Annotated in this window: 43 protein-coding genes and 2 tRNA genes (2 of these 45 only partly in view); 26 read left to right on the top strand and 19 right to left on the bottom strand. The window is 41.2% G+C overall.

What is annotated here, in order from left to right:
• Positions 1 to 608, top strand: partial view of a hypothetical protein gene (locus tag SIO70_RS23060; protein ID WP_320574711.1) — the final stretch only. Its footprint begins 646 nt before the window's first position; the window shows 608 of its 1,254 coding nt (coding positions 647-1,254); its start codon lies beyond the left edge, outside the window; the stop codon is at positions 606 to 608.
• 697 nt (positions 609 to 1,305) lie between these two features.
• On the opposite strand, the gene SIO70_RS23055 is transcribed toward SIO70_RS23060, so the two are convergent.
• From SIO70_RS23055 to SIO70_RS23040, 4 genes are all read right to left on the bottom strand, one after another.
• Positions 1,306 to 2,381 (bottom strand): IS3 family transposase gene (locus SIO70_RS23055; protein ID WP_320574710.1). Its coding sequence is split into 2 segments (ribosomal slippage): positions 1,306 to 2,117 and positions 2,117 to 2,381, totalling 1,077 coding nucleotides; the frame shifts between segments, so codons are not numbered across the junction.
• Between the two features lie 383 nt (positions 2,382 to 2,764).
• The gene (locus SIO70_RS23050) at positions 2,765 to 4,360 is read right to left on the bottom strand and encodes an SCO family protein (protein ID WP_320574708.1); all 1,596 of its coding nucleotides are present in this window, start codon (positions 4,358 to 4,360) and stop codon (positions 2,765 to 2,767) included.
• 13 nt (positions 4,361 to 4,373) lie between these two features.
• Entirely contained in the window at positions 4,374 to 6,635 is a 2,262-nt protein-coding gene (locus tag SIO70_RS23045; protein ID WP_320574706.1) for a tyrosinase family protein, read from the bottom strand.
• 130 nt (positions 6,636 to 6,765) lie between these two features.
• Positions 6,766 to 7,068, bottom strand: coding sequence for a hypothetical protein (locus tag SIO70_RS23040; RefSeq protein ID WP_320574704.1), 303 nt, complete (start codon positions 7,066 to 7,068; stop codon positions 6,766 to 6,768).
• Between the two features lie 404 nt (positions 7,069 to 7,472).
• On the opposite strand from SIO70_RS23040, the gene SIO70_RS33470 reads away from it, so the two are divergent.
• The 5 genes from SIO70_RS33470 (at position 7,473) to tnpC (ending at position 10,826) form a co-directional block, all read left to right on the top strand.
• Positions 7,473 to 7,658: a hypothetical protein gene (locus SIO70_RS33470; RefSeq protein WP_414017936.1), complete on the top strand. Its 186-nt coding sequence runs from the start codon at positions 7,473 to 7,475 to the stop codon at positions 7,656 to 7,658.
• A gap of 182 nt (positions 7,659 to 7,840) precedes the next feature.
• The gene (locus SIO70_RS33465; protein ID WP_414017935.1) at positions 7,841 to 7,936 is read left to right on the top strand and encodes a hypothetical protein; all 96 of its coding nucleotides are present in this window, start codon (positions 7,841 to 7,843) and stop codon (positions 7,934 to 7,936) included.
• Positions 7,937 to 8,306: 370 nt separating this feature from the next.
• Positions 8,307 to 8,630 carry an IS66 family insertion sequence element accessory protein TnpA gene (tnpA, locus tag SIO70_RS23035; protein ID WP_320574702.1) on the top strand — a complete coding sequence of 108 codons (324 nt, stop codon included), beginning with the start codon at positions 8,307 to 8,309 and terminating at the stop codon, positions 8,628 to 8,630.
• 1 nt (position 8,631) lies between these two features.
• Positions 8,632 to 8,991, top strand: coding sequence for an IS66 family insertion sequence element accessory protein TnpB (tnpB, locus tag SIO70_RS23030; RefSeq protein WP_320574700.1), 360 nt, complete (start codon positions 8,632 to 8,634; stop codon positions 8,989 to 8,991).
• 68 nt (positions 8,992 to 9,059) lie between these two features.
• Positions 9,060 to 10,826, top strand: coding sequence for an IS66 family transposase (gene tnpC, locus SIO70_RS23025; protein WP_320574698.1), 1,767 nt, complete (start codon positions 9,060 to 9,062; stop codon positions 10,824 to 10,826).
• 376 nt (positions 10,827 to 11,202) lie between these two features.
• Here the strand turns inward: tnpC and SIO70_RS23020 are convergent, their stop codons facing one another.
• From SIO70_RS23020 to istA, 3 genes are all read right to left on the bottom strand, one after another.
• The gene (locus SIO70_RS23020) at positions 11,203 to 11,820 is read right to left on the bottom strand and encodes an ATP-binding protein (protein ID WP_320574696.1); all 618 of its coding nucleotides are present in this window, start codon (positions 11,818 to 11,820) and stop codon (positions 11,203 to 11,205) included.
• A 74-nt stretch (positions 11,821 to 11,894) separates the two neighbouring features.
• Positions 11,895 to 12,098, bottom strand: a complete 204-nt coding sequence (locus SIO70_RS23015; protein ID WP_320574694.1) for a hypothetical protein — start codon at positions 12,096 to 12,098, stop codon at positions 11,895 to 11,897.
• A 29-nt stretch (positions 12,099 to 12,127) separates the two neighbouring features.
• The gene (gene istA / locus SIO70_RS23010; RefSeq protein WP_320574692.1) at positions 12,128 to 13,663 is read right to left on the bottom strand and encodes an IS21 family transposase; all 1,536 of its coding nucleotides are present in this window, start codon (positions 13,661 to 13,663) and stop codon (positions 12,128 to 12,130) included.
• Between the two features lie 281 nt (positions 13,664 to 13,944).
• Here istA and SIO70_RS23005 point away from each other — a divergent pair, with 281 nt between their 5' ends.
• Positions 13,945 to 14,826 carry a DUF2726 domain-containing protein gene (locus SIO70_RS23005; protein WP_320574690.1) on the top strand — a complete coding sequence of 294 codons (882 nt, stop codon included), beginning with the start codon at positions 13,945 to 13,947 and terminating at the stop codon, positions 14,824 to 14,826.
• Positions 14,827 to 15,305: 479 nt separating this feature from the next.
• On the opposite strand, the gene SIO70_RS23000 is transcribed toward SIO70_RS23005, so the two are convergent.
• Both SIO70_RS23000 and SIO70_RS22995 read right to left on the bottom strand, forming a co-directional pair.
• Positions 15,306 to 15,992: a hypothetical protein gene (locus SIO70_RS23000; RefSeq protein WP_320574688.1), complete on the bottom strand. Its 687-nt coding sequence runs from the start codon at positions 15,990 to 15,992 to the stop codon at positions 15,306 to 15,308.
• A gap of 90 nt (positions 15,993 to 16,082) precedes the next feature.
• Entirely contained in the window at positions 16,083 to 16,463 is a 381-nt protein-coding gene (locus SIO70_RS22995; RefSeq protein WP_320574686.1) for a hypothetical protein, read from the bottom strand.
• A 629-nt stretch (positions 16,464 to 17,092) separates the two neighbouring features.
• Here SIO70_RS22995 and radC point away from each other — a divergent pair.
• Both radC and SIO70_RS22985 read left to right on the top strand, forming a co-directional pair.
• On the top strand, positions 17,093 to 17,839 hold the full coding sequence (gene radC / locus SIO70_RS22990; RefSeq protein WP_320574685.1) for a RadC family protein: 747 nt from the start codon (positions 17,093 to 17,095) through the stop codon (positions 17,837 to 17,839).
• 144 nt (positions 17,840 to 17,983) lie between these two features.
• Positions 17,984 to 18,223 (top strand): hypothetical protein, encoded by a 240-nt coding sequence (locus tag SIO70_RS22985; RefSeq protein ID WP_320574683.1) that lies wholly within the window; start codon positions 17,984 to 17,986, stop codon positions 18,221 to 18,223.
• Between the two features lie 56 nt (positions 18,224 to 18,279).
• On the opposite strand, the gene SIO70_RS22980 is transcribed toward SIO70_RS22985, so the two are convergent.
• The 4 genes from SIO70_RS22980 to SIO70_RS22965 form a co-directional block, all read right to left on the bottom strand.
• A complete protein-coding gene (locus tag SIO70_RS22980; protein ID WP_320574681.1) occupies positions 18,280 to 19,404 on the bottom strand; it encodes a site-specific integrase in 1,125 nt (374 codons plus the stop codon).
• Positions 19,405 to 19,830: 426 nt separating this feature from the next.
• Positions 19,831 to 19,914, bottom strand: a tRNA-Leu gene (locus tag SIO70_RS22975).
• A gap of 94 nt (positions 19,915 to 20,008) precedes the next feature.
• The gene (locus SIO70_RS22970; protein WP_320574680.1) at positions 20,009 to 21,064 is read right to left on the bottom strand and encodes a 6-bladed beta-propeller; all 1,056 of its coding nucleotides are present in this window, start codon (positions 21,062 to 21,064) and stop codon (positions 20,009 to 20,011) included.
• The gene (locus SIO70_RS22965; protein ID WP_320574678.1) at positions 21,045 to 22,073 is read right to left on the bottom strand and encodes a sterol desaturase family protein; all 1,029 of its coding nucleotides are present in this window, start codon (positions 22,071 to 22,073) and stop codon (positions 21,045 to 21,047) included. Before SIO70_RS22965 ends, SIO70_RS22970 begins: the two co-directional genes overlap by 20 nt.
• A 353-nt stretch (positions 22,074 to 22,426) precedes the next feature.
• On the opposite strand from SIO70_RS22965, the gene SIO70_RS22960 reads away from it, so the two are divergent.
• Complete coding sequence (locus SIO70_RS22960; protein WP_320574676.1) at positions 22,427 to 23,644, top strand: hypothetical protein; 1,218 nt, start codon at positions 22,427 to 22,429, stop codon at positions 23,642 to 23,644.
• A 92-nt stretch (positions 23,645 to 23,736) separates the two neighbouring features.
• On the opposite strand, the gene SIO70_RS22955 is transcribed toward SIO70_RS22960, so the two are convergent.
• A complete protein-coding gene (locus SIO70_RS22955) occupies positions 23,737 to 24,213 on the bottom strand; it encodes a nitroreductase family protein (RefSeq protein WP_320574675.1) in 477 nt (158 codons plus the stop codon).
• Between the two features lie 171 nt (positions 24,214 to 24,384).
• Positions 24,385 to 25,485, bottom strand: a complete 1,101-nt coding sequence (locus SIO70_RS22950; protein WP_320574673.1) for an NADH:flavin oxidoreductase — start codon at positions 25,483 to 25,485, stop codon at positions 24,385 to 24,387.
• A 136-nt stretch (positions 25,486 to 25,621) separates the two neighbouring features.
• Between SIO70_RS22950 and SIO70_RS22945 the strand changes: the two genes are divergently transcribed.
• Positions 25,622 to 25,705: transfer RNA gene (locus SIO70_RS22945), tRNA-Leu, on the top strand.
• 482 nt (positions 25,706 to 26,187) lie between these two features.
• On the opposite strand, the gene SIO70_RS22940 is transcribed toward SIO70_RS22945, so the two are convergent.
• Together SIO70_RS22940 and SIO70_RS22935 are read right to left on the bottom strand one after the other, a co-directional pair.
• On the bottom strand, positions 26,188 to 26,847 hold the full coding sequence (locus tag SIO70_RS22940) for a hypothetical protein (RefSeq protein WP_320574671.1): 660 nt from the start codon (positions 26,845 to 26,847) through the stop codon (positions 26,188 to 26,190).
• Between the two features lie 428 nt (positions 26,848 to 27,275).
• Positions 27,276 to 27,662: a winged helix-turn-helix transcriptional regulator gene (locus SIO70_RS22935; protein WP_089809758.1), complete on the bottom strand. Its 387-nt coding sequence runs from the start codon at positions 27,660 to 27,662 to the stop codon at positions 27,276 to 27,278.
• Between the two features lie 125 nt (positions 27,663 to 27,787).
• Between SIO70_RS22935 and SIO70_RS22930 the strand changes: the two genes are divergently transcribed.
• Positions 27,788 to 28,582, top strand: coding sequence for an SDR family oxidoreductase (locus SIO70_RS22930; RefSeq protein ID WP_320574667.1), 795 nt, complete (start codon positions 27,788 to 27,790; stop codon positions 28,580 to 28,582).
• Positions 28,583 to 28,601: 19 nt separating this feature from the next.
• Complete coding sequence (locus tag SIO70_RS22925; RefSeq protein ID WP_320574665.1) at positions 28,602 to 28,925, top strand: nuclear transport factor 2 family protein; 324 nt, start codon at positions 28,602 to 28,604, stop codon at positions 28,923 to 28,925.
• Between the two features lie 479 nt (positions 28,926 to 29,404).
• Here the strand turns inward: SIO70_RS22925 and SIO70_RS22920 are convergent, their stop codons facing one another.
• Together SIO70_RS22920 and SIO70_RS22915 are read right to left on the bottom strand one after the other, a co-directional pair.
• Positions 29,405 to 29,539, bottom strand: coding sequence for a hypothetical protein (locus tag SIO70_RS22920; protein ID WP_320574663.1), 135 nt, complete (start codon positions 29,537 to 29,539; stop codon positions 29,405 to 29,407).
• A gap of 63 nt (positions 29,540 to 29,602) precedes the next feature.
• Positions 29,603 to 30,454, bottom strand: coding sequence for an SH3 domain-containing protein (locus SIO70_RS22915; RefSeq protein WP_320574661.1), 852 nt, complete (start codon positions 30,452 to 30,454; stop codon positions 29,603 to 29,605).
• A 480-nt stretch (positions 30,455 to 30,934) separates the two neighbouring features.
• Here SIO70_RS22915 and SIO70_RS22910 point away from each other — a divergent pair, with 480 nt between their 5' ends.
• The 13 genes from SIO70_RS22910 to SIO70_RS22850 form a co-directional block, all read left to right on the top strand.
• On the top strand, positions 30,935 to 35,032 hold the full coding sequence (locus tag SIO70_RS22910) for a two-component regulator propeller domain-containing protein (protein WP_320574659.1): 4,098 nt from the start codon (positions 30,935 to 30,937) through the stop codon (positions 35,030 to 35,032).
• 433 nt (positions 35,033 to 35,465) lie between these two features.
• A complete protein-coding gene (locus tag SIO70_RS22905; protein WP_320574657.1) occupies positions 35,466 to 38,621 on the top strand; it encodes a TonB-dependent receptor in 3,156 nt (1,051 codons plus the stop codon).
• A gap of 25 nt (positions 38,622 to 38,646) precedes the next feature.
• Entirely contained in the window at positions 38,647 to 40,224 is a 1,578-nt protein-coding gene (locus SIO70_RS22900; RefSeq protein WP_320574656.1) for a RagB/SusD family nutrient uptake outer membrane protein, read from the top strand.
• Positions 40,225 to 40,245: 21 nt separating this feature from the next.
• On the top strand, positions 40,246 to 41,463 hold the full coding sequence (locus SIO70_RS22895; RefSeq protein ID WP_320574654.1) for a glycan-binding surface protein: 1,218 nt from the start codon (positions 40,246 to 40,248) through the stop codon (positions 41,461 to 41,463).
• Positions 41,464 to 41,493: 30 nt separating this feature from the next.
• On the top strand, positions 41,494 to 42,945 hold the full coding sequence (locus SIO70_RS22890) for a cellulase family glycosylhydrolase (protein ID WP_320574652.1): 1,452 nt from the start codon (positions 41,494 to 41,496) through the stop codon (positions 42,943 to 42,945).
• An 11-nt stretch (positions 42,946 to 42,956) separates the two neighbouring features.
• Positions 42,957 to 45,044 (top strand): beta-galactosidase, encoded by a 2,088-nt coding sequence (locus tag SIO70_RS22885; RefSeq protein ID WP_320574650.1) that lies wholly within the window; start codon positions 42,957 to 42,959, stop codon positions 45,042 to 45,044.
• Between the two features lie 27 nt (positions 45,045 to 45,071).
• Positions 45,072 to 46,664, top strand: a complete 1,593-nt coding sequence (locus SIO70_RS22880) for a GH39 family glycosyl hydrolase (protein WP_320574648.1) — start codon at positions 45,072 to 45,074, stop codon at positions 46,662 to 46,664.
• A 96-nt stretch (positions 46,665 to 46,760) separates the two neighbouring features.
• The gene (locus SIO70_RS22875; RefSeq protein ID WP_320574646.1) at positions 46,761 to 49,079 is read left to right on the top strand and encodes an RICIN domain-containing protein; all 2,319 of its coding nucleotides are present in this window, start codon (positions 46,761 to 46,763) and stop codon (positions 49,077 to 49,079) included.
• Positions 49,080 to 49,096: 17 nt separating this feature from the next.
• Positions 49,097 to 51,187 (top strand): discoidin domain-containing protein, encoded by a 2,091-nt coding sequence (locus tag SIO70_RS22870; protein WP_320574644.1) that lies wholly within the window; start codon positions 49,097 to 49,099, stop codon positions 51,185 to 51,187.
• A gap of 60 nt (positions 51,188 to 51,247) precedes the next feature.
• A complete protein-coding gene (locus SIO70_RS22865) occupies positions 51,248 to 51,925 on the top strand; it encodes a sugar-binding domain-containing protein (RefSeq protein ID WP_320574642.1) in 678 nt (225 codons plus the stop codon).
• A 110-nt stretch (positions 51,926 to 52,035) separates the two neighbouring features.
• Entirely contained in the window at positions 52,036 to 54,492 is a 2,457-nt protein-coding gene (galA, locus tag SIO70_RS22860; protein WP_320574640.1) for a beta-galactosidase GalA, read from the top strand.
• A gap of 39 nt (positions 54,493 to 54,531) precedes the next feature.
• Entirely contained in the window at positions 54,532 to 56,910 is a 2,379-nt protein-coding gene (locus SIO70_RS22855) for a right-handed parallel beta-helix repeat-containing protein (protein ID WP_320574638.1), read from the top strand.
• 645 nt (positions 56,911 to 57,555) lie between these two features.
• Positions 57,556 to 57,671: the start of a Gfo/Idh/MocA family oxidoreductase gene (locus tag SIO70_RS22850; RefSeq protein WP_320574637.1), read on the top strand. Its footprint extends 970 nt past the window's final position; 116 of the gene's 1,086 nt are visible here — the first part of the coding sequence; the start codon lies at positions 57,556 to 57,558; its stop codon lies beyond the right edge, outside the window.

The following is a 57,671-nucleotide window of genomic DNA, read 5'->3' as shown; positions in this document are numbered from 1 at the left end:
CTGCCATAGTGAACAAGAATAAACTGCAGATTTTCCAACGAGCTTTACCAAATGAGGATATTACAGGAAACATCGTAATTGAATTGACAATGCGTTCAAAGCTTTCCAAGCAAATCGAAGTTTATGAATTCACGGGTTTATATGATGGATCTATGCCCATAAAAGAGCAGGAAAAGGTAGTATTGAACAAATCAATTTTAGTTGAGCCCAATTTCGGGGTTTTGTCCGCTGATGTTCCGGCAGATATCACTTATGATTTTCGCTATCGGAAGGTGAGCAAAGGCTGCAAAACCGAACCTGAATATGACGATCATATTACTTATCTTGATGGAAACATTACCGAAAGCGGAAAGTTCATTTTGTTTACCAAAGAAGATCTGGATCAGTCAAAAACCTGGTCAATTTCAGATAATATCAATTCATTGAAAATTAAAAAGAACGGCATAATTACTGGAGACTTAAACTTTGACGGTATTGATAAAGCTAACCAATTCTTAGGCTGGCTCATACAAACCCAAAACTTGAAGGCTTCAGATTATGATTTGTTATTAGGCCTTATTCCTCTTCAGAAATCCGATATTAAAAATTTAAAAGTGATTCTGAATTAGAGCATGTTTATTAATAAAATTGCGGGAAATTAGCTAAAAACGAATCGATCAATTAGTTTGGATTTACCACAAAAAAATATGGGACCGAAGTACACATTATTGACCGATTCGCAATGGAAAAGTATAGACGTATTATTAATAGACAAAAGGAAACTTCCCGTAGCCAAATGGCATGATTACTTAAACGATCCTACCTTAGCAGCTAAGCAAATGCTATCCTGGACAGACTGACAGCAAGAGTGGTACCTTGTAGGAATGCTGGGAGATGGTCAATCTGTAATCAATGCAATATATAACCCAAGGTTATCAACTACCGCGATTTTTGATATTGCGTATCTAGACAAAGAGGAGGTTAATAGAATTAGAGAACGAATGCAAACTGAGATTTGGGTAAAATTAAATTATATAAGCAAAAGAATCATGTTACTGATTCAATTCAATGAAGACACTAAGATGAGACGCTAATCTATTTCATAATTTTGTTAAGTGGGTAGTCATCGACAAGTACCATTTCAACGCCATTACCATCGAATTGCAATGAATCTAAGTTGTACATACAAGATCACTAAATGGCAGACGAATAGTATAACCAGTTCCGGAATAGAAGCTGGAGAATTTGGCTAATTTACTGGACATATGTAAGCTTACCTATATTTTGATCCAGCCAGGATTAGAGGTTTAAATAATTTTTCCTATACTAATATTTATTGCAGAACTCCAGCGGAGGAACAAATCCAAGCGCCTGATGAGGTCTGGATCTGTTATAATCATCTCTCCACTCTTCTGCCATTATCCGTACTTCTGCTAGTGTAAAAAAATAATATGCATCCAGCAGCTCCCTTCTTATTGAGCCATTATTACGTTCAATAAAGGCATTTTGCACCGGTTTACCCGGCTGTATAAACTGTAACTGAATGTTTCGCTCCCGACACCACTTTTGCAACTGATCACTGACAAACTCAGGGCCGTTATCAACTCTTATTTTTTGTGGTTTACCTCTCATTTCAACTATCTTTTCCAGTACCCGGATTACTCTAAGGCTTGGTAATGATGTATCTATTTCAATCCACAATGACTCCCGGTTATAATCATCAATAACATTTAGTAGCCGAAAACGCCTTCCATCAACCAGGCTATCGCTCATAAAATCCATGCTCCAGGATTGATTAATCGCCTCAGGAACTGCTAGGGGCTGTTTTACTCGTTCAGGGAGTCTACGTTTGATCTTACGCCTGATATTTAATTTTAACAACTTATAGACCCTATAAAGTCGCTTATGGTTCCATGGATGACCTTTTCTTCTCAAACGGTGGTAGCATTTCCAGAACCCGATAGAAGGATGTTTCTTTATAAGCTCTTCCAGGGCTACCATTAACGCGCTGTCATTCTTAATTTTCCGATTATAACGGAAAGAGGATCGAGGTACGCCTAACAGCTTACAGGCCTGCCGCTCACTCACTTTCTCCTGCACCAATAACTCAATTACTTGTCGTTTGTCGTCAGGCCGCCGAACTTCTTTTCCAGAACATTTCGGACTGCATCATTCTCGAGTGTCAGGTTGGCTACAATGCGCTTCAGCCAGGCATTCTCTTCTTCAAGTTCCTTCATTCGTTTCAACTCATTAGCTTCCATACCACCATACTTCGCTTTCCAATTGTACACGGTGGATTCGCTGACACCATTTTCCCTGGCCAGATCTTTAATAGAGATGCCTGATTCCTGTTTCTTCAGGATGGAGATAATTTGGTTCTTGGTGAATCGTACTTTTTTCATAATTGTATTTAAGTTAGAGATTTTTCTCTAACCTCACCGGACCATTTTCGGGGAATCTTACATCGCCACCTGAGAAAGTCCGACAATTAATTTAAGAGCAACAATTGGACTGGACTCATATTGTTAACAATGATAGTATCAGTTTACTTTACCAGGTCATGGGTTATCCCGAAATTTACCTAATTAACACTAACGGGAATATTAAATATAAAAAAAGCAGTTATCCAGCTATTAATTTAGAGAATTTAAACAAAGCATTAGACATCGATTAAGTCCTTATTATTATTACTTCAACGATCAAGAGCGCTAAGTATTTGCTACCACTTTAAAATGGTTGTCCACTATTCTGGATCATTGTCCACAATATTAATAATCCTGCATATTCAAGTTTTCTTTCGCTTTATTATAAGTTTGTAATTGGAATAAAATCGAAAGGGTAAGCCGTTCAAAATAATCCCTGCAAATAGGAAAAAAAATCCAGCATAGCATCCCAATCGACTTAACCATAAATATCGGAAAAGAATAACTGCAGCTGTGCCGACTAAACTAAGGTGAAGTGGTAGGAAGTTATTTCTTTTTACCCCCATTTTATATAAAGCAAAAAGGTTAACCGACATTACCACCAGCATCAACGGCAGGATCAATTTGAAGTAAGGACTTATCTGCATACCAGTTATGCCTAAAATGCTTAAATAAGCTGCCAAGCAAAAAGGGCATTTGGGTAGCAACACAAACAATATAGGAACTATGGACAGGCATCCGCTTCTGGCCAGCATTTTAAATTTATAAAATAAAGATGCCTTCTCCTTATCTTGTTTATCCAGTAAGTCTTTAATCTGAGTGATAATACTTTTATTATCCATCTGTGCCCTTTGGAATCGGTTTAATATATTTCCTGAGCGATCTACTACGTATAATTCGATAATATGCCTGTTAACTATCTCCCCAGTGAAGTTCACCCCTAAATTGAAATAGGAACTTAATTCCTGAAAATCAGATTTGACCCGTAGTAGTTTTGCTCCGCTTTCTGGCATTAAACCTCTTGCTTCTCCATATACCTTCAGGATTTCCGGCTTGTCATAAAAACTATCATAGCTGACTGCTGCGATTTTAACTTTCTCGGCTATGCCGCTTTCTTCTAAATCGGATTGTATGACTGCTAGGTTTGAAATTGTCAGAGAACACTTCAGTGGGTTATCACAACGGGTGTAAAAAAAAGCAAGTAGGGTTAAATTATTAGCTAATAGTTTATCCAGGTAGATCTGATCTCCATTCTGATCTTCAAGTAAGATTCTTTTTAATACCCTTTTTTTAGATACCTGTCGCTGCAATTGCGAATCAGCAATGATGCCAAAAGGGTTACTGTTACAGCAGTCTTCAATTACTACTTCACCGGCGGTTTTGATTTGTTTGATAACATCACTAATCAGGGAAACAGTATCATTGTTTATTCTTCTTTTCCTATTTGCGGCCAAAATCTCAAGGGCAGGCAAATTCGCCTTTGCAACCACCCCAAGCCAGGCGAATGCCTTTAAAATTTCGGCAGTTGCTGTCGTCCGGTTTTGCAAAGGCCAGGATTGATAATAGGCGTTGAACGAAAAATAAATATCATGTGGAAGGATATTCAAAAGCGCTTTCATTAGCATTTTGCCCATATGGCTGCTTTTGTGTTCAGCATTACGTAGCGCTAAAGCGGCAGCAGCTATAGCATAAGGATCATTACCGGATTCCAATTCCTCATAAATGTAAGGTAGTGCCTCGTCAGGTGTACGGGTCAGTGAAAATGAATAATAGACATAGCCGCGCATCCGGTTAACAGCTGTAGAGCTTTTACCTAAATAGAAATAGTTTTGTTCCTGTAAAAACGGAATCAGACCATAACCAGATTTATCCAATGCCCTTGTTTTTGTGACTAGAGTTTCAAATTTGGATTCATCAATTGGACCATCGGGAAGAAAAGTACATTGCTCTAACATCATTCAGCATTATAATCTACTTGAGGTCGCCGGCACTTTGATTTTTTAAGAATGATTTTATACCTGTGGCCAAGTTTTCAGGTAATTTAGTTTGTTCTAACTTTCTCAGATCATTTAAAAAATCATTGCCAGTATTTAACGATTGCAATGTCTTTTGGTCAATTAAATTGATTGTTACCGCCCTGATATTCTCGTTTTCGTTATGATCATTGATGATTTGTCTAGCAAGTTCAATGAAGTGCGACGGATCTAATTGCTTTAAAGACAAAAGACTGTTTTTACGAATATTGAACCTTTCTTTTTTATTGTTGAATACTTCAGACAAAAGTCCTTTCGCATCAGGGTCGCCGCCGAGCAGATAAACGGCTTCAGACCTGCTGTTATTATTGCTGGATTTTCTAACGATCTCCCTTAATATAGGGTAAATACCGGCATGCATATCATAACCTAAAAGATGTACAGCCAATTCTTCTGATACCAGTGCTTCTTCTGGTTTTATAAGCCCTTTTATCAACTCCTGTTGCACAAATCCATTTTTTGACTGTGCCAGATGGCTGATCGCGGCCTGCCTGATCTGAGGATTGTTATCCCTGATCAATCCGGTCAAAACATCCGTCAGCTGCGGGTTAAGCGCCGAAATAATCGGAGAGCTAAAACTGATAGTTTCTAGGGTACGGAGCGCTTCAATCCGTAAATCTGTCGGTGTAATAGAATTGGCAAGAAGGTCTATAATGTATAGTATCAGCGATTCATCAGATGACACAGCTCCCACCAATTTAGACAGGGCAAGCACCCGGCTTCCGGTATCTGCCTGTTGATCTTTTAAGATCAATATGGCTTTGTCAGTACTCTGTTTATCGGTCAACATATTTAATTGACTTAATGATTGGACTTTGTCGACGTGCTCAATGGCCAATTTAAATGTGTTTAAAGAGTCTGCCATTAGGGCATCGCTTTTGAGAATTTTAGCCTTTAAATTTGAAGCTGCTGAATTATTGAAAGGTACAGTAAAATAATCGAAATATAGTGACTTACCGGTAAGTCGGCCTTGGTAATCAATAGTATCCAAAACCGTAGGTTTCTCACCTGGGAAAGCTGAAAATTTTGATGGGATCAGCGGGCCACTGGGGGCTGTGATCGTTGGTCTTGGATTTGCCTCAGTGCCATCGCCTTTAATCCCATTCCAAGGCCACATGGTATCGTTGATAAAATCGCCAGTTCTGGGTATAATCGGTGGAACGTCAAAAATAGTGTGAAGTTGGGTTTGAGGGTTATAGGCTTTTAACTTGGTACCATCAAAAAGTAAATTCGTTGTGTCTGTCATTTGCCATTCCGCCCATAGCCGGTCGACATTGGCATGGAGCATAAAGAATAAGGGGTCTTGCGGGGCGGTTCCTGGCCTTCTTAATGGTGATGGTGCAATAAAAGAGGTATGTGCATACCCATGTGGGTCCCCCTCCATCAAACAAAACATATCAAAACCCGGCCCCCGGCCCAAAGTTTGTTCTTTATCTTCTACCAACGCTTTGTCATGCGCGGTGTCGAATCGCGGATGCGGAACTCTAGCTAATTTAGGTAAAGTTCCAATCCGCCATTCATTTAATGGGTTGAGGTCGCCAAACTGTAATTGCCCTACTGTACCATGATCCGATATACCCATAAAGTCAGGATGAAATACGTTTTCTGCCTTTTTTTGGAAATCCCAATAGGGTAACGTTACCGCAGGGTTGATTTCCTGTAAGCTCCTTTCTAAATCAAGAAGGAACATCCTATGCCAGGGGAGAAAGGAGGCCCTTCCGTGAATCTCACCATCCGCCGCTTCGCCGTGCATGTCTAAAAATCTGCCGTATTTTCCCGATTTTACAAAATCTACAAATGTCCTAAGAAACAGGTCTCGTTCCTCCGGATTGAGTTCATTGGCATTCTTTCTTACCCGGACCATTAAGTTGATAGTATCTATTACTTGCCCGTTAAGCGAAAATGTGATAGCGGCATCTCCGTCAACGTTGCTTGCTTTTTTAAACTTTCCACCAATATAAAAAGTGGCTTTGCGTTCATCATCAGCTACAGAAAGGGTGAGCGTATCTTGCTCTGGAGCTGTTCTGTCTTTATAAAAGACCAACTGTCCGCCTTGGGTAACATCTAGGTTACTTAACACTAGGGTGACTGGATTTGGGCCAGCCTTTTCATCAATAATCTTTATAGCACATTGAACAGGTGCGTAACCAACGTAATATCGTCCATTGGTGACTTTGTTGAGGCTAAATTGCAATTGCATAATTAAACAAGGGGTTACGATAATTTAAGTAACAATTGATAATAGTATTTATTACAATTATTAACTATAAACAAGGTTATAGGAATACTGAATAGAGGAGTTAATGGCCTAAGGGGCTTTCCTGGAGACACTACTCAATAGTGACTTCAATACTTTCTATTATTTGATCTTCACTAAAGATTTCTACTAGCGTATAGGTATCTATCTCCGCTATTTTTTCATTGTACTGCACATCTTTCAGATTTTCAGGTATTGCGTCAATGGCATGGAGAAGATCTAATTGGAGGATTGTTGGATTAAATCCCTGTGGTACCCTTTTTTCCAATGATGGTATAACATCCAGTTTACCAGTGTTTGCCTTACCTTTTACAATAATCTCGTTACCCGCAATACCTTTGATAACGATGGCTGACCAGTCTTTTGATATAGGCATGATAAAATGTTTATGGTTTTATACGGTATTAAATATATTTATGATTATAATTTCCCTTTCCAGTATCTCTGACCAGTATATATATACCGAAATATGCTTGACTAAGGGAAGCAATAGATTTTCAACTGATTGATCCGGTCATCGACGTTCAGTAGGGCAACTTATTGTATATGAGAAGTAAAGGTCCATAAACAGATTGGAAATAACAATACCAACTAGTTTGTATTTTATATCTGTGTGCATGCCCTAATTTGACGGACGCGATGTTAAGATAGAAAAATCTTAATTTAGTAAATATCTGAAAGAGAAAGACTTACAGTAAAGAGTTCAAGGAAGAAGCTCTTTGATTAGCCTCCAAGTCCAGCATTACTCAGGTGGCGCAGGATTTAGGAGTTCATCCTAACATGCTGTTTGTGTGGAAAAGGCAGCAGGAGCAACACACAGAGAAAGCTTTTCCTGGGCAGGGTAACCCAGCTGATCCGGAGATGACCAGGTTGCAAAAAGAAAATGCTCGATTGAAAGAAGAAGTTGAGATCTTAAAAAAAGCCGCCGGTATCTTTTTAGACCGCTCCGGGAGAGATACTATGTGATCATACAGTTATCGGAGAAATATAGTATCCGAACATTGTGCAGAGTGCTGGAATGTAGTATTAGTGCATACTATAGCTGGAAGAAGGTTGAATCCAGGAAAAGGGAACATCATAAGCGTCGTCTTACAGCTTTAGTATGAACTACCTACTTTGGATTTCTCAAAACGTATGGCAGTCCTCAGATTTACAAAGCACTTAAGGCTGAATCCATCAGTTGCAACCGATCTCTCATTATCAAAATCATGCAGCAGCAGCGATTAGTGGGAATTCATATTTAGTGTTCTCATAAATTTCCATAACACGTCAGTAGTTAATTAATGCATTAGCTTCGTTAAAATCTGAAGTATTTGGTTCGAAAACGCTCCGCTACTGGGCACAAAATGGCTCTGTAATCAATTGATTTACAGGGCCATTTCTAATTTATGCTTGTCAATAAATCACAGGTTTTAACGCATTCTACCACTATTATTGACAAGCAATTGACAAGCAGCATGACAAGCAGAAATTGTCCTACTACTCACACCTTTTCCTGGTGGAATTGGCAAAAACAAAACTCCTGGAATTCTTCTAAGCGGTAAGCATACGACGCGGAGCGTTCCCCAACGATAATGATTAGCTTTTAACTTTGCGTTCGAAAGAATAGCAAACATGAAACGAAAAAAATCTTCCGTGGCAGGTCGCCATCATTTCAGTGATCAGGAGATCATATCAGCTCTTGAACAATTTACCCGGGCAGGTAATATTAGTGTGAAGGAGTTTACCACTGCCTTTCAAATATCCCCCGCTACTTTCTACAATTGGCGCAAGCGATTTGGCAGTCAATCATCAGAAGTAAATGTACCTGTAGGATTCGTTGATGTAGACTTATCATCGGTTCAACAAGAACTTGCACCAGGAGGTGTCTTTGCAGAATATCGCGGTATCATTTTTTACCAGCGGGTAGAACCTTCATATTTAAAAGCCCTTTTATAATATGTTATCACTAACTGGTTATCGTCTCGTATTATGGAACGGTGCTACAGATATGCGCTTAAGCTTTAATGGTCTGTCAGGTCTGGTTGTAAATGAAATGAAAGAAGATCCATTCCAATATGGGACGCTCTATGCATTTTTCAATCAACGTCGCACACAGGTCAAGATTCTGGGCTGGGATGTAGACGGCTTGGGTATCTTTTACAAAAGATTGTCAAAAGGTACTTTTGGTACACCAGTCTATAATAATGAGACCAGGATGATGGTATTAAATAAGAAAGATCTTTTACTGATATTGGAAGGCGTGGAAGTGCGATTCCGTAAACGTTATGAAAGATCCGTAGTACATCGTAAGAGTTGATAAGAATTTTATCAGGATAATTCATAAATGTTTGTGTTTGAAGGCCCGCGATAGTACCTTTGCGCTCAGTGAAACCTGAGATCACATATAACTTATCTGAAGCACTGGAACAGGTGAATGCGCTGCAATTGCAGAAAGCAGATCTGTCTAATGCACTCACTCAGGAAAGACATGTGTTCAGTCGTATTATTCAGGAACTCACAACAGAAAATACTACACTGAAGGAAGACAAAGATCAGCTGAAACGTTGGTTGTCCAACGAGCAGGAACGAGGGATTGATAAAGACAGGATGATTGCCTCTCTGGAACAAACTATTGCTGAATTACAGTCCACTCTTGCCAGCAAAACAGACGAAGCCCTGCGTAAAGACTGGCAGTTAAAAGAGCTGCAGGAAATATTATTTGGGCAGCGCAGCGAAAAGTTTATTCCGGATCAGGCAGCTACACAGACAGCTATTCAGCAGACCCTGGGAAAAGAATTTGATAAAGCTGAAGTAGAAGCTATTATTGAACAAGCTATAGCATCTTCAGTTACTAATACACAAACGGGTATTAGTTCCAGATCCAGCAGGAAGAAAAAGCATCACAAAGCACATAAAGGAAGAAGACCTATCCCAACTCATCTTGAGACAGAGACCATTGTCTATGATCTTCCTGGAGATAAAACAGGCATGAAGCCCATGGGGAAGAAGGTATCTGTTTACTATGAGATTATTCCCGGAAAACTCATCAGAAAAGAAGAGCATCACCTTCAATATAAATCAGTAGACGGAAAAATACACTGCACACCTGTTCAGCCCAGGATGATAGAACGGGGAATTGTAAGTAACAGGTTATTGGCTCATCTGCATAGTGAGCGCTTCGTCTATTACATGCCGTATTATCGTCAGCAACAGCGGTTCGAACGCCTGACAGGTGTTTGTTTTGCAGCATCAACAATCGACCACTGGGAGGAAGTTTGTTATAAGAAACTGAAGCGTTTGTTAAAGTTGCTTAAGAAAACACTACAGACGGCCAGTTATATCAAGGCTGAAGAGACCAGTTTGAAATACCTTCACGACGAAGGTGTGGGCAAAGCTACCAATGGATGGATGTGGGTCTTCCACGCACCCGAACACAAACTTCTCCTCTTTGAATTCCATCCTGGCAGAGCTCACGATGTACCAAAGGAAATCCTGAAAGACTTTGCGGGTACATTACAAACAGACGCTTTATCCTCCTACACTGCTGCTTTTAAGGACAACAGCAAAGTTACGTTGATGAGCTGCCTTGCGCACATCCGCAGAGGATTTAAGAAAGCTCAGCGTCAAAATAAAGAACTGGCCGATCAGGTACTGGTATACTTTAATATCATATACCGCATAGAAGCCTACGCTAAACGTAAACATTTTACCCCTGACCAAAGGCTCGCGTTACGACAGAAATATAGTAAGCCATTTTTTGATAAGATGCGTGGCTGGCTGGATGAACAAACAGATAAACATGTGCCTGATAGCCTGTTGGCTAAAGCTGTCAACTATGCAAATAATCAGTGGGATAAGCTGAATATACTTTTTACTAACGGAAGAATAGACGTCGACAATAACTCGACTGAAAACGCTATACGTCCAATAACTTTATTTAGAAAGAACTCTCTTTTTGCCAGTAATGAACATGGCGGAGAAAGGGCTGCTCTGTTTTATTCACTCGTAGAAAGTTGCAAGCTGAATGGGATTGATCCATTCGAATACTTGGCTGATGTATATGATCGACTCCATGACTGTACTGCCAGTGAACTGATACACTTACTACCTTCAAACTGGAAGCCAACAAAACCAAGAAAGACCGCTAGTTAGTTTGATCCAGAATAATCAAAGAACTTAATCATGTAAGATTTATCGATGCAAATGTAGCATCTAATAAATAGATTAGGAAGATGCTGAGTATTTCACATAAATCCAGCCACCGTCTCACACTTCAACCATCCAATTATTTCGCGTGAAACCCAGCCAGGTGAGCTAAAATAATTAGCAAATTATTCGTGGATTTCATTTTTCAATCCTGCCCTGGATTCACTTTATCCCCTAGCTATTTAAAGAGTTATATAGCATCTCAACGATCATCCTAAAGGCATAACAATCTTATAAAGAACTGATTTGCACGGTCAAATTTAACTAAATTAACCTTTTCTCAAAGATCCGCCTTTTAGATCGATTTTATGTGAATTTGCAGTTAGGCGATCCATAAGGCATCTGCATGTGTAGCCTCGTCAAACAGTTCATACCATTTGTCCACTGGCAGTTGAGAGGTTACAATCACGGCTCCTCTTTTGTATCTATCGTCCAATATTTCTATAAGAGCCAGACTACTATTTAAGTCTAACGTTTTTAATCCCAGATCATCGAGTACAATTAGTGGTGTCCTTTCAATCTTCTTCAATACTTTTCGGTATGATCCATCCAGTCTGGCGGCTGCCAGTTCATCCATCAGCCTGTTAACCGGGAAAAAACTGCAAGGGTATCCATGATCGCAGGCGAGTCTACCCAGAGAGCAAGCCAAAAATGATTTTCCACAACCCGTCGACCCTGATATCAGTATGTTTTGCCCTTTTTTAATATAGCTATTGTCACATAATTTCAGGAAGGCTTCTTTACTTAACCCACGATCTATAGAGCAATTGACTTGTTCTATGACTGCATCATATCTTAAACGTGATTGCCTGAGATATCGGTCACTTCGGTTTTGAACCCGATACTCTTCCTCCGCTTCTGTCAATAATGCAAGTAGACTATGCATTTCGGGTTGTTGGTGGATCGGGGCGTCCATTATGGCTTTGTATCGACCTGCCATGCCATGTAATTTTAGTGAGATCAATTTCTCGTAAGTGTGCTGTGTATTCATGTGTTTGATTTTAAGAAGCTGTTTTAAATGTGATTTTTGATGTAGTCATTTAATAAAATGAAAAACTCCTGTATGCTTGATGGTGCGCAAGCTGCAGCGGATTCAATATGGTTAAACATTTCCTCATGCAGATCGTTATCAGTGTCAAAATTTGCCACTAATGTGACGCTTTGAGGGTTGCTACTGCTGCCTGGGATGTTAATACGAATGACTTTATTTTGTTCCATGTATTTTGTTTTTAGAGTGATAAAACGAACTATTTGTATTCCTCCGGACCTCTGAGATTTTTGTGCGAAGGCAGTTTGGATTTTACTCCCGACTCTTCTTTTTCCATGTTATTGGCTAGCATATTTTTTATTGTCCGGTACGATACAATACCTGCATTTAACGCACGAAGGCAGGCATTCTCTAACCTTTGCGGACCAATTTGCTTCTTAGACGCTAAACTCAGCAACCCCCTGCATGCATTATATGCCTGCTGTTCCTGCGGCCTGGACTTTAATAATGCCTCCATATAGGCATGTACATGAGAGCCAATTTTGCCTGCTTCCTGTAAAAAATAGGTACTGTCCCATCCTTTCTGCTTTTTAAAAGCCTGGTGATTAGATGGCATGTGTGAGGTTTCTGTAGTGTATCCCTCTGCAACAGGACTCCTGCTGTGCGTAGCAACTCTCTCCGATCCATTATAGATTTCGACAGTTGTTGTGTCATAAATAGCAGTCAGCTTAAATCCTACAAGCCGGTATGGTACACTGTAGTAATGATTATCTTCAGTTAGATGAAAGTGGTAATTGTGGGCAACAAGTTTTTGTTGTCTATGCTTTATTACAAAAGGGAATTGTGGTAAGGGTGCCAGCTTAGATTTTTCGCCGTCGATAAACCGTTCATACCGTGTAAATCTCTTTTTCTGAAAAGGTTCATGATTGTGATTTTCCAGCTCACGCCAGATCGCTTCATTGAGTTCATTCAGGCTAAGAAACACCTCATTGCGCAACGGTGCAAAAATGCGTTGATAGGAAAGATGTACTCCCTGTTCAACATGCGGTTTATCTTTTGGCTTTCTCACTCTCGCTGTAAGCAGGGCAGTACCGTTATAAACTGACCATTGTTCTAATATTTCATTCAGTGTCGGTTCATAGAGGCAGGATTTTATGACCGCCTGCTTCATGTTATCGCATTTAATGTAAACACTTACACCACTAAAATATAGCAGACAATTATTCAATGCCTTCACTAACTGTGGCAATGTCGCATCTGCAAGAGCCATTACATAGGTATACCCGCTAAATGGTAAGACAGCTACAAATATCACGCACTCGATTATCTCCCCTGTTTCAGGTTCTACATAAGACATCTTATCACCAGCAAAATCAATTTGAATAATCTCTCCTGCTTTGTGTTCATGATGCATGCTAACACCTTTAAGGGCTAGCTGTTCATCCAGTAAACCACAAAACCTGGTATAACCATAGCAATCCGGATATATTTTCCTGTATTCCTTCAAAAGCAACTTCCTGGTAACACCTCTCTTGCCTAATTCATTTAGAAAATATTCCTTCCGGGCCATAAAATCAGTAAGTCTCGGATCTTCTTCCGAAGCTTGCCTGGGTTGAAGAACAGCAGCTAATTCTTCATCATTCAATTCTAGTAATTCATCGTGATTTTTGCCTGTGGCCTTAATTCTTTTATCATAAACAGATACTGTTTCCCTGTTCAATTCAAGCTCAATGGCAATGTTTCGCATTGAGAATTCCCTTTGTAATAACTGAATCAGCCTTCTTACTATTAGCATGTTGATGAATTTGTTAGGCATATCACTCGTTGACAATAAATTAATAATCAACGAATTAATATATCGGATAAGTAATATTCCAATAATCAATCTTTACAGATTGTTATGCCCTCATTATCAACTCCATAAAACTTTGGCTGGATACTATATGAAAAAATTGGCTGGTTTTGCCGTGAAATATTTGGCTGGTTAACAAATGAAAACTTTGGCTGGGTTTAAAATGAAAAGGAGAATATTGCTAATTATTTTAGGAATAATTGGCTGGGTTTCACGCGGAATAATTGGCTGGTTTATGTGAATTAAGTGGCTGGATTTGGTGCGAAATACTCAGTGAGGCAGAAAAGGAGTTATTTCAGCGCCTAGATAGTACTGTCTGGAAACGTTTTGTTAATGTATATCCTCAATTGCCGTTACGTAATATTTTTGGGTATGACGAATTAATGAAACTTGAAGAAACAACAAGGGCAAAAGAATTCCTTCTAAAAACTGCTATCGATTTTGTTGTGTGTGAACCCAAGAACGACGAACCCATTTTGCTAATTGAATTTGATGGTATCGGCAAAGGGTTCTCAAGAGAGGGAAGGTATATCCAGAAAAATGCTGTAGAAGATCCATACCGTTCATTAAAATTGGACCTCAAATTAAAAGTAAGCAAACTGTTTTCTATTCCTATGGTGGTAATATCATTCGAGGAAAATGAGCTACTTCAAGAAGCCGAAGAGTTAATAAATGTGCTGGATCTTTTTATTGGAGATGCGATCGAAAAGCGGGCAATGAAAGAAAATTATAATGATTACTTACAAATGATATCAGAAGCATTTGAATGGGGTGGTCAGGAAGCAGCAGACGCAGCAATGAACGAAATTGATTTTATTCAAGAACAGCATAATCCAATCCACCGAAAGCTGCATGAATTGAGAAAGTTGACTCGCTCCGGAAATCAATTTCATTTTACGAAGCCTGATGCTGATGGTTACTTGACCGAAGTATTTCACTATGGAATTGATTCTTGGGACGAAAGTGAGGTAATTACTAAAGATTCGTTGGCTGTAAAAGTGCGTATGCGGCCGATTGAGTCACTTGATAATGAAGACATTTTTTTGTTTAACCTACTTGGAGAATATTGTCTTAACGTAAAATTGAAAAGAATCTGGAACCTATAAACCTGTCAAAACAAATCCCTTGATACAGCCTTCCAGGAAGAAATTAAAAGTGTTCAGCACCCTAATTTGATGGCAACAGGGATCGTTACCAGATGATCTAAGTTTATATTCTTTCGGCTTCTTTGATAGTGTCAGCACCTTGGGGCTTAAACCCAGGGATTTGGCAGCTCTAATGGATAAATATCCAGATAAATCTTTCATATTTATTTTCCAGGTTATTAGGCAGGGGAATTTTAGAGGCGAAAATGCCTTTCAACATGTTGTTGATATTGTTATAGATGTTAACGCGCCTTATCTAGTTGGAGATATACGGACGTTTGCTTGAGGGGAAAAGGTTTTAAAATCATTATTTGGAACCCCGCTGGGATGGGGGGACAGTGCGGCGTTAGCGCCTTCCCCGATTTTAGTAGTTTTTACCTTATAGGTTAGCAGCGTACAGACAATAACATTTACAATTACTCTTTACAATCTCCTGTTACCTATTGTAAAAACGTGGGCCAGATTTTTCTGATTAACTCAATAGTTTGATCTTTGCCTTGGATAATCGTTACAACTCCGCTTAAAAAGGCGATTAATCCGCCAAATCCTGTTAGGATTACAAAAAATGCATTTGCGGTTATTTTGAGAATTGATTTGTCACTTAGAATACCAAACCAATTTAGGATATATAATGGCAAACTGAATAACTCTTGAAAACCTTGCTTCAGCCAAATGATTGGATTTTTTAAACTTGGTTGAACCTTTTTAATACCATTCTCCATACTTCCTAAATATCTTAGAAGGCAATCGTCTGTGTAATGGACATCAAATGCCTCTATAGTCCCAGCTCGAAATTTAGGAAGTGTGTTTAAAACAACCTGGTAGTTAGGAACTTCATACCTTTGAAAAGGACCGATGTAATGAAGTATTCCAATTCTTCCCAGAATTGACTGAATTTTATTTGCGTTCATCATTAGCCACGTATACAGTGTGCTATCTAATTCTCCTCTTTGATAAATCCCGTCAGCATGTTCAAAATATTTATTTGCGAACTCATTAAACTTATTTCGGAATTCGTAAGCAAAATCATAGTCTGTATTTAGTGAACGGAGCCGTTTAAAAATTTTTGTAAAACCAAGTATAAATACAAAAGAAAAGGATAATATAATTATTATTGTTATCGACATAAAAATAAACACACCTTTTTAGAATGATATTTTATTAATAAACATAGGAAGCTTTGGAGAGTGTCTCCAAAACTTCCTAATATTGTGTAATTACACGCCTTGTTTTTTTAGAGGAAACTTCTGAATACTTGTAACTTTTTCTAACTCTACGGTATCAAAAGCACTGTCGTTCAAAATAGGCTGATTAGATCCCCAATGGATACAATAGCAAGGTTCTCCTGCGTAAGTCCCCCAGCCGTCATCCCCTTTTCCTGTAAAAATGGCGACATACTGCCCTTTTTCCAATACTATATTGGGAAGCGCAAAAACGTGAGGAAAGATATTAGTTTGCTTGCCTAACTTAAAGGTCCTATCCTTAACCTGATATGAATTAAGGTTCACTTTTCCATTAGCTTTCAAAATTATGTGCTCTTTTTGAGCCACATTTGCATTGTATACTGCAAAAATCTCCAATTCTAAATTTATTGCCATTAAAATTTATTTTTTGTTTGTCAATTAAAAAAGCCTACGGACTGTGTCCTTACGTTTATAGGCGTATCCGAGAATTGACTGTGCAACAAAAAATATTTTTTAATTAAAATTTATTTTTGTTAGTTTTACACTGTCTGATGTAAATATTGTACAGTCTTAAAGGTGAACAGCCTTCGGGTAGCTTATTCCACATGCTATTGTTCCCTTAGTATATTGTTCCGCGATCGTTTTGGTTCCTACGAGCTGTGCAATAATCGTGCCCTCTTTTTTATGACATTTCTCTTACTCTTACTTTAATTATTAGCTTACATTTCTAAGACATTTTGTCGTTTTTTGCAATTTTGACGCTTAAGATGCCGCCTTAGATTGCCAATTGTCATTATGTCAGATTGGTAACTCGCTGAAAATGAGTAAATCTTGTAATAATCGGTTCGATGCCTGTTGTTCTCTCGGTACTGGGAAGGGATTAATATCCAAATGGTTTAAGGGCATCGAGAAATCGATGTTTTTTTATTAGCTGCTACTTCACCTGACAGTATGAAAACAGCTTCTTTCATATAATATTCCCCATATAATTAAAATTGGATATTGATCTTCGTACTTATATATTGCTTCCAAAATATTACAAAATGAAATCCATTGTTTCTGTAAATGCCAGGGGAGCGATAATAGACCGGCAACACCGTGCTTTAACTTCGATGGGCAGATGGCCATTAGATGATTTTCCACGAGAAAAGCTAATTAATAAAGGAATATCATCATTAAGCGATGCAGAACTTATTGCTATTCTTCTGAATACCGGCAGTAAAGGGAAATCCGCTATGAACCTGGCACAAGAAATATTAACCACTGCGTCGTATAGCCTCAATGAGCTAGGTAAATTTTCATTTAATCAGCTAAAGAGAATTAAAGGCATTGGGATTGCAAAGGCAGCTATTCTTCTGGCAGCAATTGAGGTCGGCAGACGTCGGCAGGCTGGTAGTATGCTCCCTAAAAAAACTATCGTATCCGGCAAAGATGCTGCTTTGTATTTTAAACCGCTGTTGGGAGATCAGCAATTTGAATCCTTTCATGTATTATTTCTTAATCAGGCATCAAAAGTAATTGCCAATAGGTGCATCTCTATTGGGGGGATCACATTTTGCCCTGCCGATGTAAGAATTATTTTAAAAGAAGCATTAGATTTAAATGCTACCCAACTTATCCTTTGTCATAATCATCTTTCAGGTAGTTTAAACGCTGGTCAAGCTGATCAGATGTTTACAAACAAAATTATGGAGGGGGCCAGATTACTGGATATTTATGTCAAGGATCATATAGTTGTCTCATTTGTAGGTTATTATAGCTTCCGAGAGGAAAGTTTTATTAAATTTTGATGTAAATAAAATAGGTGACTTCCTATTTTTTAGCGAGAGCATTATAGAACAATATTCTACATTATTATACTAATTGAATCATAATCGTGCAATAACTGGAAATCAATTTTTCGCACTTATTCACCTTTGTGTAAAACGTGCATTATGATCAAACAGCAAGAATTAATTACGATGCGTGCAATCGCAATATGCTTTAAACCGTATTTAAAACCTGAAGAGGCTCTCATCTTTTGTGACCTTGGTCGTACTCAGTTTGCAAAAAAGTGTAAGGAGTATGGATTGTTTAAGAATGAAAATGGATATTATGATCGAGAAGAAATTATAAAAATGCAGAGGGGAGAGCAGGTAACGGTAATGGAGCTACCAAAGAAAAGAAGAGCGTAGTACAATTTGAAAATTAGTAAGAAAGGCTGCCAATCTAGTTTGGCAGCCTTTCTTTATTATTCCTCACCTTCCTCTTCCGGCAATTGAAGAAAATATTTGTTAATATCGGGTGATGGCAGTTTGTTAATTGTTTCAGTTTGATTTTTGGGCCTATGCCTTATATATGTTTTCCTAACCTGTTTAGTTGTTGTATGCCCTAAGAGGTAGGCTACAGTAGCATCGTCCACGTTTTGATCCTGGAGTAATATTGAGAAGGAGAGACGAGCGCAAGACCAGGTAATATGTTTCTGTATTCCTGCTGCGTTAACCCATTTGTCCAATTCTTTATTACAACCGTTACGACCAGGAATCTGGAAAAGACGATTATTGCCCGGGCTATTGGCTCTTTTTTTCCTCTGCTTTCTAACAATACCCTGGGCTATTGGATGCAATGTGAGTGTCACAGGCTCGCCTGTTTTCTTCTGTATGATACGAGTTGTAAGTACCCCATTCTTTATATCAATACCATCATAGAGGCGATCAACATCTACCCATCTTAGACCCGTGTAACAACAGAAAATGAAGGCATCTTTGACTTCCTCGTTGAGGCATGGAGTTCCTAATAATGCGAGATATTCTTCTATTTCCAGATTCCCTTTTAATACTGTACTAGGATTCGCCTTTGCAAATACTTTAGTTGTTGGATTTACTTGAAAATATTTATCACTGGTAGCCGAATTTAATACCCACTTGAACCTGGCATAATATCCCTGTGGCGTTTCACCAGTATATTTATCAAGAAGATATTGTCTAAACCTCTTACAAACATTTTCGGTAATATCTACAGGCGATATAAAATCACAGCCTATGAATTCTTTAAATTGTATGTAACTATTTGCCAAAGCCCGATTCCCTTCACGCTTATTTACTTCTACATAATCTAAATAATATTCCAGAAAATTCGCTTTGAACTTATGAGGTGGAATATATGCAGTGCCTATCGACTGTTGTTCAATTATCGCCTGGCTTTTTTTGACTTCAATTAAGTCTAATGCCTGAATATTATGATTTTTTTGTATTTGCCCTTTGGGTTTGGTATAGGTAAACACTCCAACAGCAGGCCGTTTACCTGGTCCACGCCCATAATCATAGTAATAGATTCGTTTGTCTCCTTTTCTGTTTAAGTAAGATCCTATTTTCATATCGTTGTGGCTTTTGGGTTATAGATGATTGAGAGCAATGGATATGCCGTGCCATCGAACCGTGGCAGTGCATTCGGCATTTTTTTAATGGTATTATAGAGAGTGAGAAAAAGGGGGAAAAAGAGCGGTAAAAGAATTTTCCTAATTCTTTCATGAATGGCTGTCAGTACTGACAGATTTACAATTTTTAATCTGCCATTTAGGGAATCTTGTTCATTGTAAATGTTAAACCGGGGGGAATTGTAGGGATTTTCTAATGGCCCGGTCGGGGAGGTGTTTAATAGAAACGTACGACAATTTCTGCTTGTCATGCTGCTTGTCAATTGCTTGTCAATAATAGTGGTAGAATGCGTTAAAACCTATGAATTATTGACAAGCATAAATTAAAAATGGCCCTGTAAATCAATTGATTACAGAGCCATTTTGTGCCCAGAACTGGATTCGAACCAGCACACCCTTGCGAGCGCTGCGACCTGAACACAGTGCGTCTACCAATTTCGCCATCTGGGCAACTGATTTTGTGTTTCAGGACCGCGAATTTCTAACCTTTTCTTCTTTCTACAAAATATTATTTTCAAAATTTTCATCTTCTGCTAAATTAATCTCAGGAGACCCGTTTTAATTTATAAGGATAGACTTTACCAGATGCCCATTGTGCCACATACAAATTATGATCCCGGTCCACGCACACATCATGCGGATGAAAAAAGATCTTATCTGTCTGGTACATCGGCTGAAGCTGACCATTTTTATAATCAGGTTCACTACCTCCAATATTACTCACTACTTTATTATGCTGATCAAGTATGGTCACGAACCCACTTCCTTCCTTATTCATATCCGGAGAGCGAAGCACTGCTGCATATAACAAGTCCCCCTGAACTACAGGTCTGCATACACAGGCACCAGGCAGATGTATAATATCGAGTAATTGTCCTTCCTTAGAGAAACGTTTAAAACAATTCCGGGTACGGTCGGTGATCAGCAATGATCCATCTTTACTTCTCGGATCTAACAAAATGCCATGTGCATTGTCAAGATGCTCATCTCCACTACCACGGCCTCCGAAATAATTCAGTAAATGTCCCTTACTGTTGTAATGTAAGATATACTGCTCGCCATAACCATCAGCAATGAAAATATCCCCATTGGGGGCAATCGTAGTTTCTGTAGGAACAAATTTCTCCGCCTGCGCATAAAGCTTACTATCCATCGGCGCATTGATAGTAAGCAGTATTTCGCCGCTTAAAGTAGTTTTATATACCTGATGCTTTACTGTATCTGTGATATACAAAAACTCAGTACCATTTTCATCATGAATGGTCAATCCATGTGCACCTGGGAATACATTTCCCCAGGAATCGAGTAATTGCCCCTTTGTATCGTAAATGAGTATATTGTTTTTCGTCTCGTTGGTCAGCAAAAAGATACGTCCTCTTTTATCCTGCACCATTTCATGACAGTCATTGACAGGATATTGCTGTGGGTTACATTTGCTCCAGCTGGTATCAAGTGTATATTGAACATGATTGTGACCATACACCGGTCCTTTATCACGGGCCATAAGGCCATTGGTCAGCCAGAGGCCGCCAAGAGACAAGGATGTATTGCGGATAAACTGTCTGCGGGAAGTATTTGTATTAACTGGCTTTGGTTTCATATATCGTGGTTGTTGAAGTGGTTTGTTTTATCGATTCAAGGTATGCGCGTTTTACGATGACAGCTGTTTTATGATCTCCAGTATGACTCCATCCCGGGGGCATAAAAATGTAACGGATTTTATTCATGATGCCTGGGGCTTTCCATACATCCAGTGCCAGGTAATAGAATTCACCGAAATAAACATCGAAGAAATTACGGTTGTTTACATTTCGTGTTACACCGTATTGAATTGGTTCTTTAGGATCTTCATATTGAAAAGTACCAAACACCTTGTCCCAGATGTTCAGCAGATTACAAAAATTAGTATCCATGTACAAGGGGTTCTTTGCATGATGTACGCGATGATGAGATGGGGTCAAAATCCATTTATTGAGAAAGCCCAATCTTCCGTTTTTAAGGATGTTTTCTCCTACATGAATAAACCCACCCCAAAGACCATCAATGAACATAATGAAAAATAATAGGGGAGGATTTACGCCGGCCAGTATACATACTGTGGTACGGATAATATCGGCATAGGCACCTTCTAAGAAGAAATGCGCATAGCTTACAGAAAGGTTCATCGTCTGTGGCATATGATGTGTAGCATGCAGGCACCAGAATAAGCGAACCCTATGGCCCCAGTAATGATACAGGAAGTGGCCAAATTCCCAGATGATATAGCCATAGATCAACCAATACCAGGTAAATGTAGTGTTGAAGATGGCGTACTTTTCGAATACACCAATGCAAAAAGCAATGGCTGCAATAGAAAGAAAACGGCCGATGACGCGATTGATAACGAAGATAATAAAAGGCATCCGATAGTCTTCTATCTTAAACCTTTTATAGACGAGGGCACGTGTTATTTCGATTAATAACAAAAAGGGGAGCACCGGTGAGATGGCGCCTAATATACCGTTTAAGGTGAGCAATGACTGGTAATTTCCTGTGCGGTACATTTCGAGTAGGGCATTAAGCCCCATGAAGCCGATGATTTCGTCGTACAATGTGTGGAGTATTCCCATGCGTGGATATTTGATTATTAGTAAGCTACTAAATAATCGATTATGGGTAGAGGTTTTTAAAGTTCTTTACAGAAATATGAAAAACTTCATACATAGGTTGCATACATAGTAGGGAATATGTATGGTGTGTAAGGTGTTTTAATAAGGCTTGATTATTAATTTTAGATCGCACAGCCTTCGGTCAAAAACTGGTAATCAAAATAATTATGGTTATATTTAGCAATAGCCGTCTCACCGGCTGTTTGTATCTATCCATTTGTTGAGCGTTCATAAAAAATGAAACAGGAATGATTACCCATAAGAACCTGGCGGCCTCCGTCCCAAAGAAGGTTGCTAACCGCAGTTTAACATCAATGGAAAATAAAAGCGGCGGTGCTTTTCAATTAATGAACAACCGGCCGGAAGCTATTATTCAACGGCAGCTGCAGGCAAAGGTTATCAATAGTAGCCAGGTGCGGCAATCGCAGGCTTACCAGGAAATGGCGAATGCTGGTTTGCAGGCCAGACAGTTGAAAGCCGGATATCCCGCAGCAACACCTGTGACACAATTAAAACGTTCCAAAGACACCTTACTTGAAGAACTCTCTGCACACCTGGCCGACGGGGAAAATGAGCAATCAGAGAAACGGGCAGATCCGGAAAATCTGGACTTCCCCGTTATTTTTGACACGAAATCATTGGCGGCCTCAGAAAAACAATATGATGATAGTTATGCTACAGGAGAAAAGATCATTGCTGCCCTTGAAAAAGCGAAAACAGTCCGGGAGGAGGATGCGCATTTTACCAGGACGGAAAGGCTATTGAACATGAACTATGAAGATACCCTGAAATATACAGTATCTGTGCCTAAGCAGCAGGAGGTGACGCAAGATGATTCTCATTCTGATAAAGAAGACAATGATGATTTGTTTGGTGGTATAGATGATTTCCAGGAACGCCGGCCGCAATCAACAATGGAGGATGAGGATGTGAATACACTTCAGGATGGGCAGAAAGTTAAAAAGTATCTTATCAGCACTGGCAGGCAGGCAAATCGTGGCGAATCGCACTATAACAACCAGTATGACCCTCAGATGAAGACATTTATTGCCGCTCAGAACTTTGGTGATAAAGATAAAGAGAGTGCCGGAGGTCAACCTGTCGCTACCAATGCTGATATCATCGCTGCACAAATACAGGCGCTTAAGCGGGCGCAGTTTGAGAGAAAACCGCAGGACAGGGAGAAGATAGAGCTAAAGACCCTGAAACGACAGGGGATTATTAATGCGCAGACATTGCATACCATTCTCTGGTCTGATGGTTCAGAAATGCAATATCTCTTGCAGAGTTATAGTATGTCCAGCAATGGTGTAGAGAAGCCATATAGTAAGGATTTTATTGCGCTATTGGGTTCTCCTAACGGGCGTGCAGGAGGGTGGTTATTGGTGCACTATGCTAAATTATTAGGACTAGACCCGATAAAAGAGATCCGGTATGATGAGGATAATATGTATATCAACTATGGGGAGCCTGTGGGATTGGATGTAGGGGAGGAGACAGGGATAGGAGATGGTGATGATGATTCCTGGTGATGGATGTTAGAAGGGAATAACAATAATTCCAGCTGGCAGGATAACGATAGAACCCTTTCTTAGAGTGGGTTCTATCATTATTAGTGGATTGTTTATTTTATTTCAGTAATAAAATTCTCCCGACTGCGTCTCACTTTCTTTAAATTCACCAGCCAATCACCTTCGGCAGCCCGATAACCAAGCGGCATGATGACAACGCTTCGTAAATGCTTTGATTTCAAATCGAGGATTTCATCAACAGCGGCGGGGTCAAACCCTTCAATTGGTGTAGCATCAACCTCTTCAAAAGCTGCAGCAATTAAGGCGGTGCCTAGCCCAATGTAAGCCTGCCGTGAAGCTGCCTGATAGTTAGCCTCAGTGCCTCGTCCGGCAACAATGCCCAGCAACTGCTGCCTGTAATTTTCCCAACCTTCATTTCTAAAACCATTTGCTGCCTGAAAACCGGCAGGTATTGTTCTAATTGCGTATCCATTATCTGCAATCTGGTTTATTTTGTTCCGGGGTGCAATTCTGCAAGTTATTTTAGTGAGGCAGATTGAGGTGCATGTCAGGATGAGGAATTTGTCCAAAACAATTATGCTTTGGTGATAAATTTATTGATGTGGAGGGAGGTTGGCCTTTAGTGTAGGCAGGTCATTCCTCAATTTTCGTATTACAAGATTTAAAGAAACATTTATTTTATAGCAAAGCCCTCCATTTTGTAATGAAGGGCTTTACTTATAGTTAGTGTTAGTTCTATATTAGACCAGTGTAGCCAGCGCTTCTTTACTAAAGCCCTTCAGCTCACTATTACGTTCTTCTTTAATCTTCACAACCCAATTAGAATCAGCCAGTAATGGGCGTCCTACAGCCACCAGATCAAAATCACCACGATCAAATCTACGGAGCAATTCATCTAATGAGCTTGGAGAAGAACTTTCACCTCTGAAAGCTCCCATGAAATCACCTGACAGGCCAATAGAGCCAACAGTGATCGTAGGTTTGCCGGTCAGTTTTTTTGCCCATCCTGCAAAGTTCAGGTCATCTCCTTCGAATTCCGGTTCCCAGAAACGGCGCTGAGAACAATGGAAGATATCAATACCAGCATCGGCCATCGGTGTGAGCCATGCTTCCATTTCAGCGGGTGTAGTGGCGAGTTTGTGGTTATATTCAGTAGGTTTAAACTGGGAGAGACGAATGATGATAGGAAAATCTTCACCAACGGCTTTTCTCACTTCCTTGATCACCTCAACGGCAAAGCGGGTACGATCTCCTATAGTAGCGCCACCGTATTTGTCAGTACGTTTGTTTGTCAGCGCATAGAAGAACTGATCGATGAGGTAGGCGTGGGCGCCATGCAGTTCGATGGTTTCAAAGCCAAGGCGTTTGGCATCAGCAGCAGCTTTTGCAAATGCCTTGATCACATCGGCGATTTCACTTTCAGTCAGGGTATTTCCATTAATACCATCAGGAGGTAATATACCAGAAGGTCCTTCAAAAGGAGTGGAAGGCAGCCAGCCGGAAGGGTGGTTTGCGTGAATGCCCTGGTGCCAGATTTGCGGCCCCATAGCACCACCAGCGGCATGTACTTCATCGATGACACGTGTCCATCCATTGAGGGCTTCGGTGCCATAAAAGTGAGGGATATTGGGATCAGCGGAGGATGAAGGCCGGTCGATCACAGTACCTTCAGAGAGGATAAGGCCTACCTGACCTTCTGCTCTGCGTTTATAATAATCGGCTACGTTTTGGCCGGGGATACCATTAGGAGAGAAGGCTCTTGTCATGGGAGCCATCACTATTCTATTCTTGATATTCAGCATCTTCAGCTGGAATGGCTGAAACAGATTATTTGCGCTCATCTTATTGGATCATTTATAGATGCAAATGTATCGGTAATTTGCGATATTTAAATAAGATGATGAAAAAATAAATTTATTTTGGAATTAAATAAAAATACATACATTTGCAACCCGCAACTGAAGGACGGTTGTGATTGCCCAGATGGCGGAATTGGTAGACGCGCTAGACTCAAAATCTTGTTTCGGCAACGGAGTGCAGGTTCGATTCCTGTTCTGGGCACTTGGCGAAAGCCGGAGATTATATCTCCGGCTTTCCTGTTTTTATTAATCAACTAATACTCTCGAATCAAGTCAACTTTCGGATCAAGTTAAAAAGTTGTTGTTTTGCAACTTATAAGATTCCAGGTACGGCTTTGAGAATCACCTGTTTATAGCATGTTTATTGATCTGCCTGTTTAAACTTCGCTTTGTTATCTGACATAAATCTATAAGATGATACCTTTGGAATAACTTTACTAGTAAAATATGTTTTACTGATATTAGCCTTGAGCTTCAGTAATGTCTTTTTGTTTTCTGAGAAAGTTGCTAAAATATTTGATTAACAATACAGCGTTTTATGCAAAAAAGAAAGGTGCCTTATTTATGACACCTTCTTATAAATGTACTATCCTATCCTGCCACTTCAGAAAAGTGAAGGCGTAAAATTTAAAAAACTGTCACCGTAAGATCGGGAGCTAAATCCCCCGGAGAATGAGCATCACATTAAAAATGCAATCTGAACTCTACGTTCATTGCAGGCCCTGTCTTATTGTCCCACACCTTTGACCCGGGAATAGCCTCCCCGTTTGATCCATATACGGTCGTACTCTGCTGTAACACAGCTACCAACAGCTGTACGCCGAACTCCGCTTTCTGCGGAATGACTTCAAAGAAAGGTCCTATCCCGCCAATCTCACAAAAAGCATGACCTTTTACTTTTACATACTGCTCAGGACTGGCACTCACCATGCTCTTCACACTTACAGGTCCCCAGGTAGCACAGATAATCGGCTCCAGGAAGAAGTTCCTGGAAATAGGGATGTGGTAATTGACAAGAGGGCCCATCAGGAAACTGATCCCCCGGTTATAGACACCTTTGTCTTTTTTGTCCACAATACTATACCCCCCGGTCACGGTTATCCCGACAGACAACTTATCTGCTACAAAATATCCTCCTTTGGCAGAAAGACTGGCAGACGTTCCAATATACTGCCCCATAGGAGCTACAGAACCCTGTATACCCAGGCCTCCTCCCAACCAGTAATCCCCCCTTTTTATCTTGAGGGTGTAGGATTGTGCAGAGCAGGTCAGGAAAGGGAATAAGGAAAGAAGGGATACTAGTACCCTGAATGTAAAAGGCACTGGTTTTGATTTGTTTTTCATCTAATTGTTTGTTGTATGTACAGAATTGAAATCACATGGATTACTTTCTTTTGGTTGATATTTTGATGTTGAGGCTTAAACAAATGTAATGACTTCTATAATAAGGCTCAAAAAAAAGCCGTTTTTTAGTTTATCGCTATCGGTTGGAGGAACAAAAAAAGAAAAGGAAGTTTCTTCCAAAGGAGATACATGGGACAATTATTAACCGCAAAAGCGAAAGGTGGCAACAGTTAGCCACGGATGATAAATTCCAGCGGGGTTTAGACCTTGGCGGGAAACTGGTATACATGCGTGAAATAAAAAAGCGAAGAACAGTCTGGTGACCATCCCCCGTTTAATTAACGTTCTCTCAACAAATATCTAAAGTCTATAGAATAATACTTTAAAACTTTAAGGGAATTTACGCCGCTCGGATTAAAAGCATTTTCTTAAATAACATTCCCCACCTCTTCCGATGCCCCTGCATTGTGCTGCAAAATGACCCTACGTAGCCGCTCCTCATGTTCGTCGCCCCAAAGACCAATGGATTGAATCAACGGAATGAGTGTTTTGCCAAATTCCGTAAGACTGTATTCTACCTTTGGAGGCAAAACCGGAAAGATCTTTTTAGTCACCAATTCATGATCTTCAAGTTCCTTCAGTTGCACATTCAACACCCGTCTGGTTACATCCGGAATTTTCCGCTGAAGTTCACTTGGTCGTAAGTTGCCTATATGTATGAACCAAAGAATACGGATCTTCCATTTTCCATACAATACTTCCCCAACCAGGTCAAGTCCACAATTGAGCGTCGGAGTAGTCTTTTTAATGTACATAACTACAAATATACTACACACCCGATGAGCGGTCAATACGGATAAATTTATCCGTATCTGATTCGTAAGCCCGTAATTGTTTGCTTCCCGCATACTATCGAAATTTGCACTACAAACAAAAACACATGAAACAGCAATTCAACTATAGCAACGAATTATCCGGTAAGATAGCCTTAGTAACAGGTGGAACCAAGGGGGCCGGTAGAGTAATCGCAGAACGCTTAAAGGCCGCTGGTGCAACAGTAGTCATAACCGCGAGGAACAAACCCGAACAGTCAGACGCAGACCTTTATTTTGTTCCTGCTGACCTGAGCAAGGCAGAAGAGGCGCAAAAAGTAATCAGCGAAGTGCTGTCAACCTATGGCAGGCTGGATATCCTGGTAAACAACCTTGGTGGTTCATCAACACCCGCCGGTGGTTTTTCAGCATTGAATGATGAGGATTGGATATCAACCTTACAAGCAAATTTACTTGCTCCTGTCAGGCTTGACAGGGGATTTTTACCGCAAATGATCGATCGGAGAAGTGGTGTAATTATTCACATCGCTTCCATCCAGGGCAAATTGCCGCTATATGATTCTACCTTGCCGTACGCAGCTTCAAAAGCAGGATTAATCAATTACAGTAAAAGTTTATCAAATGAAGTTACGCCTAAAGGTGTCCGCGTGCTAACTGTTTCGCCAGGATGGATAAATACAACAGCATCGATAGCGTGGTTGGGCGAGATTGCAAGAAATGCAAACAGTACTGTAGAAGAAGCTCAGCAAAGTGTCATGGATGCATTGGGTGGAATACCTTACGGCAGGCCCGCCGAACCGGAAGAAATCGCAGAATTGGTTGGCTTTTTAGTTTCACCAAGAGCTAAATACCTAACAGGAACAAATTTCGTCATTGACGGAGGAACAATACCAACAATCTAAAAACTTAAATCACATCATCATGGAATTACCAAAAGTAGTAGGGCGTTTTATAGAGACACAAAACAATTATGATAGCAAGGCTTATACCGACTGCTTCACTGTAACGGCCATTGTGCATGACGAAGGCAGAATCCATAATGGTAAGGAAGAAATTCGCCAATGGATCGAACATGCAAATGAGACTTATCAATCTTCAATGGAGCCTCTAAATTATGAGCAGTCCGAATCAAACGGAGTGCTGACATCAAATGTGTCTGGCACTTTCCCAGGAAGTCCAATAGTATTAAAGTTCCATTTAGAATTTAGGAACGAACTCATAGAATCTTTAAAGGTCACCGGGTAAATTGACATATCATCAAGTTGCACTTATCTGGATTACGGAAACCACCGGTAAATACGGCGGGTTTCTAATATTAGAATCACGAAAACTAAGAGGGTTCTATCCAGGTTAAGAAAAAGTCCTCTAAATATATTAGTCTGATGAACATATACGGCCTACATTCCCAACTTTCAGGTTAACAGAATGTTGAAAAGTGAACATCTATTCCGACAATTGACGGCATAATGTATGTAAAAATCAATTCAACTTGCTTAAAATCAACATCAATTGGTTCGAAAACTTACCGCTACTGGGCACCAAGGAGGAAAGGTCGGAGATATGTGGTTGTTTCACAACTCTTAATCAAATGGCTGAATAATTAAATTTGCTTAGCAAATGGTTATTCAGCCATTCACTTTTAAACCATTTGAAGTTTTTAGTTATAGCCCCCCTGTTAGCACCATAGCGAAAAAAGGCTTCATTAGGCTTTGCTATCCCTTTTTTTAATCGGTTTGGCCCTTTACTTTACCTACTCCTTTTAGTTGCGCTAATCTTGTCTTAATCTGGTTATTTACCAGGTCATATAATTCACCTGGACTTAGATCTGATAATTGTAAGGATTGTTCGCGTGAGATCATATTTTTTTTGATAAAGTAACCATGAAAGATTCTATGCTACCAGCTTTCTTTGAGCCGCAGGACTTATTTGCAATAGCTCTGGTCAACATATTGTTTATTGCCCTTTCCATCAAGGTAATAACACCCACCTCTTGGACCTCTGTAATATCGTCTGGCCGGCGCTGAATTGGCAGCTCTCATAGCGCGTTCTTCTTCGGCAGCTGCCTTTTTTAATTTCGCAGTATAAGCAGCAGTGGGTGTGAAGTAATAATCCTGGCCGGTTTCTAACCGGGTGCTGTCCTCATGCGAAGGCGCCAATTCTTCCCAGTCCACGGCCACGTGTTCCCGCAATACATAACCGCTGTGCTCACCAAAATTTATTTCCACCCAATCTGGTTGATTATCAACCTCATAGGCTCTTATATAACTCAGACGGAGTATTTTACCGATGCTGGGTGATTTTGCATCGGGCTTGGTACGTACATTTAAGGTGTCACCGCTGATCCATGCATAATTGGATTTCAATCTGGCAAAAAATGCTTTTTCTTCATCCGCTTTCTTTTGCGCCAGTGCTTTTTGTGCCATCTCTTCTTTAAGATCCTTAAATGCTTTCATTTCATCCCGGTAATACTGTACCGGAAACCTGGGATCTTCCTTTTCAATATTTTGACAATCACGTTCTATATCCCTGTATAGGTCCATCCCGGCGTAGGAGATTGACTGGTTATAATAATTCGGCAATTTACTTAACATATATTGGGCATCTGAAATCAGGCCCACGAGTTTTGCACCGAACTGAGTATCAGGCACACGTAACATAGTAATCTCTTTGCCATCAATGGTCTTCGTTTTAACCCATTGTGTAACGTTGTGTGTTTGGCCTGTTGCAGAGATGGTGAGCAGTACCGGGAATAAAATGAATAGGAGGGATTTCATGTTAAATGATTGTATTGCCATAGTAGAAATTATTCTTGGGAAGTCTCAAGCGAAGTTTGCATATTACAAAAAAAGTCTGGCTGTTACGTTAAAGACTAGTTAACAGGGTGGATGTTTTAGCGCCCTTTTAGCCATGTAGTAAAATAAATTACTATGTTAATTGTATTACCGTTTTGGATAGCTGTATCTGCTTTTTCCCAATGTAAGGCGCATCAATTATAAATAAATAGTCAGATTTGTATAAGTAAAGCCCTATTAAAAACTGTTATAGTGGTAGAATAATACATATCGGAAATATGTTTCCCTACGAAGAGTTGGTGCTTTATTTTTTTATTGTTATTTTGACACCTTTTTTGAAGTGATATTTCAGCTTTTTTATGAAACGCATACTTCTGTTATATTTATTAGCTCCTATATTACTAGATTGTAGACCGGGTTTTAGTTGGAAAACGCAAATTCTTAAATGTCAAACCTGATGCAATGCGTTACCTTTTCTGTATTATTTCGTTTTTACAATCTCTTTCTGTTTTAGCACAAAGCGAGCATTATAATTTTTCCAGGCTTAATACCTATAATGGTCTGTCACATAATCAGGTGACCGCATTGTTAAAAGATCGGGACGGTTTTTTATGGTTTGGAACTACGTATGGACTTAATCGCTATGATGGATATTTCTGTAGGATTTTTTCAAAAGATCATAATGACAGTACTTCACTGCGAGATAATAATATCTTGTCACTTTATGAGCTTCCGGATAAAATGCTGTGGGTGTCTACAATGGGCGGTCCCTGTATTTATAACCCGGATACCGAGAAGTTTAATACCAACTATGATAACTATTTACATTCCATCGGTTTACCATCCGGTGCTATCTCTAACATTGTAAAAGGAAACAACCATAGATTCTGGTTCCTGTATGAAGACAAGGGTTTGTTTTTGTACTCGGATAGTGATAAAGTTGTAAAGCCATTTAAGCAGAAAGCTGTTCCTCCTTCTGAAAAGATTACTTGCATAAATGAAACAAAGGACGGAAAATTGTGGCTGGTATATCAATCCGGATTTTTACAGCAGTATGACATACACCTGGACAAAATAATTTTTTCCAGCACGGCTTTACAGAAGCGGCATAAAGGTGATAACTTCTATCGTCTTTTTATAGATAATGATGGCGATATCTGGCTTTGGGGTTACAACTTTGGCATTTTTCTTTTTCACCCGGCAGATAATACCATCAGCCAGTTTGATAAACATTCTTCTCCAACCAGATTGAATTCAGAACTGGTCAGCCAGGTTGTGCAGGATAGTAATGGTTTGATCTGGGTGGGAACCGATCATGGAGGGGTAACGCTGATCGATAAGAAGAACGGCCTCAACACCAGTTATCTGCTAAATAACCCCAATGACCCTAAGAGCATCAGCCAAAACAGTATCACTACCATGTATAAAGATGATCAGGGAATTATTTGGCTGGGAACCTACAAGCAAGGCGTGAATTATTATAATAGTAATATCGTTCAGTTTTCATATTACCATCACCAGGAATTAAATACAAAAAGCCTGCAATTCGATGATGTAAACCGGTTTGCTGAAGACAAGGTGGGTAATATCTGGATTGGTACCAATGGCGGAGGATTGATTTATTTCGACAGGAAAAATAATACTTTCAAACAGTACCTGTACGATCCCCAAAATAGAAATAGCCTAAGCGACAATGTAATAGTGAGTTTGTGGATAGATGATGAAGATATTCTTTGGATCGGAACTTACCTGGGAGGGCTCAACCGTTTCGACGGTGATAAATTCACCCGATACCGGCATAGTGACAATGATTCTTCAAGTCTGGCAGATGACAAAGTCTGGGAAATTTTTGAAGACAGTGATCGGAATTTGTGGATCGGCACATTGGGAGGGGGGCTCGATCGTTTTGACAAACAAACAAATCAGTTTCATCATTATAAAAGTGGAAAGGGAGTTTTACCTTCCGATTATGTTTCCGCTATGATGCAGGACAGAAAGGGCAATTTATGGATTGGGACAGCCTCCGGTATTGGCGTGCTGGAAAAGAATAAAACCGCGGCTGTTTTTTATCAGGATACTAATAAGAGGAATAGTTTAAGCGATAATAGTATTATCTGTCTTTTGGAAGATAGTAAAGGACGAATTTGGGTAGGGACCAGAGAAGGTCTGAATTTGTTTGATGAACAAAAAAAAGAATTTCAGGCTTTCACAATAGCTGACGGTCTTCCCGATAATATGATCCTGAATATTCTTGAAGATAACCACCAAACGCTTTGGATTTCCACGCCTAATGGGCTATGTAACGTCATACCGCGCCAGGAAAATAACCATATTGTTTTTTCTGTCATCAGTTATGATGCCACCAATAACCTGCAAAACCGTGAATTCAACGATAACGCCGCATTAAAGACAAGCACTGGCGAATTGATTTTTGGCGGCCCCTCGGGTTTTAACATTATTAATCCTGCTGCTATCAATCAACCCGTTTATCATCCTAAGATTGTTTTCACAGGTTTTCAGATATTAAATAAGAATGTTGAACCCGGCGAATCTGTCAACAACCGGGTGCTGCTCAAACGTTCTTTATCTCAGCTTCAAAGTATAGACCTGAAATATAAAGAAAATGTTTTCTCTATTGAATTTACAGACCTCGGTTTTTTCCATAATGCATATGATAAATATGCATATATGCTGGAAGGATTTAATGAAGACTGGTTGTATGCCGATGGCAACCAGCGGAGAGCCACTTATACAAATCTTAATCCAGGTCATTATGTTTTCAAAGTAAAAGTTTTGAACAGGGCCGGGTTGTGGAGTGATGTAAAAACACTGCAAATCAATATTGAACCCCCATTTTGGAGAACTTCTATCGCATATATTATATACCTGTTGATCATTACTGGATTGTTTTTGCTTATCCGGCGTATTACATTAGACAGGATACACATGCGATTTGAAGTCCGGCAACAGCGCTTAGAAGCCGAAAGAGCACATGCACTGGAACAGGTAAAGACGAAATTCTTTACCAATGTAAGCCACGAATTCCGTACGCCGTTAAGTCTTATCATAGCGCCGTTGGATAAGATCATTAAGCAGACTGTGGATGAAGAACAGGTTAAACAATTAAATCTTGTGCAGCGTAATGCTAAACGCTTATTAAATCTTGTCAATCAGTTGCTCGATTTCAGGAAGATGGACGTACAGGAAATAAAATTGCATCCTTCAATAGGTGATATCGTCAGATTTTGCAAGGAAACCAGTGATTCATTTACGGATCTTGCAGAAAAAAAGACGATCAGATTTTCATTCTCGTCTAACATAGATAGCCTGGAGGTTTATTTTGATAAGGATAAAATTGAAAAGATTTTATTCAACCTGTTGTCCAATGCTTTTAAATATACGCATGATAACGGAACGGTAAGTGTTAAACTGACGTATAAACAACCAGAAAATAATGAGGGCGATGGAACACTGGCTATCGAGGTAGAAGATTCTGGTATTGGTATCCCCGCCGATCAACAGGCAAGGGTATTTGAAAGGTTTTTTCAGACTGATGTTCCGGAGAGCATGGTAAACCAGGGAACCGGTATAGGCCTGGCCATCACAAAAGAGTTTGTAAAATTACATGGCGGCATCATCACTGTTAAAAGCGAACCAGATCAGGGTACCTGTTTTACCGTATTGCTCCCCGCAAGGAAAATATATGTTGCTTCAGGTAGAACCTTAACTAGTCCCATATTCTCAGAGGATGAGGAGCAAATAGTAGTTGAAACGCATAAAAAAGGGGATGGGAAGAAGACAATAATCATTGTTGAAGACAATGAAGACCTACGCTTTTATTTAAAGGATAACCTGAGAGAGGAATATCATATTGAAGAAGCCACAAATGGAAAGGAAGGTTGGGAGAAAGTAAAACTGTTAAATCCGGATCTTGTGGTAAGCGACATCATGATGCCCTTAATGGACGGGGTTGAGCTCGCCAAAAGAATTAAAAGGGAAACCCTCACCGCGCATATTCCTGTCATCTTGCTCACTGCTATGGGAAGTGAAGAAAAACAACTGGAGGGGTTAAAAGCAGGCGTAAACGATTACATTACGAAACCATTCACCTTTGAGATCCTGGCTTCACGGATTAATAATTTGCTGGCCCAGCAAAGATTACTGCAGAAAAGGTTCCAAAAGCAGATTGAAGTCAATCCCGGAGAGGTAACCATCACCCCCGTAGACGAAAAATTCCTTAAACAGGCATTGGAAATTATTGAAAAGCAAATAGACAACGCGGAATTTTCTGTGGATGAGTTCAGTAAGGAAATGTATATGAGCAGGGCTACCTTATACAGAAAGATACATTCGCTAACAGGCAAGTCACCGTTGGATTTTATACGTTCGATCCGCTTGAAAAGAGCTGTTCAATTGTTCGCTAAAAGTGGATTGTCTATTTCTGAGGTGGCATACCAGGTGGGATTTAATGATCCCAAAATATTCCGTAAGTTTTTCAAGGAAGAGTTCAAAACTACGCCTTCCGAGTATGTGGAAAACCTTAAGAATAAAAGTCTTTAATAACCTGTTTATCAAAATATGACCAGTGATATTCAGGCATTTGTAACATTTGTCCCCCCTTGTTGAATCATTTGGCCCCCTTGATTCCGACAACTTCAGAATAGCTTTACAATATTCAATCCACGTATATGAAACTACAATTGCTGCTACTTCGCTTGCCGGCCTATGTCTCGTATGGAGACTTACTGGCAAGTCCATCTGCCTTTATTGCAGATCCTGACCATCTTTTTCCTTTTTTGGTCACTTTACTTAATCGTTCACCTCAGAATTTTAAATCTGAGGTTCTAACAAATCACATAAATAAAAGTGACTCATGAGGACAGCGCAAACCAATGCCGCATTCCTGTAAGTATGTTATGAACTAATGAAATGTTCTCCTCGCTGAAGAATGTCAGCAGAGGATCATCATCCACGTACGTTAAAATTATGAAAAATGAAGTCAACCAAAATGATTCGCTTGCGAATACAACCGCTATTGGGTATCCTTTTGGGATTCCTGTCTGGGATAAACCTCTCCGCACAAACAACAAAAATAAGTGGTAGAATCCTTAATAAAGATAAATCGTCTCCTATTCCTGGAGCTACCGTTACCTTAAAAAATACAAGCCGTTTTGCTATTACCGATGAAAACGGAAGGTTTACGATAGATGCTTCTACTGGAAGTGTGTTGGTAGTTTCCATGATTGGTTACCAGAAAAATGAAATTGTTGCCAAAAACACCTTTGTCGAAGTAGAAATGACGGAGAATATTTCACAGCTGGAAGATGTGGTGGTAATTGGTTATGGCAAAGTAAAACGGCCAGACGTTACTGGCGCCATCTCCTCTGTTTCCGGTGATGAGATTCGTAAAACACAACCGGTAACCCTGGACCAGGCTTTACAGGGAAAGGTTTCCGGGTTAGTGGTTCAACAAATATCAGGTCAACCAGGTGGAGCTGTGTCTGTACAGATCCGTGGCTTGTCTTCTTTTGGCGGTGGTTCTCCGATGTATGTAATAGATGGAATCATCATTGGTAGTACAGCTTCATTGGGTTCGGGAGTGAATCCATTGGCAGGGCTCAATCCTTCTGAAGTTGAGTCTATTGATGTGTTGAAAGACGCATCCGCTACAGCCATTTACGGTTCACAGGCAACAAATGGTGTTATAGTAATCACCACCAGGAGAGGACAGGTGGCTCCGCCTAGTATTTCTTATGACATGTATGCAGGCTACCAGCAAATACCTAAAAAGTTGCCCGTAATGAATTTAAGGGAATACGCAACTTTTATAAATGAAAGGAATACAGGTTTAGGATGGGGATTTGATACCCGACCGGAATTTGTAAATCCAAAGTACCTGGGCGAAGGCACTAACTGGCAGGAAGAACTTTTCAGAAATGCGCCGATGTCCAACCATACTTTAACTATTAATGGAGGAGATGTAAAAACACAGTATCTGCTGTCCGGTTCTTATTTCAACCAGGAAGGTATTGCCCTTGGCTCCAATTTCAGAAGGATATCATTAAGACTCAATCTGGACAATAGAACAACCAATTGGTTAAAAATTGGTACCAGCTTGCAATTGGTCAGTATGAAAGAGAGTGTGAATTCGACCAGCTCGAATGTAATTAATACTGCATTAAGTCAGACACCCGATATCGCTGTAAAAAATGAGGACGGTAGCTGGGGAGGGGCTTATAATCCGAATGGTTGGGTGAATAGTACCGTGAACCCATATGCGATAGCCCTTATTAATAAAGACCTGGCAAAAAGGTACCAGCTTTTTGGTAATTTATATGCTGAAGTTGCCTTCACCAAGGACCTGAGCCTCCGGAATGAAGCAACAGCAAGCTTTTCGATGGCCACGCAAGATCGTTTTAACCCCTCTTACACCTTTGGCCTTGTACAAAATAATACCAACAGCGCATCTTATGAATTTTCGCAAAACTTATATACAACGATAAGAAACTTCCTTACCTATGCACATCTGTTTAAAAACAGATACAATGTAAATGTATTACTGGGACATGAAGCGCAACTCGGTACCAGTGAAGGCGTTGGTGCTTCCAGATCGAATTTCCCTTCCAATAATGTGCAGGTAATCAGTAGTGGTGATCCTACCACCGCCACCAATAGCGGCAGTAAAGGACAAAATGCCCAGGAATCGTACTTTGGCCGTATTAATTTTGGCATCAATGATAAGTACCTGTTTACTGCCAATCTCCGTGCAGACGGCTCTTCAAAATTTGCCGTTGAAAACCGCTGGGTGACTACCTACTCAGGTGCATTTGCATGGAAATTGAATAATGAAGGGTTTCTGAAAACAGTAAAGGATATTAATGAGTTAAAGTTGCGCCTGGGTTATGGATTAACGAATAATCAGAATATCCGGGATTATGCCTATACCTCCACACTGGCCACTGTAGCAACCGGGCTGACGGGCATCGCACAGCTTACCCAGAATGTAGGAAACCCTTATGTACAATGGGAGAAAACGAAATATGCAAACATAGGGGTAGATGGAACGCTTTTTAACTGGAGAATAAACTTCTCCCTGGATTTTTATAATCGCAGAACTGATGGTCTCGTCCTGCAGATTCCTTTACCTATGTATTCCGGAACAGCGATTGGTTATTCGCCAGGCTCGATGGACGCGCCGTATGTGAACGTTGGTATCGTGAATAATAAGGGCTTTGACTTCAGGATCAGTTCTACCAGTATTAAGACCCAAAATTTTACATGGAAAACTGACGTAACCGTTTCCCGTAATTTTAATGAAGTACTTAGGCTCAATACGGATGGCGCTTCACTGGACAAGCAGTACAACAAAACAGTTGTAGGCAGATCTATCGGCGAGTTTTACGGATATGTTATTGATGGAGGCGTATATGCCACCAAAAAAGATTTGGAAACACACGCACGACCCACTAAAAATGGCGTGCCATTGCCAGTAGGGGCTGCCGGTGGAAGCATCTGGTATGGTGATCTGAAGTTCAAAGATTTGAATGGTGACGGCATTATTGATGAACATGATCAAACGTTTCTGGGTTCTCCTATCCCGAAATACCAGATTGGTTTCAATAATACTTTCTCCTATAAGAATCTTGATTTGAATATATTTTTTACTGCAAACGTTGGTAACAAAGTATTTAACCAGCTTCGCGTAAATGGAGAATACCCGGGTACCAGCTTTGGTTATTTCAAGTCATTAAACGACTATGCAAAAGTTACTTTAATTGATCCCGCCGGAGAAGCCACTGATATCAATAACGTAAGAGTGACTAACCCGGAAACAAGGATCCCCGGGCTTAGAAATGATAATACCAATGATAACAACAGGAATTCGGACAAATTCGTGGAGAATGGCTCCTTTGTAAGATGTAAAAATATTTCTTTAGGATATACTTTCTCTCAAAAGCTGCTTTCTAAAGCCAGCATTAAATACCTGAGGGTATATATCAATGTCTCCAACGCATTTATCATTACAAGCTATAAGGGAATGGATCCTGAAATCGGATCATGGGACCCGCTGAGTGCTGGTGTTGATGGCGGTTTTTACCCGCAGCCCCGTGTTTTTACCCTTGGTGCGAACGTAAGATTGAGCAAATAAAATATTCATCTGTTAATATATAATTATGAGATCAATATTGGATAAAATTATTGTCTTGCTGTTAATTACGATAGCTATGACAGGATGTTCCAAAAGCTTTTTGGATCGTCCACCCCTGTCGCAGATAAGTGCTGATAATTTTTATCAAACTACCGATGATCTTCGGTTGGCAACGGCTGCATTGTATGCAGGTACACCCTGGGCTGACTGGAATTATAGTTGTTATTTACCTGTTGGCGATGTGCTGAGTGGAAATATGGCGGTTAATTTCTGGGGAGATGCTGTACAGCTTAATACTTTTACTGTTACCGGATTAAACGGCATCATGATTTCCAACTGGAAAGGAATGTATAAAGTCATTGCACATTGTAATGTTACCATTAATGCTATCATTCAAAAGGCGCCGGCTTCCATTCCAGACGTGGATAAGAATGCTGCTATCGCTGAAGCCCGTTTTATACGTGGATTTGCGTATTATAATCTGGCGGTATTATGGGGAGCTGTACCCGTAATTGAAGATAACAGTAAACTGATTGTATCTCCACTGGTTAACCGTATAAAAACGGAGGACGTATATAAATTCGCCATCAATGACCTGACTTTTGCAGCCGGGCATCTCCCGACTACCGATGCCGCCGGAAGAGTAACTACGTGGTCAGCACAAGGAATGTTAAGTAAGGTATATCTGACAGCATCCGGATTAAATCAGTCCGGAGGTACCAGGAACCAGGCTTACCTGGATAGTGCAAGAAAATACGCCGGAAATGTGTGTAAGAACAGTGGCCTCACATTGGTTGCTAACTATGCCGACATCTTTAAATCCCAGTTTAACGATAATCCGGAATCATTGTTTGCATTGCAATGGGCTCCGGGAGGAGGTTGGCTGGAAGGAAATATGCTACAGATCTATTCTCCGGGTGGTACAGAAATATCTGCCAATGGCTCGGCGGGCTGGTTTGCTATCGCCCCAACCGTGGATATGTATAATCTTTACGCCACACGGGATTCTATAAGGCGGAAGGCAACTTTTATGATTAAAGGAGATTATTACCCTGAGTTGAACGCAGCAGGCGGAGGATATAAATTTGGGGGAGATGCAGGATTGAAGAAACATATTATTGGTACAAACAAAGACAACAATGCACCAACAATGAACCTGACTTCCTCTACAGAACATAATGCTTTATTAAGACTGGCGGATGTTTACCTCATTTATGCAGAATCAATACTTGGTAACAGCAGTGTTACTGCAGATGGCGATGCGTTGCTTTACTTTAACAAAGTTCGTGAAAGAGCCGGAATGGATCCAGCCCCTATGATAGATATTGACAGCCTGATAATTGAGAGAAGAATCGAACTCGCGGCAGAGGGACAATATTGGATTGACCTGGTTAGGTTATCTTATTACAACGCTGCCAAGGCCATCAGCAAATTAAATGGGGAAAGTCGTGTAACATTTACCATTTCGGATGGTGTGGTAACACCCAAAGATCCATTTGGCGCTGTTACGCCTGCTACTATTCAAAGCTTCTCTTTTCCCATACCTTCTTCAGAGGTGACGGCCAATCCTAAACTGCTGGAAGACCCGGTATCTTATTATTAATAATTCTAAAACTATTATACCGTGAATAAAATAATATTCAACCAGCGTTACCCCAGGTTGCTGTTTTTGTCGCTTACTGCTGTCTTTGCCCTGCTGCATGCAGCCTGTAAGAAGGATTCTTTGGATGGCGCACCTGTCATAACAAACGTTAGAAATTATGCAGCTTCTCCTGCTGATACGCTTGTTAATTCCATCACTACTGGTCAATGGATAGTGTTGATAGGACATAACTTAAAGGATGCCGTTCAGATCTCCTTTAATGGCGTACCCGCCACTATCAATAGCATCATGTTTTCAGATACCAGTGCTACCGTATTGGTACCCGATATAATTCCATTTCCAACAGTGCCTGCGGAAAGCCTGAATACTATCCGCTATGATACCAAACACGGAACTACCACGTTTTCATTCGCCATCGTGGCGCCACCGCCCACCATTAGCAGTATTTCCAACGAAAATGCCCACGAGGGTGATTCTGTTTATATCTCCGGGTTAAATCTGTTTTTTATAAACGAAATAACTTTTGCCGGTACGCCAATTACCGAATATACATCAGCCAGTAATGGTACATCTATCGGATTTGTACTACCGGCGCTTTCACATAGTGGCCCCGTAGAGATCAGCACAAAATCCGGTACGGTGGTCACTGCCTTTAATGTAAACGATCCTGTGACCGGCGTTCTCTGTGATTTTGATAATATCAATACTTTAAGCTGGGGCACCGGCACAGATAATAGCAGCGTCAATTTCCCTGGGAACAGGGGCTATTATGCTGTGTTAAACAATGATATTCTGCCTGCCGGTGATGGCAATTGGTGGAATTGGCAACGGAGTATAAATACCAACGATGTACAGTGGATTCCTCAGGACAGTTTAGCCGTTCCTGTTGATCAATACGCTATTAAGTTTGAGATCAGTGTTCCTGCTGCATGGACCGGCACTTCTATGTATGTAGTAAAAGGGAACTCATTTGACTATATGGCTCGCTATGAGCCGTGGCAAGGCTCAGATGGCACTGTTTCCCCTTTTACCACTAAGGGTTGGCGCACCGTCACCATTCCATTATCAATGTTCAGGACCAATGACGGTAAAGGTGCGGCCGCTGAAAGCCTGACCACTTTGCTGGGCAGTTCGGCCAATGGATCTGTAAATATCCATACCAAAAATTTTTCTGCCTCTCCTTCGGCCTCTGGTTTACATGCCGCCATCGATAATATCAGGGTAGTGAAGATTCAATAGTATCGAAATTTTTAACCAAATATCATAATTATGACAACAAGAGGTTTGTGCGGATTTATCGGATTAATGATTTCCGTTGTAACGTTTGCCTATTGTAGTAAAAAGAACGTAATTACGCCTGAATTGGAGGTTTCCTTATCTGAAATTGTTTTTGAGGCAGATGGAGGCGCCTCGGATATAACGATTTCCAGTAACGTAGATTGGACTATTAATAATCCTGGTTCTTCCTGGTTGGCGTTAAGTCAGTCAACCGGTAATGGTAGCAAGGCTTCCGTTCGGTTGACGACCACACCCAATACCACTGGTGCAACCAGATCGGCTGTACTGGTGGTAAATGCAGGAAATAGTCAGATGCGCAGGATTAACATCTCACAAGCCAGCAGTTTATATCCTGGCTACAACACATCACCTGCTCCGGCTAATTCAACCGGTATGGAAAGTACCGCTGTACAGTTGGTCGCTAAATTTAAACTGGGCTGGAACATTGGCAATACCATGGAAGCTATTGGAGGAGAAACTGCATGGGGAAATCCTTTGATTAGTGAAAGTTACATTCAATTTGTAAAACAACAGGGATTTAATGCCATCCGCCTTCCGGTTTCGTGGAACCAGCATTCTGACAAAGCAACAGCCAGGATCCAGGATGCATGGCTCGAACGTGTAAAACTGGTGGTTCAATATTGTGTAAATAACGACATGTACGTTTTACTCAATATTCACTGGGATGGCGGCTGGCTGGATCACAATATCAATAAGGCAAAGCAGGATTCAGTCAATGCCAAACAAAAAGCATTCTGGGAACAGATTGCGACCACCATGCGTGATTTTGATGAACACCTGATGTTTGCCAGCGCCAATGAACCTCCGGCCGAAAATGCGGAGCAAATGGAAATACTCACCGGGTATCATCAAACCTTCATCAATGCAGTTCGCTCCACTGGTGGACGTAACAGCTACCGGGTACTAGTGGTGCAGGGGCCGTCAACGGATATTGACAAAACCAATAACCTGATGAATACACTCCCCTCAGATATCGTGAAAGATCGCATGATGGTGGAAGTTCATTACTATACTCCATACCAGTTCTGTTTAATGGAAGAAGATGCGTCCTGGGGTAAAGTATGCTACTACTGGGGTGCAGAACATCATTCAACCATTGAACCTGATCGGAATGCCACCTCGGGAGAAGAAAGTGACGTAAACAAATCCTTTGGTAGTATGAAGACCAAATTTACAGACAAACAAATTCCTGTTATACTGGGCGAATACGGAGCCTACAGACGTAACGGGGGTAAATATGTTCCTAAAGATCCGGACACCCACAACGACGCCGTTGATTATTGGTTGACCTATATAACTAAACAGGCACTCGCCAATGGTATGAAACCCTTTTTCTGGGATACAGGTGGTGCTTTGGACCGGAGAAATAATACGGTGCTTGATAAACGTACCATTGATGCCCTTGTGGCCGGTGGTCTTTAAAATATCTTCAGATGAATAAATCTTCCATACTTTTTATTATCACCATTTTGATCATAGGATTGAATGCGACAGCACAGGTAGTCAATCCCTTTTTTCAGGAGAAGCATCTCACTACGACCGGCATTTATTACTATCCCGAGCATTGGAACGAAAACCAGTGGGAGCGGGATATAAAGAAAATTGCAGGTATGGGCTATGAGTTTGTACACCTGGCTGAATTTGCGTGGTTTAAAATGGAGCCAGAAGAAGGGAAATTTGAGTTTGCATGGCTGGATAAGGTGATAGCCCTCTGTACCAAATACAACCTGAAAGTGGTGATGTGTACTCCTTCCGCCACCACGCCAGCCTGGATGAGAACAAATTATCCGGAAACTTTTGTGATGGACGGTCATTATATCCGTGGAGAGCATGGCACACGTGGATTAGGATCAATCGTTCATCCTGCCTATCGCAGGTTTGTAGAAAAAATTGTAGTTGAAATGGCCAGGCGTTACGGACAACATAAAAATGTGATTGGCTGGCAACTTGATAATGAGCCTGATGCCAAACCTGATTACAGTCCGGCTTCACAGGAAGCATTCAGGCAGTGGCTAAAAAACAAATACAACACAATAGATGCGCTAAATACCGCCTGGGGTACTGCCTTCTGGAGTCAGTGGTACAACGACTTCAACCAGGTTATCATTCCCAATACCACCCTGGTGGGCTGGTGGGGCAATAACCCTCATGCTTTGCTTGATTTTAAAAGGTATTCGGCCGACGCCCAGGCGGAATTCCTCGATTTTCAGGCAGCTACACTTCGACGCTTCATTTCGAAGGACCAGTTTGTGACGACCAATTATACAGCGGTATCCACGGGTGCTGATCCGCGGCGGACAAAACAGCTGGATTTTGCAACCTATACCGCTTATCCAAATGGAGGTACCCATAATATTGGGGATCTTGGATTCAGGTTGGGAAACAGCAGCGTTATCCTGTTTGCAGCTGAATATTATAAATCAGTAGGGGGCGTGTCGGGAGTAATGGAAATTCAACCCGGCCCGGTAAACTGGGGTAGTTACAACCCATTGCTGTTACCCGGTACTGTACGAATGTGGCTATACCACACTTTTGCAGCAGGCGGAAAGCTTGCCTGTTCCTACCGGTTTCGTCAGATCAATTATAGTGCGGAGCAATACCATGCGGGTGTAATACAAACAGATGGTGTAACCCCTTCGCAGGGTGGTGAGGAATACATGCAATACATGAAAGAAATAAAGGAACTGCGGAAACGATATAAGCCTGGAACTTCCATGCCTGAAAAACTGGCTGCCCGGTCAACAGCTATTCTCTGGAACCTGGAAAATTACTGGACGATTGACCGGCAAAAACAGACCTCGCAATGGGATACCTGGAATTATCCGATTAAATTCCTGGAAATAGCAAAGTCATTTGGAGCCCCTGTAGATGTGATCCCGGAGACGGCTGATTTGTCGAAGTACAAATTTGTGATTATTCCGGCCTACGAGATGGTGGATAGTGCTTTAGTAAAAAAGTGGCAGGAATACGCTGCAAACGGAGGGCACCTGATTCTTACCTGCCGTACAGCCACTAAAGATCGCATGGGACATTTCTGGGAGGCCGAATGCGCCGCTCCTATATCAGGACTGATAGGTGCGCAGGTGAAAGCAACAGATATGCTTTCTGGTAACGCCAAAGGCGATCTCCTGATGGGTACTACCCATTACAGTTGGAATAACTGGGCCGATTTACTTGCACCTGATAAGCATACAGAAACACTCGCTGTATTTGATAACCAGTTTTATAGCGGAAAAGCAGCAGTTGTGAAACATAAGGTTGGCAAAGGTACTGTTACCTATATCGGTGTGGATACAGATGATGCTAAACTGGAAGCGGACTTACTGAAACAGATTTATAACAGCGCAGGTATTACCACTGAAAATTATCCCCCTGGCGTATTTGTGTATTGGCGGGATGGCTTTTATGTGGCCGTAAATTATTCTTCGGAGAATTATACGATGAATATGGGGCAATCAGCCAGTGTTATTGTGGGCGATAAAATATTAACGCCTGGTGGAGTGCTGGTCTGGAGCGAGTAATTAAAACAAAGGTTAAAATATTATAAAATGAAAGGAATTACATTACTATTGACACTACTGCTTTTAACCATTTCTGACATATTGGTTGCTCAAACAAAAAAACAGCAACCGCCAATCATCCCGGACAGGGTTATCAATATTGATTTCAACAAAACATCGGGAAAACTGAACACGATGTTTAATGACTGTGTTGGCGCAGGCCGCGCGAACGAAGGACTTCGGGCAGACTGGCAGCAGCAGCTTGCCTATGTAAGAAAAGAATGCGGTTTCAGGTATATCCGTATGCATGGACTGTTGACAGACGACATGGCGGTTTATACTGTCGACAGTAAGGGCAACCCGATGTACAACTATATGTACATTGATGTTTTATTCGACTTTTTACATAGCATAGGCATGAAGCCCTTTGTTGAGTTAGGCTTTATGCCTGCTGCGCTGGCCAGCGGGTCCAAAACTATCTTCTGGTGGCGGGGTAATGTAACCCCGCCAAAGGACTACGAAAAATGGGCAGCATTGGTCAGGGATCTTACCAGGCATTTTACGGAACGTTATGGCGCTGAGGAAGTAAAAACCTGGTATTTCGAAGTCTGGAACGAGCCTAACCTGGATGGTTTCTGGGCGGGAACACAGGAAGACTACTTCAAATTATATACCTACAGCGCGAAGGCTATTAAAAGCGTTAATTCCTCTTATCGCGTAGGTGGCCCGGGTACAGCCGGAGCTGCCTGGGAGCCTGAAATGATTGCCTATTGTGGAAAAAATAATGTGCCGATAGATTTCATCAGCACCCACGCCTATGGCGTAAAGCAGGGATATCTCGATGAATTTGGGAACTCAGGTACCGTTCTTGATAAAAATCCCATGAGCGTTAGCGGTGATGTACTTCAATCGCGGAAGGAAATTGACAGTTCCACTATGCCTCACCTGGAGCTTCATTACACTGAATGGAGCGCTTCTTATACCCCGGCCGATCCTATCCACGACAGCTATCATGAAGCTGCCTATGTACTACAAAAAATAAAGCAGGTGGGTAAGGCGGCCAATTCAATGTCATATTGGGTATTTACTGACATTTTCGAAGAGCCAGGACCACGTTTTACGCCGTTTCACGGTGGTTTCGGTATGCTGAACACTCAGGGAATCAACAAACCGGTGTTCTATGCCTACCAGTTTATGAACAGGCTGGGAAGTATTGAATTGGTCAATAACGATTCCACTTCCTGGGTATGCAGGGATTCCACAGGAAATATCCAGGCGCTGGCCTGGGATTTTACCAATACTCATCCAGGCGATTCTGTACATAATCAGCAATATTATATCCGCGATCTTCCTTCAAAATCAAAAGGAAAACTGAAGGTAAATATTGTAAATGTGCCTGATGGGACGTATGCACTCGAAATATATAAAGTTGGCTATCATAGCAATGATGCATATTCCAGTTATCTCGCCATGGGAAAGCCGGCACAGCTAAACAGACAGGAAGTAGAACAAATAAAGAAGCAAAACGATGGTTCGCCCGTTACCAGGGAAATTATTGCTGTAAAAGCAGGTGTCCCTTTTACAAAAGAATTGGAGATGCGTGAGAACGATGTTTTCTTTTTAAATATGATCAAACTTTAATGATATAGGTATTAAACGACGCGCCGTTCCAGGTTGATACGGCGGCAGAACTATTGGGTGAAAATTCTATTGCAAACAATTAGTAAAAACAAAACAATGAGTAAGAAAACCATATTGCTTTTGTTGTGCCACGTTATACTTTATACCGCCATTGCACAAAATGTTACTATCTCAATTAATTCAACTCAAAACAAACGCTTGATTTCTCCATACATATATGGCCGAAACGAAGGCTTTGATAAATCGGTACAATTTTATAAAGACGCTGGTTTACGTTTTGCCCGTATGAACGGAGGTAATAACGCAACATGTTATAACTGGCGTAAAAAAATTACGGTCCATCCGGACTGGTATAATAATGTGTATGGAACTGATTGGGATGCATATGCACAAAACATTGCAGCCAATTATCCTGATATACAGGGTATGTTTGCCTTTCAATTACTGGGTAGAGCGGCATCCAACACCAATAACAACTTCGATGATTGGGCTTACAACCAGTCTCAGTATTGGGCTGGGGTTGGTCAGAATTTAGCCGGCGGAGGTGTACCCAATACGCAGGACCCTTCCGGTAAGGCTTTGGTAGAAGGCGATATTAATTTATTTACACAGTTATGGCCTGCCGACTCTTCTGTGGGAATCCTTAATCACTGGTTTGGGACCAATGGTTTAGGACTAAACAAAAATAAATTTTTATATTGGAATATGGATAATGAAGTAGATATCTGGAGTGGTACCCATGATTATGCCATGCCAACGCAGATATCTGCCGCAACTTTTATGGATAACTACATTACACTGGCAAAAAAAGCCAAAGCTTTATATCCTGGTATTAAGCTCTGCGGACCTGTTACCACTTCGGAATGGCAATGGTACAAATGGTCAAATGAAAGTATTTACGTAAATGGCAGGTATTATTGCTGGCTTGAGTATTTTATAAAACGCCTTGGAGATGAGTATAAGGCAACCGGTATCAAGCTGGTTGATGTAGTAGATATTCACAACTATCCCTGGTATAATAGCGATGACGATGCGGCACTGCAGGGGCACAGGATTTATTATGATACAACATATGACTATCCGGGTTCAAATGGTATTAAAACACTCACTGGCGGATGGGATGCCTCATTGACAAAACAATATATTTTCAAGCGTATCGAGGGCTGGTTGACCGAACATTTTGGCGCGAACCATGGCATCACATGTGGTATAAGCGAATGGGGGACCATGTCAAGCAGTAACCCAAGCCTTGAATCTGTAATATATGCTTCGCATCTTGGTACATTTGCCAACAATGGCGTTGAATTCTTTTCTCCCTGGAACTGGTCTGTTGGCATGTGGGAAACATTACACCTCTTTAGCAGGAATGCAAAGAAATATAGTGTTTCAAGTACTTCCTCTCTCGAAAATACGGTATCTGCTTACTCTTCTGTAAATGAAAATGCCGACTCTTTAACCGTGATACTGGTAAACCGTGATAGGACTAATTCCCGCACCGTTACCATCAATTTAAGCAATTTCGATGTTGCCAATGGAAACTACCAGACATTACAGTTGTCATCTTTACCGGCCACGGAAAGTTTTGTATCGCACACGCAAAATGCCCTTCAACAAAATACCGTAGCCGCAAACTCAAATTCAATTACCATCACTGTGCCGGCTCTTTCTACAACGGCAATTCTGCTGCATAAAGCCACTGTTCCTGTTACGTACGTGACGCTGGCAAACCGTACCACCGGATTACTGATGGATGGTATGTACAGGTACTCCGATGGATCCAATGTGGGGCAATGGAGTAACAGCGGCAGTGATGCACAGCAATGGACCCTGGAAACTAACGATGGCTATGTAAGGATTAAAAACCGTGCTTCCGGCCTGTATCTTGATGGCATGGGCAGAACATCCAATGGCTCTATAGCAGGACAATGGAGCAGTAGTAACAGCTATAACCAGCAATGGCAGCAGGTTACATCAGGAAGTTATATCAAGCTGAAGAATCGTGCTACCGGATTATACCTGGACGGCCTGGGCCAGAATACCAACGGCGCTGATGCAGGGCAATGGTCAGAAAGCAGCAGTAATAATCAGTTATGGTCAATAGGGACTGTTGCTCAGGCCCGGAAATCAACAGCTACGGATTCTTTATCATTGCAGCAGGCACATGAGTCAACCAACCATCATGTGTCATTATACCCAAATCCTTTCACGTCAACTTTTAATATAGCGATTGACAAAACTGAGGAAGTAAAACGTATTATTATATGCGACCTTGCAGGCAGGCAGCTTGAAACGGTTAAACGTACTTCGGTTTCAAGCCTGATGTCCATGGGCGCTTCCTTGAAAACCGGTACATATATAATTCGGGTAGAAGCCGCAAAATGGGTAAAAACATTCAAGGTTGTTAAGATAAATTAGTCCAAAATAATATTGATATGATTATTCGTATGATGAAATATTGGCTTTGTGGAGTCGCTTTCTTCTTGTGTTCAGGTAGTAATAACTATGCCCAGAAAAAGGCTCCGGATCCATATGGCCCGGTACCAACGGAAAATCAAATGAGATGGCAGGAGATGAAATATTATGCTTTTGTCCATTTCTCCTTAAATACTTATACGGATCAATCCTGGGGATTTGGCAATGAGGATGTAAAGTTATTTAATCCGTTGAAACTGGATTGCCGCCAATGGGCCCGGATATGCAGGGATGCAGGTATGAAAGGAATTATACTTACCGTAAAGCATCACTGCGGTTTTTGTCTCTGGCCGTCTAAATACACGGAGTATTCTGTGAAAAATGCGCCATGGAAAAATGGCCATGGCGATGTGGTGCGTGAATTGGCTGATGCCTGTAAAGAATACGGCTTAAAACTGGGTATCTATCTATCCCCCTGGGATAGAAATAGCCCCGATTATGGAAAGCCGGAGTATATCACTTACTTCCGGAATCAGCTGACAGAACTCCTCACTAATTACGGACCGATTTTCGAAGTATGGTTTGACGGCGCCAATGGTGGTTCAGGATACTATGGCGGTGCTAATGAAACACGCACAATTGACCGCACTACCTATTATGACTGGCAGAATACTTATAAGCTGATCCGCAGGCTACAACCTGACTGCGTAATATGGAATGACGGTGGTGACAGGGCCGATCTACGCTGGGTAGGTACTGAAGGTGGCCTGGTGGGCGAAACGAACTGGAGTTTGCTAAATGCCAAAGGCGAGGTGGAATGGAATATGCTGCATCATGGTCTGGAAAATGGGGATTCCTGGGTGCCCGCCGAAGTCAATACTTCCATCAGACCAGAATGGTTCTATCATCCACATGAAGATGGCCAGGTAAAAACGGTGCCGCAATTAATGGAAACTTACTATAATTCCATAGGACGCAATGGTACATTACTGCTTAATTTCCCGATCATGCCCAATGGGCTGATTCATCCAAACGATGAAAAAGCAGCGCTCGGATTGGCCAGGGCTGTCAAGGAAGCATTTGCCGTGAACCTGGCTGCAAATAAGAAGGCGAGTGCCACCAATGTTCGCGGAAATGCCAATGAGTTTGGCCCCGATAAGTCTGTTGATAATAGCAACGATACCTATTGGGCCACTGATGATGATGTGACTAACGCGTCGCTAACGATAGATTTTGGTAAACCAACCACGTTCAACCGTTTCCTGGTACAGGAATATATCCGGTTAGGACAACGCGTGAAATCCTTTACTGTAGAGGGCCTTGTTGATGGACATTGGGTGCAGCTAGCAAAAGCTACCACCATCGGGTATAAGCGTATCCTTCGTTTTCCGGCGATTAAGGCAACAGCGGTTCGGTTGAATATTACTGGTTCGAAAAGCTGCCCTGTCATTTCCAGTATCGGCATTTACAATGCACCGCAAATCCTTGCTGCTCCTGCTATTACCAGAAATCAATCTGGTGAAGTAACCATCACTCCGGCGGATATGGAGTCGGTTATTTACTACACACTGGCTGGTGAGCAGCCTACTTCAAAATCAAAAAAATACACTGATCCCTTTCTGTCAGAGGGTAAAATGGAAATAAGTGCTATTGCTTATGAACCAGCTACAGGTAAAAGTAGTCCAGTGTCCAAGGAAAAATTTGATATTTCCCGGAAGAACTGGAGAATTGTCGGATTAGCCGATGAAAAGGCAAACCTGATCCTGGATGGAAATCCATCTACTGCGTGGCATCAAAGTAAGGATGAAAAAATGCCTGTTGATCTGGTTCTCGATTTAGGAGAGGAACAAAAGCTATGTGGGTTCAAATATCTGCCAGACCAGGGAAACACCACGGGGGCAATTGCAAAATATCAATTTTTTGTTTCGCCCGATAATAAGGCGTGGAAGCAGGTAGATGAAGGAGAGTTTCCAAACATAAAAAACAACCCATTGTGGCAAACGAGAAGCTTTACACCAATAAATGCCCGTTATATAAAACTCCGTGCAGTGCGTGAGGTGAATGGTAATAATGATGCCGGATATGCGGAAGTAGACGTGATCACAAAATAGTTAATCACCTGCCGTATAACTGTAACTTCGATCCGATAAAATTTACAAGGATTGTAACGAATGAAAAAGATAGTAAGACTAGCAGTGTTTTTAGCGGTAGCGATTTTTTATCAGTCAATATGTTCTGCCCGGATTTCTTTACCTGCGACTGGGAATGATAATTTGCTTTTGCAAAAGAGTATCGGTATTCCGGTAAAGGGTACCAGCTCTTCCGGAGGTATTCAACGAAAGCAATTATTTGATGATGGCTGGAAGTTTTTTTTAGGCGATATACCGGAGGCTTCAAAAAATGACTTCAATGACAAAGATTGGCGAAGCCTCAGTTTACCGCACGATTGGAGCATTGAAGGAACGATAAACCCCAAAAATCCAACCGGAGGAGCAGGCGGCTATTTTCCTGCCGGTATTGGTTGGTACCGGAAAACCTTTCCTGTTCCCGGCGAATGGGAAGGCAAACACATTTCCATTTATTTCGAAGGTGTATATATGAACGCAGAGGTTTTTATTAATGGGAAATCGCTGGGGATTTATCCGTACGGTTATACTTCGTTTAGTTACGACCTTTCACCTTATCTTGTGTTTGGGGAGGATAATGTCATATCAGTCAGGGTAGACAATTCTCAACAGATAAATAGCCGGTGGTATAGTGGTTCCGGTATTTATCGCCATGTTTGGATGATGGTGACAGAACCTGTACATGTGGCACAATGGGGTAATGTAAGCATCAGGGCACTTTAATTTTTTGAGGCTGTGACATTACAATATTAATCTGGTGGATTTTATCCGCTTGCCAGGGTGGGGAGAATCACACCTGTGTTTATGAGGACAATAATTTTAGAATTAGATTTATGATTTACAGATTTCTTGTTTTTGCAACTGGGGTAATTATATTGACTTTAACAGGTAATTTTTACCTGTCAGCACAGCATCTATCGGAGGGGACTCCTGTAAAAAGGGCGAGGATAAATTTTGATGAAGACTGGCAGTTTCACAAAGGCGACATTGCTATAAAGCGTGCTGTAAAAGCCGGAAAGCAGGGAGGCTTAAGTGATGCTAATGTAAAAGTAGTGACAGGAGAGGAAGCCGTTATTGCTTATACCGATAAGAATAAGGTGGCGGATTATAAGCCTGGCGACTGGATGAATATAAACCTGCCACACGACTGGTTGGTGGGCGAGCCCTTTGTACACGATGATAACATTGGCAGTCAGCCTGCCGGGAATGGTTACCGGCCGACAGGGATAGGCTTTTACAGGAAAGAGTTTGAGATACCGGAAGGAGATGAAGGAAAGATGATCTCAATTGATTTTGATGGTATTTTCCGGAACAGTACTGTTTGGGTGAATGGTCATCTTATGGGCCATCATGAAAGTGGTTACCTACCTTCCACTTACGATCTTACAGATGTGCTGCGATACGGGAGGGAAGGAAAGAATGTAATACTGGTGAAAGTGGATGCAACAGATTTTGAAGGATGGTGGTATGAGGGCTGTGGTATTTACAGGCATGTTTGGCTGACTAAAAGGGGGAAACTGCATGTTGACCAGTATGGTACTCATATTACAACGCCCATTGTTACCACTCAGAAAGCAACGGTGAGTATCGGGACCACGTTGCAAAATGATGATAATGTCGATAGAAAATTTACGCTCATTTCAAGGATATTGGCTAAAAACGGAACGGTGCTGAGCACTCAAAGCAGCTCCTTGTCAATACCAAAACACAATAAGCTAACTGTAGAGCAGCAGGCTAATGTGGTAAGACCACAACTGTGGTCACCGGAAACACCCTCTCTTTACAAAGTGAAAACTGAAATTGTTGAAAATGGCATTGCCGTTGATAATTATGAAACCACGTTTGGCATAAGAACAGTTGAGGTTACCACTAACGGCTTTTTTCTTAATGGAAAGCTTTATCCTATAAAAGGCACCGCCAATCACCAGGATTTTGCTGGTGTGGGTGTGGCATTGCCTGATAAAATTAACGCGTATAAGCTGAAGCTTTTAAAAGAAATGGGTAGTAATGGCTACCGTTGCGCTCATCATCCGCCTACACCTGAGCTACTGGATATCTGTGATAGCATCGGCATGTTGGTATTAGATGAAAACCGGTTATTGTCATCAAGTGCACAAGGGAAAGAGGATTTAAAAACTATGATCCTCCGCGACCGTAATCATCCTTCCGTATTTATGTGGAGCCTGGAAAATGAGGAGTCCCTGGAAGGTAATGTAACAGGGAGAAGAATACTTGAATCACTTGTGGAAGTAGCTCATGAGTTAGATGATACCCGACAGGTGACGGCTGCAATGAACCATGGTTGGAATGAAGGTGGATATAGCGATGTGCTGGATGTAGTAGGCTATAATTATGGTCAGAGGGGAATGCAGTATGTGAAAGATCATCTTCAATATCCCAGGCGTAAAATGTTTGTTACAGAGTCGACCAGCTATGTTTCCACCCGGGGCGAATATGAAGATAATGGAGGGTTAGGTTATGTTTCCAACTTTGGATTGGGGATAGGATGGGGCCTGCAACCTGGTCAGGATTGGAAACACATTGTTCAGTACCCGTTCCTAAGTGGCACTTTTGTATGGACTGGATTTGACTACCGGGGAGAGCCCACTCCCTATGGGTGGCCCTGTGTCAGCTCCCATTTTGGTATTATGGATGTATGCGGTTTTCCGAAAGACGGATATTATGCCTACAAAGCTGCATGGACAGATACGCCTTTGATACATGTCTTCCCACATTGGAACTGGCCAGGGAAAGTAGGACAAAAAATGAAGATCAGGGGATACAGCAATTGTGAAGAAGTATCGTTATTTGTTAACGGGGAAAGTGTGGGTAGGAAGAAAACCGAACCATTTGAATATTTTGAGTGGGAAGTAGTTTATCGACCCGGGAGGCTGGAGGCAAGGGGCTACAATAGCGGTCAGCAAGTAGCCAGTCAGCTAATAGAAACAACTACTGCTCCCGAAAAATTAACATTGGCAAGCGATGTAGATTATTTAAAGGCTGATGGCTGTGATGTTGCGGTTGTAAATGTTGCCATTAGAGATAGCAGCGGAAGGGTGGTACCTACAGCTAATAATTATGTTCAATTTTTTGTTGAAGGACCCGGCAAGATTATTGGAACCGGTAATGGAGATCCAAGCTGCCACGACCCTGAGAATACAAACCAGCGAAGAGCTTTCAACGGCTATTGCCAGGTATTGGTGCAATCAGGTAAAGCCGCAGGAGAAATACGCTTAAAGGCCATTTCAGAAACGCTCGCGGGATCGACAGTTATCATAAAGGTGCAATAGTTCTATAATTCTAATAAAAACTGTTAAAGAGACATAGTGATGATTAAAACGAACAAAATGGTTGTTATACTTTATGCAATGATTTTTGTATTGCCGGTATGTGCTCTTTCACAAACCACTTTTTATGTTTCATCCAATGGCAGCGATACTAATGCAGGAACCTCACAGCAGCCATTTCTGTCTGTTACGAAAGCCCTTGCAGCGGCTCGGACAACTCAGGGGCAAGTGATCATCAGGCTTTTTGGCGGTACTTATTACCTGGAAAGCCCTATTGTTTTTACACCGGAGGATTCCAGGCGAGATGATGAAACCCTCACCATAACCAATGTTGAAAATGAAACGGTCACTATCAGCGGGGGAGTACGGCTGAAAAACCTTCAGTGGAGCAAATATAAAGGTGGTGTTTGGCAAACCAGGGTTGGGCCAGGCCTTATTTTTGACCAGCTATTCGTTAATCGTCGCTTGCAGCATATGGCCCGTTATCCTAATTATGACTCGTCCGCCCGCTTCCTGGGCGGTACTGCAGCCGATGCTTTAAGTAAGGAACGAACTGCCCGTTGGCAAAACCCTGGTGGAGGTTATGTACATGCGCTCCACCGTTCAGAATGGGGTGATTTTCATTATCTGATCAAAGGGAAGGATAGCCTCGGCGAACTTATACTTGAAGGCGGGTGGCAGAATAACAGGCGTATGGGTATGCATCCCGTCCACCGTTTTGTAGAGAACATTTTTGAGGAACTCGATTCACCCGGGGAATGGTACTACGATAAGAAAATCGGTTTGTTATATTATTATCCACCAGAAGGGCTTGATATAAAGACCGCAACATTTGAAACACCTCGTATTCGTCATCTCATTGAATTCAAAGGAACCGAAGCTGCGCCAGTGAAGAATATTCGAATTAGCGGACTTACGCTAATGCATACATTGCGCACTTTCATGGAGAACAAAGAACCATTGTTGCGAAGTGATTGGACTATTTATCGCGGAGGTGCCGTTCTCCTTACCGGAGCGATTCATTGCGCGATAGATGACTGTGTAGTCAGGGATGTAGGTGGCAATGCTATCTTCTTTAACAATTATAACCGGGATTGCGAGGTCGCCGGCTGTTTGATTTCCGATATTGGCGCCAGCGCTGTATGTTTTGTGGGCGACCCAGCAGCGGTACGTTCACCCAGCTTTGAGTATAACGAATTTGTTCCATCGGAAGAGATGGACCGCTCGCCTGGGCCCCGCACCAATAATTATCCGGCATCATGCAGAGTATACAATAACCTCTTGTTTAACCTTGGTATTGTTGAAAAACAATCAGCCGGCATTGAGCTGTCAATGTGCAGACATATTACGGCAAGCCATAACACCATTTATGATGTGCCGCGCGCCGGTATAAATGTTAGTGAAGGAACCTGGGGTGGACATGAGATCGCCTATAATGATGTATTCAATACAGTTAAAGAAAGCGGCGATCATGGCTCTTTTAATTCCTGGGGACGGGATCGGTACTGGCACCCTGATAAAAAGAAACTTGACGCTATTGTGGCTACCAACTTTGATCTTGTATTACTGGATGTAGTAGACCCTATTTTGCTTCATCATAACCGCATGCGTTGCGATCACGGTTGGGATATAGATCTGGACGATGGCTCCAGCAATTACCGGATCTATGATAATCTTTGTCTAAACGGCGGCATAAAACTTAGAGAAGGCGTGAACCGGGTAGTAGAAAATAATATTATGGTTAATAACACCTTTCATCCGCATGTGTGGTTTGAAAACAGCAACGATGTTTTTAAACATAATGTTGTTGCTACCGGTTACCTGCCTATTGGCATTAAGGAATGGGGGCAGGAGGTCGACTATAATGTCTTTCCGGATTCAATGTCGCTGAAAGCTGCCTGGGAAAGGGGTACAGATAGACATTCTGTATGCGTACCGCTTGATTTTCAGCAGCCACAACAAGGCGATTTCAGGCTAAAGGAAAGTTCAAAGGCTTTTGAAATAGGGTTTAAAAACTTTCCAATGGATAGTTTTGGCGTTGTTTCTCTTAAACTGAAGGCACTGGCAAAAAAGATTCCCCTGCCGACACTTGTAACACTAAATTATGCGGATGGGGATGAAGCCATTGAATTTATGGGCGCGAAGGTAAAGACCCTGCGCACGCTGGGAGAGCGGTCTGCCACGGGTATGGATGAAACAAGGGGAGCGTTGGTCGTATCGGTTATGCAAGGTACAACCGCAGCAAAATTCCTACAGCCCAATGATGTCATTCTCTTTTTGAATGGGAAAAGAATTGACAATGTCCGGGATCTAAGCGAAGCCAGGATGGGGGTTGGTACAAGTACTGACATTGCAATTTTTAGAAATCAGAAAGAAATCAGGAAGAATATTAATTTGAAGGATAGTAACAAACCAAATTGAAAATAATATTATCCCGCAATATTTGTTGACTAAAAAAATATATTACCTTCTCTAAAACCTAATTTCTTTTCTTATAAATGATGACACACTGAGAACCCGTAAAACAGGATAACCCATCCTGTTGAAAACTAGCCCAATACATGGAAATGTTTCAAGAGAGTTCGTTCCTTGAATATTAGGTGGCCTCACCTTTCCGTAGAGCAAAGAACACCTTCCAATAGTGGCTATTTTTCGAATCCGGCAGGTAATATATTTTTTGCCCTTCCCTGGTATTCTACGAGGAATGCAGATGGCTCTTTTAATTACGGATCAGCAAACGATTATGGTGGTGGAAACGGTAATTTCCCACTTATTGCAGGAGATAATTATAACCCACTTATCATAGCTGCGTATAGAAGAATTGGGCCTATACCTTATACTGAAATAAAAGCCAATTCCAATTTAGCAGATGAGCAAAATCCTTCTTACTAATGTAATGGACGTTTCTGTGTAAAATGTAGTTGGTCAGGCAGGGAGCAAAACCTACCGCGACCGGGAAAACCGGAGATACTGTCTCTGGTTTTCCTTTTTAAGCTCTTTTAAGGTAGCCTAACCTTGAAAATAATTCCCTATCTTAGGTAAATAACCCATATTAACCTTACAATTATGAATTCCCGTCGTGTCTTTTTACAAAACCTTGCCATGGCTTCTATTGCCATTCCATTCACCAATTTCAAACTGTACGAAGAGAAACCCCTTCGTGTCGCCATTTGTGGGCTGGG

The organism is Chitinophaga sancti, assembly GCF_034087045.1.
GTDB classification, from domain to species: domain Bacteria; phylum Bacteroidota; class Bacteroidia; order Chitinophagales; family Chitinophagaceae; genus Chitinophaga; species Chitinophaga sancti_B.
The sequence above is the reverse complement of the archived record's forward strand: the minus strand, read 5'-3'. Positions and strand labels throughout refer to the sequence as shown.

Bases quoted from the DNA above. Each gene is read 5' to 3' on its own strand.
- SIO70_RS23050 (WP_320574708.1), bottom strand. From the start codon at position 4,360: ATGATGTTAGAGCAATGTACTTTTCTTCCCGATGGTCCAATTGATGAA.
- SIO70_RS23045 (WP_320574706.1), bottom strand. From the start codon at position 6,635: ATGCAATTGCAATTTAGCCTCAACAAAGTCACCAATGGACGATATTAC.
- SIO70_RS23040 (WP_320574704.1), bottom strand. From the start codon at position 7,068: ATGCCTATATCAAAAGACTGGTCAGCCATCGTTATCAAAGGTATTGCG.
- SIO70_RS33470 (WP_414017936.1), top strand. From the start codon at position 7,473: ATGCTGTTTGTGTGGAAAAGGCAGCAGGAGCAACACACAGAGAAAGCT.
- tnpA (WP_320574702.1), top strand. From the start codon at position 8,307: ATGAAACGAAAAAAATCTTCCGTGGCAGGTCGCCATCATTTCAGTGAT.
- tnpB (WP_320574700.1), top strand. From the start codon at position 8,632: ATGTTATCACTAACTGGTTATCGTCTCGTATTATGGAACGGTGCTACA.
- SIO70_RS23020 (WP_320574696.1), bottom strand. From the start codon at position 11,820: ATGGCAGGTCGATACAAAGCCATAATGGACGCCCCGATCCACCAACAA.
- SIO70_RS23015 (WP_320574694.1), bottom strand. From the start codon at position 12,098: ATGGAACAAAATAAAGTCATTCGTATTAACATCCCAGGCAGCAGTAGC.
- istA (WP_320574692.1), bottom strand. From the start codon at position 13,663: ATGCTAATAGTAAGAAGGCTGATTCAGTTATTACAAAGGGAATTCTCA.
- SIO70_RS23000 (WP_320574688.1), bottom strand. From the start codon at position 15,992: ATGTCGATAACAATAATAATTATATTATCCTTTTCTTTTGTATTTATA.
- SIO70_RS22995 (WP_320574686.1), bottom strand. From the start codon at position 16,463: ATGGCAATAAATTTAGAATTGGAGATTTTTGCAGTATACAATGCAAAT.
- radC (WP_320574685.1), top strand. From the start codon at position 17,093: ATGAAATCCATTGTTTCTGTAAATGCCAGGGGAGCGATAATAGACCGG.
- SIO70_RS22985 (WP_320574683.1), top strand. From the start codon at position 17,984: ATGATCAAACAGCAAGAATTAATTACGATGCGTGCAATCGCAATATGC.
- SIO70_RS22980 (WP_320574681.1), bottom strand. From the start codon at position 19,404: ATGAAAATAGGATCTTACTTAAACAGAAAAGGAGACAAACGAATCTAT.
- SIO70_RS22970 (WP_320574680.1), bottom strand. From the start codon at position 21,064: ATGAAACCAAAGCCAGTTAATACAAATACTTCCCGCAGACAGTTTATC.
- SIO70_RS22965 (WP_320574678.1), bottom strand. From the start codon at position 22,073: ATGGGAATACTCCACACATTGTACGACGAAATCATCGGCTTCATGGGG.
- SIO70_RS22960 (WP_320574676.1), top strand. From the start codon at position 22,427: ATGGAAAATAAAAGCGGCGGTGCTTTTCAATTAATGAACAACCGGCCG.
- SIO70_RS22950 (WP_320574673.1), bottom strand. From the start codon at position 25,485: ATGAGCGCAAATAATCTGTTTCAGCCATTCCAGCTGAAGATGCTGAAT.
- SIO70_RS22940 (WP_320574671.1), bottom strand. From the start codon at position 26,847: ATGAAAAACAAATCAAAACCAGTGCCTTTTACATTCAGGGTACTAGTA.
- SIO70_RS22935 (WP_089809758.1), bottom strand. From the start codon at position 27,662: ATGTACATTAAAAAGACTACTCCGACGCTCAATTGTGGACTTGACCTG.
- SIO70_RS22930 (WP_320574667.1), top strand. From the start codon at position 27,788: ATGAAACAGCAATTCAACTATAGCAACGAATTATCCGGTAAGATAGCC.
- SIO70_RS22925 (WP_320574665.1), top strand. From the start codon at position 28,602: ATGGAATTACCAAAAGTAGTAGGGCGTTTTATAGAGACACAAAACAAT.
- SIO70_RS22920 (WP_320574663.1), bottom strand. From the start codon at position 29,539: ATGATCTCACGCGAACAATCCTTACAATTATCAGATCTAAGTCCAGGT.
- SIO70_RS22915 (WP_320574661.1), bottom strand. From the start codon at position 30,454: ATGAAATCCCTCCTATTCATTTTATTCCCGGTACTGCTCACCATCTCT.
- SIO70_RS22910 (WP_320574659.1), top strand. From the start codon at position 30,935: ATGCGTTACCTTTTCTGTATTATTTCGTTTTTACAATCTCTTTCTGTT.
- SIO70_RS22905 (WP_320574657.1), top strand. From the start codon at position 35,466: ATGAAGTCAACCAAAATGATTCGCTTGCGAATACAACCGCTATTGGGT.
- SIO70_RS22900 (WP_320574656.1), top strand. From the start codon at position 38,647: ATGAGATCAATATTGGATAAAATTATTGTCTTGCTGTTAATTACGATA.
- SIO70_RS22890 (WP_320574652.1), top strand. From the start codon at position 41,494: ATGACAACAAGAGGTTTGTGCGGATTTATCGGATTAATGATTTCCGTT.
- SIO70_RS22885 (WP_320574650.1), top strand. From the start codon at position 42,957: ATGAATAAATCTTCCATACTTTTTATTATCACCATTTTGATCATAGGA.
- SIO70_RS22880 (WP_320574648.1), top strand. From the start codon at position 45,072: ATGAAAGGAATTACATTACTATTGACACTACTGCTTTTAACCATTTCT.
- SIO70_RS22875 (WP_320574646.1), top strand. From the start codon at position 46,761: ATGAGTAAGAAAACCATATTGCTTTTGTTGTGCCACGTTATACTTTAT.
- SIO70_RS22870 (WP_320574644.1), top strand. From the start codon at position 49,097: ATGATTATTCGTATGATGAAATATTGGCTTTGTGGAGTCGCTTTCTTC.
- SIO70_RS22865 (WP_320574642.1), top strand. From the start codon at position 51,248: ATGAAAAAGATAGTAAGACTAGCAGTGTTTTTAGCGGTAGCGATTTTT.
- galA (WP_320574640.1), top strand. From the start codon at position 52,036: ATGATTTACAGATTTCTTGTTTTTGCAACTGGGGTAATTATATTGACT.
- SIO70_RS22855 (WP_320574638.1), top strand. From the start codon at position 54,532: ATGATTAAAACGAACAAAATGGTTGTTATACTTTATGCAATGATTTTT.